A 44946-nucleotide genomic window follows, 5' to 3' on the forward strand; every position below is an offset into this window, starting at 1 on the left:
TCGGCGTGACAGCCAGAGGCGTTTTCGTCAGAAAATCCCAGGCATCGACCAAGGGACCCTTAATCGTGGCCTTTAGATTCATCCAGCCGCGCTGCGCGTGGGCGGAAGCAAAGCGAATCTCGTATTCTGACTTCTTAGTCGGCCGCTCGACCTTCAGGTTCTTTGCCACCCTTAGGGCCGCTCGACGATCATGGGGTCGTCGAGCCATTCCACCGGTTCCTGGCCGAGGCCGGCGGCGATGGCCGTCGCGGTTTCGCGCCACGCTGTGAGTTCGGCAATCGCCAGGTGGGGCTGGTTAGTGGCGAACGAAGCACGCGCCGCAGACAAAATATCGTTGGCGCAAGCTTGCTGGTCAGCCAGGCTCAGCGCCAGCATCCAAGGGAACCTGTCGATCATGCGAGAGACGAAAGTTCCGTCAGTGCTCGTTGAAACTGCAACCAGCTGGGCCGCAAGTTCCAGTAGGGCAGTGCGCGCTCGATCTGCACTGTTGGACATGAGCACTAGAGATTCGCCGTCACGTCGGGTGACCTCAACAGGATGATCCGAGGCAGCTGCGAAGACCTCGGCGGAGGAACGGCTCAATTCAGAAGACTGAAGCGTGGTCCGCGAACGGTCGAGTAGGCTCATGCCTCAAGTCTAATTCAGAACGTATTCAGAAGCCCTTCGGCTTCTTGTTCCTCAGGTCTCAAACAGTCCCGCATACCCTTCGATTTACGGGCGCTCAACTACAAAACGCCCGCATTGGTTAGTGCCTCACGCAGAAGTTCAACACCTTGAAAATGATGGGTCACGAAACCTAGCTCGTCGGCACCGGAAAGTTTTGACAGGGAATCGTCTGTAAAAAAGACCTCTGGCCCCTTGAGATCAAGAGCATCAAGAACATGTCGAAATATGCGTTGATCCGGTTTGATGTAGCCGACAAAAGCGGAGTTGAATACGCGGTCGATATGCTTCCTGATGCCCTGAGCTATTAATTCGTCCGGGATGGTGTCTGTACCGTTAGTCAAGATTGCGACTGTGATTCCACGGTTTCGCAGAATATCCGTAAGTTGCAGGACTGACTGGTCGAGCTGGGGTATTTGTTCTCCCCATTCATTTGCCGCGTCGCCGGAACCAACAATCTGTCCTATTTGGCAGATCCATTGCTCACGTGAGATGAGACCGGTTGTAGCTTCGGTCAGAAGTGGCTGGGAGAACGCGGTGGCATCGAGGATACCGTTTTCGAGATGGTGACGATATTCAATTCCGTCTGAATGGCCGGACGGGAAGTGGCGAATGACGCCGTCAAGGTCAAAAACTACTGCTCGAATCATGCTCACATCCTGCCAAATGTTCGGATTCCTACAAAACTGGAAATTACAGTCCCAGTCAGGGTTCGAATTACGGGACGTATTCAGAACTTCCCTAAATCGCAAGGATTCTACGGACATTATCGAAGATTTAGAACGAAGGAAGCTCGCGTGCTTGCCCATATCGCGCCAGATGCTGGCTATTGGTTCTCGGATGGATCTCACTACGGACGCGCGGAAATCCGAGTAGCTCGGCAGGATACGTCTGATGCGATCCAGAATGAGATTATTTCAATCCACGACTTGACTTGGGTAACTATGAGAACCGACATTACGGTCTGCCGATACCATTTTTCGTGGACCAGCTTAGGACAGGGTCAACCGCGATCTGGATCCGGAAGAGGAACCAACGTTCTAGTCAAGCACGAGTCTGGATGGTTTATAGAGCATGAAAAGCTGACCTCCGACGGATAAGCTCCCGTAGAACGTTCCCCTACGGTCGGCTCGGCCCGGTGTTGAAGACACTGGACAGAAATGCTGGGGACTTCGGAACGTGGTGGGAGGATACGATGAAATTCGTTAGGAGTTCCTTCTTGAAGCCCTATCCACGCGAAGTCAAAACATTATTGTGAGGTTCAAATGCCGTCTGAAATCCGTGCGAGATGCGCGTCTTGTAGGACTGCTTTACGCCCAGGAGACAATAACGCTTGGTTTGGACCAGCTGGATACGCGCTTTGCTCAAAATGCCGCTTTCAAGACGCTAGGTACGAAGCAAAGGACTCTCGATAAAGAAGATTGCACTCGAAGAAAAATTGGTGCAACTGTCTTGTACGACTTCCATCGACCTACTGAAACTGCAAATGAGGTTTGATTAAGAACTGCTCTATTGCTCCAGATGTTAGTGCGTCCATTTGCTACTACAAGGAACTGCACTGAAAAGTCATCCACGGTCTAAGAGGAATACAGGTCGATAGAGCGCTGGTATCCGCGGCGCAGGAGTCTAGGAGAAATGCTCGTGTCAGAACTTGGCCGTCGGCAACGGCTTGTACGGGTTCTGTCAGCTTGCGGGCGATGCTGGTAGAACTCGCGAGACAATTGACGTTGCAGGCCGATGTTTCGCTCTTAGTACTCTTCAAGAATCTGGTCGAACCAAGGACGGGCGAATCAATCAGGAAAATCTATACGGCTAAGCATTGTCGCGTGACCTCGAATTTCTTTAAGGCTGAATCGACTTCATCTGAATTGCAGGCAGCGCGCAAGAACAAAGAGTTCGCCGGTCACAATTCAATGGATCGGCCGAGCCAGGGATGCTGCCCGCAGCTGGCTTAGACTACGGGCAGCATCCTGGTCGGCATCATCAAATTAGCCGTTGAAGGTGTCCGGGTTTAGTCCGGTACGACCATCACGGTCTAGGGCATCAATGTTTGCCAGTTCGTCGCTGGTCAATTCGAAGCCGAATAGATCCAGGTTGGCGACGATTCGTGATTCGGTGACCGACTTCGGGATGATCACCCGGCCCTGCTGCAGGTGCCAGCGCAGGATAATCTGAGCAGCGGTCGCCTCGTGCGCCTCGGCAATACCGATGATGGTTTCATCGGTAAGCAATGCTCCCTGAGCCAGCGGGCTCCATGCTTCGGTGACGATGCCATGTTCGGTGTTCGCGGCAATGACTTCGCGGTTCTGCAGAGCGGGGTGCAGTTCCACCTGGTTCACGGCCGGAACGATGCTTCCCTCGGCAATCACCTTGTCCAGGTGCGCTGGCTGGAAGTTCGAAACGCCGATGGCGCGGATCTTCTTATCGGTGTACAACTTCTCCATCGCCTTCCAGGTCTCAACATACAGATCCTTGTCCGGGGCTGGCCAGTGAATCAGGAACAGATCGAGGTAGTCCAGACCCAGGCGCTGCAAGCTTGCCTCAAAAGCTACCAATGTCTGCTCGTACCCCATGTCACCGATCCAGACCTTGGAGGTAATGAATAGGTCTTCTCGGGCAATGCCGGACTGAGTCAGTGCTGCACCTACGCCTTCTTCGTTACCGTAGATTGCTGCGGTGTCGATGCTGCGATACCCGGCCTTCAATGCGGCACTGACTGCTGCGGTAGTTTCCTCGTTCGGAATCTGGAAGACACCGAAACCGATCTGTGGCATTTCAACGCCATTGTTCAGGGTGATGGTAGGAATTGCGGTAGTCATAACTAACTCCTTGAAATTGTTTGCGGTTATGGAAAATCTTTGAGCCTAGCTGGCCGGAATCAGGTTGGATACTTTGGCCGATTTCTTGGCCAGTGACATGGCGACCAAAACCAAGATCAATGCGGCGACCGTAATTGCGGCACCGATCCAAATCGGTGAGGTGTAGCCCAGTCCTGCTGCGATACCTAGGCCACCGGCCCACGCACCGAGTGCATTGCCCAGGTTGAAGGCGCCGATGTTGGCGCCTGAGGCCAAGGTTGGGGCCGATCCAGCGAACTGCATGATGCGGCTCTGTAGCCCTGGAACGGTACCGAAGCCGAAGCCACCCATGAGGAACAGGGCCACCACGGTGGCCACCGGGTTACTTGCCAGCGCACCGAAGGCGATCAAGACAACGAGCAAGGCGGCGATGAAGAATACCAAGGTGCGGTCGATGCTCTTGTCGGCCATGCGGCCACCGAGCCAGTTACCCACGAACAGGCCCACACCGAAGAGCATCAGCAACCATGGAACGCTGGACGCGTTGAATCCGGTGACCTCGGTCAGGGTGTATGCGATATAGGTGAAGGCGCCAAACATTCCACCGTACCCAAGGACGGTGACACCGAGGGAGAGCCAGACCTGCAGGGAGGTGAAGGCCCCGAGTTCTTTGCGCAGCGAGATACCCTCTGCCGCATGTTTGATGACTGGAACCAGTACGATGATGCCGATCAGGGCAATAACACCAATGCCGGAGATGGCCCAGAAGGTCGAGCGCCAGCCAGAATGCTGTCCAAGCAGGGTTCCGAAAGGAACGCCCAGGACGTTGGCGGCGGTCAGGCCGGTGAACATGATCGCGATGGCGCCAGCCTTCTTGTTGGCTGGAACCAAGTCAGCTGCGACGACCGCACCGATGCCGAAGAAGGCACCGTGACAGAGGGCGGCAATGACGCGGCCAATCATAGCCACCTCGTAGGTCGAGGCCATAGCAGTGAGCGAGTTGCCGAGAATGAAGAGAACCAGCAAACCGACTAGCACTGGTTTGCGTGGCAAGCGGACGGTGGCCGCGGTGAGGCCAAGGGCGCCGACCACAACACTGAGTGCATATCCGGAAATGAGCCAGCCAGCTGCGGCCTCGCTGACGGCGAAGTCGGTTGCCACGTCCGGCAACAGGCCCATGATGACAAATTCGGTAAGCCCGATGCCAAAGGCACCGATGGCCAACGCAATAAGACCCAGCGGCATAGCGTTACTCCTGATAGACTAGATAAATTAGTTGCACACGCTTGTTATTGCGCGATGAACACTATCGTTGCACACGCAACTAACCAGCGCAAGCAAGTACTTTTGGAGGAACCCATGGGAATCGCAGATGATGCTGTCGAAATCCGTGCTCATGGATGGCGTACATTGGCGTCATTGCACGGATTAATCGATGCCGCGCTAGAAAAAGACCTGACCGCCCAGGCCGGACTTTCTGTGGTCGAGTACACATTGCTAGACGCCCTAAACCGTCAGGACGGCTGGCATATGCGCATGGCGCAGCTTGCCCGTGCCACAGCCCTGAGCCCCAGCGCGACGACGCGCCTGGTGACCAGACTGGAAGATCGCAATCTACTCTCACGCGTGTTGTGCGCCGATGACCGTCGTGGGATCTATACCGAGCTCACCGCCAACGGCCACGAGCTGTATCAGAAGGCCAAGCCCATCCACGATGCCACGTTGGAACGTGTCTTGAGGCAGGCCGAGGAACAGCCTGAACTGGCGCCACTGGCCCGCATTCTTCACGAGTACTCTGCCGCTTAGCCGTTCACCATTCCCGCTGGAAGGCTCAAATTTGCCACGTCCACAATTCGCCGCCGTACTCTTTGATTGTGATGGCGTACTAGCCGATTCCGAGTCCATCACCAACGCAGTGCTCCGAGAGATGCTCATTGACTTGGGATGGAATATCAGCCAAGAAGGATGCATCAGCATCTTCATCGGCAAGTCCCTGAAAGATCAGTGGCCATGCATCCTCGCAAATACCGGATTCCGCATTGATGATCAGTGGATTGGCCAATTCAGGAATCGCAGGGACCTCGCACTGCGTTCAAGTTTGCAAGCGGTGCCGGGTTCAGTCGAAGCCGTCACACAAGTTGTGGAAAGCTACGGAACACAAATCGCTTGCGCTACTGGGGCTGACCGCGCCAAAGTGGAGATGCAGCTATCCCTCACGGGGCTCACGCAATTCTTTGGCGACCGTGTCTTCAGCGGCATGGAATGTCCACGCAGCAAGCCCGCGCCCGATGTGTATCTCACGGCAGCAGCTGCGCTGGGAGTCGAACCGGAACAGGCAGCAGTTATCGAAGACACGGTTGCGGGCGTTAGTGCTGGCGTCGCAGCAGGTGCAACGGTTTTCGGATATTGCCCCGGAGGCCCAATCAGCAGCACGCCGGAACAGTTATTTGAGGCCGGTGCCAGCCAGATCTTCACAAGCATGGAGCAGTTGCCCGGACTGCTAGTGCAAGGCTACTGACATTGGATTAGCCCCATGAATCCAACGCGAAATCCTGGCCCAAAGTACCCCGCCCGGCAAGCCATGCCACGAGTTCGCGGCGTGCTCCTGCGCCGTTCAATCGTTCGGGAACCGTGGCAAGCAAATTTTCAAGGTCCCAGCTTACATATTCGTCTGGCCACTGGCTAGACGTATAGCCAAGTCCCAAGTCCACCATGTGCATGTGGACTTCGCGTAGACGATGCGCAGGGCAAGCGCCTGCACCATAATGGCTACCTCCCATGAAGTCGGAGTTGGGCCAGCCGGCATCATCACTCTGCTGAAGGATTTTATCCAGCTGCGCAACGCTCGTTTCAAGGTCATGCACGATCTCAGAGACAGAACGTTGGGCTCCATCAGCTATTTCTTGGCGACGTTGCCCGGGGCCATTGGCATATTTGGGAACGTCCACCCCGCGCAGTGCACCATCCAACCGTCGGGCGTGGGCATCTGCATTTCGGGCCAAATGGGTGAGCACGTGACCAACACTCCAGCCAGGCAATTTGCTGTCTTGGTGTGCGGCGGTATCGTCCAGCAAGGCTACGTGATCCATTAACCGCGCATGCGCATCGAGGCATAGCCTGGCGGCAATGGCTGAATTCTTTTCAAGATCCATGGGGCCTTCCAGGTTAGCCTGCTTGCGGGCAGCGTATGAGGCCAGCTTAAGGCACTGCGGCAGCCGAGCATGCCATCGTTTCAGAAACCGCCGGTCGCGGCGGAATTGGAATCGGCAAACAGTATTCCCAATGCCTCTCGGCCAATTGCACCCAAAAGGTCATCGGGGCCGAGGTTAGCGGTCAACATTGCGAATCGCAGACCCCACCCACGAGAGCGTCGCCATATCGGACTTCCGGGTTCTACCCCGTATTGGTCGAACGCCTCCGAAATTATTGCAGGGCTGAAGTGCATCCAAAACATGCCAAGATCGCTTGCCGGGTCACCGGTACACAGATCTCCGAAATCAACCAGCGAAACAATGGCGTCTTGGCTGGCAGAGTCATTGATGATCGTGTTGTGCGGATGCGGGTCTCCATGCAGCCACACCGGTGCACCCTCGTGTGGCGCGGCGGAAACAGCATCTTCCCAGAGGGCAAGGGCAGGTTCTTGCAACGCGGGATCCAGCGCCGAAATCTGGTTGCGGGTCTTCATATCAAGCGCTGTCAGCGGCACCCCGCGGAATTCGCTGCGCGGTGCGGATGCTCCGGCCGGCTGGTGCAGCCGGTACAAGATCCGCGTGAATTGCTCTGCGTAGCCATCGCGCACAGTGCGGTTCACCGTTGCAGCACTGCGTCCCGGTATATAGGGGCAGATCGAGAAGGTGAATGGGTAGTGCGGCGCGGGTTCGCCAACGAAGATTGGCAAGGCAATGGGCAGGCCGGTCTCCGCGGCCAACTGTGGCAGCCAACGCCGTTCATTGTGCCCTATGGCCTCGCCCAATTCCCTGCGTGGCAGGCGCACCGCCAGTTCGGTACCCAGCCGGTACACCTCGTTATCCCAACCGGTGGCCAGGTAGAAGATTTCTTCGTTGGCCCACTGCGGGGCCTGGGTGTCCAGCAGCTGCTTGACCAATTCGGCGTTGATCTCCACTTCTGCGTGCGGCATTCCGGTGTGTCCCGAGGGGAAAGTGGTCATTGCTCAATGCTAGTGCACCCCGAAATGCCCCATATTGCCGACTAAATCCCTCTAGAATCGGTGCATGGACTCACCGTTTTCCAGCGAGCAAATTCTCGCAACACTCTTGCTAGAGAAATTTGATCAGCTCACCGAGGTTTTGGCGAGCATTCCGGAGGATCTGGTCAATAACGTCCTGCCAATGGCCGGTAGCAATTCGCCGGTGCAGTTGGTGGGGCATTGTTGCGGGGTGATGCGCCGTTGGTCCTCCACGGTCAACCTCGGCGTTGTAGTCCCCCGTGATCGTGAGGCCGAGTTTACCGCGGTTATGAACAAGGAATCTGCGCTGGAGCTGGCCAAGGAGACCAGGATCGCGTTCGCCAACGACCTGTCTCAAACCTCTATGCAGCAAGCCCCCGTTGCGGCCCCGCCGGGCAGGGAGCACGAATACTGGATGTCCACTTGTCAGGGTGTGCTCCTGCATGTGCTGGAGGAACTGTGCCAGCACCTAGGGCACATGGAAATCACGCGGGATTGCCTTACGCAACCTGCATCATGAAAATCGATTGGTGCAAGGCAGAACGTTGGTCTGCCAGTTACGCTGTTCGCGACTAGCGGGTTGGCGGCGCGCGGGAACTTTCCAGACGAACATGGCGCCCCATCAGGCAAGACCAAGATTACTGGCCGCCGCTGGATCACCGTCAGCACAACCTGCTCAATATCTTGGAGCTCCGGCTCCTGTGCGAAGACTGACTCTCACAATAGTTCCGGACGCCACGACTCACCGCCTCGAAATACTCATCACCAATCTGGCGCTCATGCTCTCCGCCGGCAGGTTGGGGACCATGGCCTCCGAAGCGGTGGTCTCTCGCTTCATGGTTCGGATCAAATCCATGCCAGAGGTCATTCGATTTTGGTTCAAGCCGCCTCGAAAAAACAGGGCACTGCTGGGAGTTACAAACGCGGGCATGGCTTCGCTAGCCACCCACCTTAGCTTCTTTGAAAATAGCAGCGCCATATGGTCTGAAATCTAAAAAAGCTGTGTCGCTACCGCGACTTATCGCGGGCAACAACATGGAGAGCAAAGCCAATGGCGGATAACGTTGCCCCAAAAGGCGCAAGCACCTGGGCGCCGATTGAGGTAACCAGTGCGAGTGGATAAGTTATCAGCCGTTCGCCAGGCCCAAGGCCGCCATACAGTCCAGCGAACATACCTGGCGCAAAGGTTGCAAAGGCTACGCCGACGATAGCAAATACAATCCCGATGAGAATAAGTCGCTTGTGAACTCTTTGCACTGCCGCTCCTCTAAACTGGCTGACCTTATTATTCAAACATATTAGATAAATTGGACATTCGCCAGCAGTTCCTGACGATCACACTTAAGCCGAGGAGTGCAACATGTTGGCCCTCGTGTTCAAATCCATTGTCAGATGCCTCAATGTCATTTCTGAAAACCCCGGTGCCTGAGCATCAACAAGACCATGCGCAATCGGATTGGGCATGTGGTTCACCTTTTTATGGGCAGTTAGGCATAATTCTTTGCACATCTCAGAGTGGTACCATATTAAGTACCACAAGGAGGTTGGTATGGCGATAACTGCCAGCGAAGCACGACGTGACCTATTCGGGCTGATTGAACGAGTCAATCTCGATCAGACCGAAGTTGAAATTATGTCAAAGCGCGGCTCTGCCGTTCTAATGTCAAAAGATGAATATGACTCCCTAATTGAAACCAGTTATCTACTGCGCTCCCCTAAAAATGCGCAGAGAATCCTGTCTGCGTTGGAGTCAGCTCGCGATGGTCAAGTCGTAGAGCATGACCTGATAAATCCGTGAGTATCCGAAGGCTCGCTTGGACTTCTGAGGGCTGGGAAGACTACCTTTACTGGCAGACTCAGGACCGCAAAACACTTAAGCGAATCAATATTCTCATTGAAGATATTCTTCGCGATAGCCCATTCGACGGAATCGGCAAACCAGAGCCACTGAAACATGTTCTGGCCGGTATTTGGTCCCGAAGGATCGATGAAGCGAATCGTCTGCTCTACATCGCGAATGATCAATATGTCACTATCATTCAGGCCCGCTATCACTACTGATACCGCTCGAATTTGAATCTCTAAATAATCCAACAAAGCGAGAACCCCGGATCACTGTAAAAGTAATCCGGGGTTCTCGCTTGTTCTAAAGAGGATCTAGCCTTAAAGGCCCAACTTCTCGATCACGATTTCGCGAACGCGACCTGCATCAGCTTGACCGCGGGTGGCCTTCATGACCGGTCCCATCAGCGCGCCGATAGCCTGCATCTTGCCGCCCTTGATCTTCTCGACCACATCAGGCATCGCAGCCATGGCATCATCCACGGCCTTGCCCAAGGCATCATCATCGTTGACCACTGCAAGCGAGCGCTTCTCAACGATTTCGCTTGGGGTACCTTCACCGTCAACCACGAATTCCAGCACCTGACGAGCGATCTTGTCATTGATCTTCTTCGCGGCGATCAACGAGTTCAACTCAACGATGGTTGCCGGAGCAACGCCCAGATCAGCAATTTCCTTGTCCGCGGCCTTGGCCAGACGAGCAATCTCGCCCATCCACCACTTGCGGGCTACCGCAGCAGAGGTACCAGCAGCAATGGTTGCTTCGATCTCGTCGAGAACTCCAGCATTGACCACGTCACGGAATTCCTTGTCCGCATAACTCCAGTCGGCCTTCAGACGCTTGCGACGATCTGCCGGCGGCTCGGGAAGACGGCTACGCAGTTCTTCAACCCATTCAGCGGTGGTGACGATTGGCACCAGATCCGGCTCCGGGAAGTAACGGTAGTCATCAGCGTCCGACTTCGGACGTCCCGAGGTAGTCGAGCGAGTGTCCTCGTGCCAGTGACGGGTTTCCTGAACAATCTTGGCACCAGAATCTAGCACCGCAGCGTGACGCTCAATCTCGAAGCGCACTGCATGCTCTACCGCGCGCAAGGAGTTCACGTTTTTCGTCTCGGTACGCGTACCGAACTTATCTGCGCCCTTAGGCATCAGCGAAACGTTCGCGTCACAACGCACGTTGCCGTGCTCCATTTTTGCTTCCGAAACACCAAGGTTCTTCACGATTTCGCGCACCGCCGCCACATAGGCCTTGGCCAGCTCGGGAGCGCGCTTGCCTGCACCCTCGATGGTCTTGGTGACGATCTCTACCAGTGGAACACCCGCACGGTTGTAGTCAACCAGCGAGTAGTCCGCACCCTGGATGCGTCCGGTGGACCCACCCATGTGGGTCAGCTTGCCGGCGTCTTCTTCCATATGCGCGCGTTCAATCTCAACGCGGAAGACTTCGCCATCCTCCAGCTCGACATCTAGGTAGCCGTCAAAGGCAATTGGATCATCGTACTGCGAGGTCTGGAAGTTCTTCGGGGTGTCCGGGTAGAAGTAGTTCTTCCGGGCGAAACCACACTTTTCAGCGATCTGGCAGTTCAACGCCAGACCGATCAAGATGGAGTATTCCACCGCGGTCTTGTTGACCACTGGCAGAACGCCTGGCAGGCCGAGGTCTACCGGGGTGACGTTGGTGTTCGGGGCGTCGCCGAAAGCGTTCGGGGCGTCCGAGAACATCTTGGTCTTGGTGTTTAGCTCTACGTGGACCTCAAAGCCGAGCACCGGATCATACTTTTCCAGTGCCTCGTCGAAGTCGACTAGTTCATCGGTGTAGTTAGACATATGCTCCCCTTAGGCCTTCGGCGCGATCGACGCGGAATCAATGGCAGGTGCCTGCGAGATCAGGGTGTGGCCCCAGCTCTTTTCCAACAGTGCTTCCAGTGCCGCACCGGCGCGGTACACGCGGGCGTCTTCGAAGGCAGGTGCCAAGAACTGGATACCCACTGGCAGGTCCTCAGACAATCCGCCAGGCACGGTGATGCCCGGGATGCCGGCGAGGTTAGCCGGGATGGTTGCCACGTCATTGAGGTACATGGCCAATGGATCGTTGTCATTCTCGCCTAGTTCGAAGGCGACGGTTGGTGCCGTTGGGGACACCAGTACGTCTGCTTGTTCAAACGCTGCGGCGAAGTCGCGCTGAATCAGCGTACGAACCTTCTGTGCCGAACCGTAGTAGGCGTCATAATAGCCTGCACTCAATGCATAGGTACCCAAGATGATGCGGCGCTTTACCTCATCGCCAAAACCTGCTGCACGGGTGGAACCCATGACGCGTTCAATGGTCATTGGACCGGATTCTGGCAGCACTCGTTTACCGAAGCGGACACCGTCAAACTTAGCCAAGTTGGAAGAGACTTCCGAAGGCATGATCAGGTAGTAAGCGCCCAGCGCGTACTTCAGGTTAGGGCAAGAAACCTCAACGATTTGTGCGCCCGCACCCTTGAGCAGTTCCAAAGATTCTTCGAAGCGTGCCTGCACGCCAGCTTGGTAGCCTTCACCCTGCAATTCTTTTACCACGCCAACGCGTAGACCCTTCAGATCTCCGGTGGCGCCAGCTTCCGCGGCAGCAACCAGACCTTCAAGAGTCTTTGGTAGCGAGGTTGAATCCTTCGGGTCGTGCCCGCCGATTAGTTCCTGCAGGTAAGCGGAGTCCAGCACGGTACGAGAGACCGGGCCGATCTGGTCCAGCGAGGAAGCCATGGCGATCGCACCATAGCGCGAAACACCGCCATAGGTTGGCTTCACACCCACGGTGCCGGTGACGGCGCCTGGTTGACGGATGGAACCACCGGTATCGGTGCCCAGCGCCAGAGGTGCCTCGAAGGAGGCAACTGCAGCGGCCGAGCCACCGCCGGAACCACCGGGGATACGGTTCAGGTTCCACGGGTTACGAGTCACACCGTAAGCGGAGTGCTCGGTGGACGAACCCATAGCAAATTCGTCCAAGTTGGTCTTACCCAACATTGGAAGCTTTGCCGCGCGGATCTTTTCAATGACGGTCGCGTCATATGGGCTCATCCAGCCTTCGAGCATCTTCGATGCTGCGGTGGTGGGCTGGCCCTTGGTGACGATCAGGTCCTTGATGGCAATCGGCACACCAGCAAGTGGGTGCAGGGCTTCGGCCTCGGCACCGCCAGCTGCGCGAATCGCGTCAACCTCGGCGGCTACGGCGAGCGCCTCTTCGGCGTTCACGTGTAGGAAGGCGTTCAGTGCACCATCAACTTCGGCGATACGGTCCAGGTGAGCCTGTACCGCTGCGACGGAAGTTACTTCACCAGCGCGCAGCTTTGCTGCCAGTGCGGTGGCGGAAAGACGAATCAAATCAGACACAGAATTATTCACCATCCAAAATTGCCGGGACCCTAAAGCGGTCCGAGTCCGAGTCAGGCGCGTTGAGCAGAACTTCATCGATGCTCAGCGTCTGCCCCACCACGTCTTCACGCAATACGTTGGTCAACGGGATTGGGTGGCTGGTGGCTGGGATATCGGAGGAGGCGACTTCGCTGACGGATGCGATGGCATCGACGATCACGCCGAGCTCACCGGTCATCTTATCCAGCTCTGCGCCGCTCATCTCGATGTGGGCCAATTGTGCCAGGTGCACAAGGTCCTCACGGCTGATGGCAGACATATATCTCCCTAAAGTGGGCGGATGGGTTTCACAGATAAGTCTATCCCTTGCCCGCACTCACCTAGGTCGATTTGGCCATCAAGCGGTTATGCTATGCGCAATACCAGACCGCTGAGCGGTTGGCCTAGCGCGTTTTCCCACGAACCGACCACGCCTTGCCCGGTTACTTCGCCGGCGACTGGGCGACGAATCACCTCAAGCTTGCCACTGACACCGTTACTTAAGACCCGGACATTTGAGTCTTCTTCAAAGGAATTATTCTGATGTTGCGGGACCGCACGGCCGGCAAGAAGTTCATTGAGCTGTTTAGTGAACACCGGGTCACCGGTAGCGTCATAGATGTAACGCAAGCCGAGAATCCCGTGATCGCTGGTGCCCACGAGATATGCTTCGGCGCCTTCCAGCGCTTCTGCTCGGTAGCTGAAGGGCACATGGTAAATCACCTCGGAACGATCGGCACGGTCTGCGACTAGGCGCAGTTCCATGCCCACTTCTCCGGCGGGATCCTCCAATCGGAAGCCACCGACGACCTGTAAGTCTGGTGCGCCCTGACCGTCGTAAAAATCCTGCGTCACCAGCCACTTGGCAAGCAACTCATTTTTCGAAGGATTCATGGAGGTGTTGTAGATAATGCCCATGGGCTCAGTCTGCCAAGCGCGCGCTGAGCACACAAGAGCCAAGGGCTAGTGTTGTTCAGACTTCTTTGACAAATAGTTTGTTTTTCTCTTTGCTAACAAACTTCCGTGGCGACTAGATAGCATGGGTTTCATGTTCGGTGAGGCGCAGTGGAATAAAATGGATCAGGCCCAAGACTATGGGAAGAACCTGCTCTGTGATGAGCAGGTAGATTTGCGCGAAGTGGAACCAGAGGATCTTGCGCAACTTGCCCAATGGTGGAATGACCCGCGTTGGGCAGTGTTACAACAACGGATTATCAAACCCCGACCGTCCCAATCGGTGATGGAAATGCTAGCTAGCTGGAGCGTAAACAAACCCCACAGCGGTGATGCTGGATTTAGTATTTTTGAATGCCAGGATGGAGGGCTCATTGGGCACATCACGCTCAGCGGTGGATCCTTGCCACACCGCGCCGCCGAGTTAGCTATCATGCTCGGCGGTGACCAGGTAAACCGAGGCTACGGGACCCGGGCCATTGGTCTCATGCTCAAATACGGCTTCGCGGAGATGGGTCTAAACCGTATAGGGCTGAGAGTCGCCGCCTATAACACTCGCGCGGTACGCGCTTATGAAAAAGCAGGCTTCATCCTTGAAGGACGAGAACGAGAGATCTATTTCCATCAGGGCCGTTTCCACGACCAGCTAATTTTCAGCGTTCTCGCCCGTGACTACTTCGCGGCAGTTGCGCCCGCAAGCTAGCCGGTGCCTACTTACCAACCTTAGTGAGGAAGTCGGCAACTAGCGGACCGGCAGTTTGCGCTCCCCCATCACCATCTTCAACAAAGGCTGCAACAGCCAGATCGCCTTGGGCGGCAATCACCCAGGCGTGAGCGTTGCGTTCGGCGTCGTATTCAGCGGTGCCACTCTTGCCAATAATTTTTGACCCAGGAACCGACTTTAATGCTTTGAGCGTTCCATGATCCACCGTGCCGGCCATCATTTCTTGCAACTGTTTCGCTTCTTTTTCAGTTAGCGCGTTCTTAGCCTTGGCAGGTTCTTTCACCTTCGGGCTCAGCACGAGTTGTGGATGTACGGTGCTGGCGTTAGCAATGGATGCCATTACTGTTGCCATGCCCAGAGGCGAGGCTTCCACCACACCCTGTCCAATCATGTTTGCAGCCAGCTCGGTACCTTCGGAATCATCTGGCACCGAACCGATAAATGCTTCGGCGCCGGTTCCATCATCTGCCAGTAGCCCTAATGAGCTGGCGGCGTCGGCCACCGCTTTGGCCCCAAGTCCCTCACCTGCATTGACGAAGACCGTATTGCAAGATTCTGCAATGGCTTCTGCAAATGGAATCGCACCCAGCGCTTTGGCGGGGTAACCGTCATAGTTCTTAAAACTTTTCCCATCTACCTCGGTACTTGCCGGGCACTGCACCTTGCTCTGGGGTGCTTCGCCGTCACGCAGCATGGCAAGGGCACCGACTACTTTGAAGACGGATCCCGGTGCGTAGCGCCCTTTAAGTGCCGTATTCAGCCCGTTGGTTTCTGGTCCGGATGCGGCTGCGAGAATTTGGCCGGTGGAAGGTTTGATGGCCACGATGGAGGAAGCTGAATCAGTTTCAGCAACTAACGACTCTGCAACGGTCTGCATATTCTCATTGAGCGTCAGTTTGAGATCTTCGCCTGCGACCGGTTCATTGCTCAACAGTTCGGCCACCGCCTCGTGGTCCGCGTTGTAGCGGGAAACGGTGACGCCTGAGCTCCCAGCTAGTGACTCGTTATAGGCCGCTTGCAGACCGGAAAGACCCACCTGGTCACCGGCCTGAATTTTGCCTTCAGACTTTTTGATAATTTCAGCGGTGGCCTGTCCGACGCTTCCAAGGATTGGTCGGGCGAAGGTACGCGTGGGTGCTAAGGGCATCTCATCAGGTTGCCCGATGGCACCTGGGATCCCGGTAATGTCGTCATCACTTACCTCGCGGCTGGCGTCATCACGCAATACGATGGCCTGCACCCACGCCTTGGCCCCAGACTTTTCGACCCGATTAGCGAATGAATCTTCATCGATCTCAACTAATTTGGCCAGACTACGTGCCGAGGAATCCCACTTGTCCGCCTCGGTGCGAGTCTTGTCGATGCCGACCCGCACCACCGGACGATTCTTCACTAGGGCATTACCGTTACCGCCCAGAATCTGTCCACGTTTGGCTTCGCTAAATCGTGCGTCAAGATATTCGCCAGCGACCAAGTCGGGCGCGAGAATCGCCGGGTCGAAGCGCAGTTTCCACTGCTCGGCGTCCTGATCATATTCCATGACCGCTTGAGTTTCATAGGTGAGGTCGTTGTCGGAGGAGTCAACATCCCACGTGGTCTGCACGGTTGCGGTAGCCGTTTTTACCCCGTCTTGGGCTTCTTCGTCTTGCGCAGCATTGAGCACGGTGTGGGTATGGTTGATCTCGCCCATCGGACCAAAGGCTGTTTCGACGCTTTTGTTCACGATGCTTGCCTCGCTTCCAGCGAGTGGCACCTGACTAAAGTCCCCGGAACCGAGCGCGGCGGTCAAGGCCTCGGCAGCGGGTTTTGGGTCCGGCGTTGCTGCGCTGCACGCAGTAAACGTGCTGGCAACGAGCGCGGCGACGGACAGGGCAACAACACTTCGGGGGAAACGACGCATGGCGTCAGTCTATGCACTTCGAACTGCAGCGCGCTAGAACGGCTCGCCACATGTCAGCGTTCGGTATGCGACTTAGTTAGCTAAGTTCAGCGAATACACCACAAGGCGGATATCAGTATCTGGAACTACCCAATCGCGTTCGGCCCGGTGGATGAATCCCAGTGACTCGTAAAGACTTCGTGCTGCTAACCAATGTTGACCGGTGGTTAGCGAGACCGTATGTACGTCGGCCAGTTGGCGGGCAAAGTCAATCGCCGCCACCACCATCGCTTTGCCAGCGCCGGTGCGTTGCACGCCCGGATCAACGCTGAGCATACGGATTTCTAGCTCACCTTCTAGCGCAATATCAGCATATTCATTACCGGCTTGAATGAGTGTCATCGAGGCAACCAGATGACCATCCTTGCGCGCTACCAAGATGTCACAATATTTATCGCGTCGGGCAACCTGGCGAACAAACTTTAGGTATTCGTGTTGCGGATCCGTAAAGTGTCCGGCCTGCATATACGCATCAACCGTTAGCTGGCCAATTCGTTCATAGTCGGCCGCGGTAGCGGCTTCGATCAGTATTGGGCTACTGGTAACTTTGGCATCATCAATTTCAGACATGGTTCTACTATTTTGTCACCAATTCTCAATCTTCAAAGCCCTTTGTACGGTTTCTTCCGCTACTTTGAATTTTGCGCAGTTTATGTCATTCCGCGTGAATTCACTGATGAGTGATCCGGTGGCGAAGGCATGAAGATGTTGTGATGATTTGACGTGAAATAAAAGACAGGGTTGCTGTGCTGCCTGCCAGCAACCAGTAAACTGGTAAGCATTGCCCTCGGGCATACGGTCTTTCTCTTTGATCACAATGTTGTGCTCGCCTACGCCATATCCATGGCTGAGGAAATAGCTTTCCTTCTAATCACCCCTAACCGGATTGATTTTTGGCTTCCTTCGGAGCGGTGAGAAGTTTTAGAGAAGTACAGACACAACCCAATAATTTCAATTTGTAAGGGACAACGTTTTGGTTCAGTTCCAAAAGTTTGCGCTTCGGCGCGTAGCCAGTCCTCACTAATTTTATTTTTACTATCAGATCGGAGAGTGAACGACTTGCGCGTTCTCATTGGTTCATCCGCGGAACATGTTGCTCGCATTGCAGCAGATAACGTCCTTGCAGGATTAGCACACCATGGGCATGGAAAAAATCCCGTACTTGGTGTCGCTACGGGTTCATCCCCCTTGGGCTTGTATCGCGAGTTACGTGTGGCGGTTGCCGAAGGACGAGCAGACTTCTCCAACGCACAAGGCTTCGCCTTGGACGAATACATCGGCATCCCCGATACCCATGAGCTCTCCTACCGTCAGACACTGATCACCGAAGTATGCAATATTTTAGGCCTGCCCGTCAGCGGTCTACACACTCCCCGCGGCATGGCAGATTCTGTCGAGGAAATCGAAGCTGCCGCACATGCGTATGACCAGGCCATCAAGGCTTCTGGTGGCGTACAGGTCCAGATTCTTGGCATTGGTAGCAACGGCCATATCGGGTTTAACGAACCTGGAAGCGCCTTACGAAGCCGTACCCGCATCAAGCGTTTAGCCGGGCAGACTCGTATCGACAATGCACGCTTTTTCGACGGTATCGAACACGTTCCTACCCATTGCGTGACTCAAGGTCTGGGCACTGTTTTGGAAGCCGGACGCCTAGTCCTCGTGGCTACGGGAGAAGCTAAAGCAGAAGCCGTGGCGCTAGCAGTCGAAGGTCCACTGTCTGCATCATGCCCAGGTTCGGTACTACAACTTCACCAAGACGCTGTGGTTGTCCTCGACGAGGCCGCCGCGGCTGGTCTGAAGAAACGCGCCTACTACGATGATGCGGCAGAAGGAATCAGCCTAGAGAACCTGCGAGTCCACTAGGCTGATTTCAATACGGCCATTGACCTACCGGGAGTGCAAGACTGAGAACTATGGCAGTCTATTTCGAATGCGTTACCCAAACTCAGATGAGTCGAACCGAACTATTTGACCGTTCACGGAGCATCGACGCGCACCTAGGTTCAATGTCTCAGACCAAAGAACGAGCTGTCGCTGGAGTGCTAAGTGGCCTAATCTCCCTCGGTGAGCAGGTCACTTGGAAGGCCCGACATTTTGGAATACCGTTTCGGCTCACCACGAAAATTACGGCCATGGATCCTGCTCGCATGTTCATTGATGAACAGTTACGTGGACCGTTTAAGTCATTCCATCATGTCCATGAATTCTTTGACGCGGACGGCATGACAATGATGATTGATCGGGTCAGTTTCGCGGCACCTTTCGGCCCCCTCGGATGGGTGGCCGAAAGGTTAGTTCTAGGCTGGTATATGCCTCAGTTGATCAGGCAGCGAAACAAATTTCTTTTGGAAAATTAAGGCTCAAACAACAGAGTATCTAGATGGTCCAAGATGTTCGGTGCTGGCTCATTATTGTCGGCAGTAACTGCGAATGAGTGGGAGTATGCGGCACAGGAGTCTACGTCCCCACACTCATCATATGGACTACCTGAAACTAGCATCGTAGCCGCCCCATGGGGGAAATCCGTAGGGATCGGGACTTCGTCGCTGAATGACCCATCTGTATTCACACGAATTTCTCGTCCCTTCAGAGGATCCTTTTCGGAGTACTCCGAAATTAGCCGAAGCGTATAGCCCTTCCCCTCTGCATAACCCAGATCGCATTTGGCAGCGGGCGCGGAGACGGTAATCGTCCCTCCTGGCTGGGCCGTCGTATCTGAAAGAGACATGGCTTCAGGGAAACACTGTTCTTGGGCCTTGGAACAACCAGTAGCTAAAAGTAACGGCACCATCAGCGTGATAGCACCCGCTAAACCATAAATTCTCTTCGGACTGCTCTTCAAGGTTTTACCTTTCCAGTGCACGCTACTGCTGCTAAATTTCCAAGACGCAGAACCTCGTAGCGGTCGCCACAATATGATCTTTGCATTCGAGGATCACGCCTGCGACCTGACAATTCTTTTATTCAATCCTACGCATAAAAAGAATTGATAGCTAGGATTCAGCCCCGACAGGAACTAATTTTTTACCTCGTGTGTCCCAATTGCGTGGTTTCTCAGACGATACTTATAGGCTTAAGTCCGTCCGCATTTAGACTCGCAGGGCCGTGACAACAGAGCCAACAAGCAAGGAACCGTCTCATTACCGCTCAAATTCAGCGACTCGATTCCCGAAATGACCGTATCGGAAAAATTGCGCTATTCCTCTCGCATATTTTCACCCCAGTGATCTTAGCCAGCTTGCTGTTGCTTTCCACGCCCTTGCGGCACAGCGAAGTCTCTTGGGTTGAAGTATGCGTTGCTACAGCTTTCACCATGGTGCTTCCGTGGCTGTATCTGCTGTGGTCCACCTACCGCGGAACAGTGAGCGATTTACACGTCACCAGGCGCAGTCAACGTCATAAAATATTCGCTCTCACCGCGGTATCTATTGGACTTGGACTCCTATTGCTGAGCCTGATGGGCGCAAGCCAGCGGATATTTGTGGAAGTACTCTCTATCTTGGCCGGGTTACTCATGGTGGCAATGATTAACCTGTGGTGGAAGGTCTCTGTGCATATGGCTGTCGGCTGCTACGTGGCGCTACAACTTTGCACGAGTCTGACATTGGTCCCACCCGTAGTGTTCTTCATCGCGGTGCTCTCGTGGTCCCGCATTCGTAGCCAGCAACATACCCCCTCGCAGGTCTGCGGCGGCGTCATTGTTGGTGTAGCCGTCAGCTACCTTAGCGGTTGGATAGCAATGCTCAGCTAACCGCTCCAAAAACGCTTCTGGCTCGCATCAGTCCCCCTTTCTAAGGGGCACCGATGCGAGCCAGAGATGTTTAACTACACTTTAGGGCTAACCAGTTTGGTGGTATCAACCAACCCGGCATATTGCCATCCGGGGTACCCCACCGGTCGCCCCACCGGGGTGCCGGTTTCTTCAGCGATCAAGGCACCGGCAGCCCAATCGTATTCTTGAGTGCCAAATTCCGCGTAGGCGTCCAAGGACCCTTCGGCGACTAGACACAAGTCCAGGGCAGCCGAACCAATTCGGCGAATATTGACAAAATCTGGCAGCAGTTCGGTCAGTACGCTTAGTTGGAATTCACGACGTTCTGCGTCGTAGCCAAAGCCGGTGCCTAACAATTTGGCATCCGACTCTACCGGGCCGGTGAGCTGGGTGATCTTCTTGGTACGTAGATCATGTTTCCAAGCTCCCTGACCCCGTCCGGCGAAGTATTCGACCTGCAGTGCGGGTGCAACGATAGCTGCGGCCACCCATACGTCGGTACCGTCATCTTGTCGCTGGCATACGCCTACCGACGAGCAGTAATACGCGATGTTTCGCACGAAGTTTGTCGTGCCATCCAGTGGGTCAATACTCCAGCGGTAGCCACTGGGATTGCTTGGCTTCTGGCTGGGGAATTCTTCACCGGTCAGTTCGTCGTTAGGACGTGCGGTGAAAATCGTGGCACGGATGGCTTCCTCTGCTGCGCGGTCAAAGTCGGTAACCCAGTCCCCCGCAGCAGATTTTTCATCCGTATTAAACTTTTGCTCATCACGGCCGGAGAGTACCTGGGCACCGGCAGCAGCAGCGCGCCGTGCCAAAAGTACCAGTGGGTCATGCGCTATCTTTTTGTTCTCCACTTAGGCTCCTTCACTTGCCTTTATTGCGACCTCGCGGGCAGCATCCGGTCCTCGTTCAATCAACACCACGAAGCCAGCCTCATCCAGTACTGGAACCCCTAGGGACTGAGCCTTATCAAGCTTTGACCCGGCAGCCTCGCCGGCCACCAGGAAATCTGTCTTCTTGGAGACGCTTCCGGTGGCTTTCCCGCCGCGAATAATGATTGCTTCTTTAGCGGTGTCCCGGGAGAAGTTCTCCAACGTACCGGTGACCACAATGGCCAATGAATCTAGATGCTTGATGACATTTTCGTCTTGCTCATCTTCCATCTTCACCCCGGCTACTTGCCACTGGGTGACAATGTCACGATGCCAATCAACTTTGAACCAGTCGACCAAGGCTTCGGCAATAATTGAACCCACCGAATCGATCTGACTGAGCTCATCGACTGCCGTCGGTGATTCCAAGGCTTCTAAGATTGCGTCCATAGACCCGTAGCGGGTTGCAATGGCGCGTGAAGCGTTAGGTCCAACGTGACGAATCGACAGGGCGACCAAGACGCGCCAGAGTGGATTGCTCTTAGCCTTTTCCAGCTCATCGAAGAGCTTTAACGTGCTCTTGGTAGGCGCCGACGGCTTTTTCGCCGTGGCCTTGGTGTAGAAGTACGGCACCAGTTCGAACTTTCCGGCGCCTTCACCCTTGGAGCGTTTTTCGCGCCAGACCTTTACCTCGGCAAGCTGCTCAAGCTTGTCTTTGAGATCAAAAAGTTCGGCTTCGTTGTGCAGCGGACCGGCGCCAGCTGGCAAGATCAAACCGCCCTGAGTGGCAGGGTCTTCACCCGGTCCACTGGTCAATGCCGCAGCAGCCTCGTAGCCCAGCGCCTCGATGTCCAATGCGCTACGGCCGCCGAGGTAGGCTACTCGTTCGGTGAGCTGTACCGGGCACGATTCAGCATTGAGGCAACGAATGTCCACGTCGCCTTCCTTAGCCGGAGCCAGTGGCTGACCACAAGATGGGCAAGAAGTAGGCATCACAAATTCACGTAGTTCCGTATTACCCTCACGCAAGGCGAGCACCGGACCAACAATCTCTGGGATCACGTCTCCGGCTTTACGCAGGATCACGGTATCGCCGATCAACACATTCTTAGCCTTAACAACTTCTTGGTTGTGCAAGGTGGCGCGCGCGACGGTGGAACCGGCTACCAGCACCGGCTCCATCACGCCGAAGGGAGTCACTCGTCCGGTGCGACCGACCTGCACCTGGATATCGAGTAGTTTGGTGTGGACTTCCTCCGGCGGGTATTTATAGGCCACCGCCCAGCGTGGCACACGCGAGGTGTAACCTAGCTGCTCTTGTGTGGCCAGGTCATCAACCTTGATGACAATTCCATCGATGTCGTGGATCAGCTCATGGCGCTTTTCACCATTCTCCGCGATAAAGTCGGTGACCTCGGAAAGCGAGGTGACTACCCGACCATAAGGAGAAACTGGCAGACCCCAATCACGCATCAGCTCATAGGCTTCGGACTGATGCGTCATGGCAAAGTCTTTACTACGCCCAAGACCGTGGACAAACATCCGCAGTGGGCGCTTTGCGGTCTGCGCTGGATCTTTTTGGCGCAGTGAACCGGCGGCTGCGTTGCGGGGGTTCGCCAAGGGCGCCTTGCCGTCTGCGATCAGCATCTCGTTGTAGGCGTTAAAGTCGTCCGTGCCGATGTAAACCTCACCGCGGACTTCAAATTCCTGCGGGTATCCGCTGCCGCTCAGTTCTTGCGGGATATCGGCGATGGTCAACGCATTATGCGTTACGTCTTCACCGGTGGTGCCGTCGCCTCGGGTGACCGCACGCAACAGCTTTCCGTCACGATAGGTCAGGTTCAGCGCCAACCCATCGATTTTTACTTCGCACAACCACTTCATGGGTGATTCAGGATGAAGCTTTAATGCGTTGGCTTGGGCTCTCTCCAGCCACACGGTGAGCTCTTCAATCGAAAAGACGTCCTCTAACGAGTACATCCGGCTGGCATGAGTTACCGAGGCAAAGGCGCTGCTGACCTCACCGCCGACTTCTAACGTGGGTGAATCCTGGCCCATCAGAATCGGGTATTGGCTCTCCACCAGCTGCAGTTCGTGGAATAGCTGGTCATACTCGGAGTCCGAGACCATCGGAGCGTCCTGCAAGTAGTACGCCTCGCGATGCGCACGCACTTGTTCCACCAGCGCTGCATAGCGCTCACGAACGCTATCCGGTGGGGTCATCGTGGAGTCTGTTGGTGTTACTGGATTTTCACTCACGTATCCAATTGTGCCCCAACTAGGCGACGCTTTGAGCCTTGCGAGCTCCGCGTGTTTAAGAGTCTGCGGCGGGTAACACGTCGATGACTACCACCGCGATATTATCCCGGCCTCCGGCTTCTAACGCAGCCTGAGTCAAAACCTGAGAAGCCGCTTCACGTTCCGGATAGGCAATGAGAATTTCTTGGATTGCCTCTTCGGTCAATTCCCCGCTCAAACCGTCACTGCACAGCAGATAACGATCACCGATGCGCGGCTGCAATACGGTCAAATCCGGTTGGCTGTCGGCCCCGGCACCTAAGGCCCGAGTGATCAGGTTACGGTGTGGGTGGCTACGTGCCTCAGCCTCGGTAATCTGACCGGCGTCCACCATTTCTTGCACCGCAGAGTGGTCTCGGGTGAGTTGACGCAGTTCTTTGCCGCGCAGGCGATAACCGCGCGAATCACCGACGTTGATCAGCAACAAGCTGGTGTATTCGGCGCTGCTTTGGGTTTCCGCACTGACCTTCTCGGTCCGTGCCCGATGCTCGGCCAACATTTCGGGGGTAATCTTGCTGAGCACATCGGTGTTTTGGCTCATCTTGAAGCTGCCGGTCCACGGTGGGATCACCATTGGCTGGCTCACCTGGTCACGGCCGGGTCCTGCACTGCGAATCAAAGCCAGGGCACAAAGCGTGGTGCCACCACGCGATTCCAGCGCATCTCGGATGCGGTCATCGGCTAGTTGGACCTGCTTTTGAACTTGCTCGACGGTGGGTAGCCGGCGCGCTATGGTTTTCAGGCTGAAGGTGTTCAGCTCTTCGAGAGTTTCTACGGCCAGCTGACTTGCTACCTCGCCCGCCTCATGGCCGCCCATCCCATCGGCCACCGCCTGGACCACGTCAGTGATCAGGATACGGTCTTGATTGTCTTGGCGTTTGAGCCCGACATCTGTTTGCCCGCAGACGGCAAGGCGGAAGCTTTCGAATTTCTCTTCAGAATCCATTTAGTCCAGCACCAGCCTGCCACCCTCACCAGCGGAGAGTTCATAGGGTTGAATTTCACCGAAACCGCGCACCGAGGTTATTTCTTGAGCAGTGAGGATAAAGCGTGCGTCTTGTTTCAGCGTGTTCGCGGTAACCGCGTCGGTGAGTACCATTCCGGGCTCCGCCAAGGAGGTCAGCCGAGCCGCCAAGTTAACCGTGGGACCGTAAATATCTCCCAGCCGGGAGAGCAACCGTCCCCAGACCACCGCCACACGGGTGCGCGGCAATAGTTCATCGGCTTCAAATTCACGCGAAAGCGCCAATGAAATTTGGGCTCCCGCCTGCGGAGTTTCGGCCACGAATAAGACTTCGTCGCCAATGGTTTTAACTAGTCGCCCGCCACCCACGGAAATGATTTCGGCACTCTTTGATTCAAAGCGCTGCACCATTTGGGCTAGGGTGCGTTCGTTCATCCGACGTGACAAGGAGGTGTAAGAAACTAGGTCGGCAAAGCCGACCGCGCGGGCCAGCGGCAGTGGAGTTCCGTCGTCATCACCTGAGTCTTGGTTATAGGCCGCCACTCCGGCTTCGGCGCGTAGTGCAAGGCGGTGAATTCCGGCGTTGAGCTGGCGACGCCAGGAGTAAACCAACAAATCTTCCAAGGGACCGATAAGATCCGGCAGACTTTCCAGAAGTTGCCGACGTGCTTGTCGGTCACTCATATTCTGGTTGGCGACCATATCCTCAACAATCGCCTCTACCTGCCAGACCACCATGCGGTCTGTCATTTGCCCTACCGAGCGCATCAGTGAGATGGCGGTTTCGTCGGTGAGTTTTCCTTCGCGCACCAGATCAACCATGGTCTTCAGGGCTTCGGTATCTCGTCCACTGAAAAAGACTTCGTCGTCGCCGAGCTCTGGGAAGCCCATGGCGCGCCAAAGTTTGCGTGCCGAGAGTAGCGAAACACCGGCGTCGGCGGCTACCTCACGACGTTTAAACTCGCGTGGCCCGCCAATCAGACGGTGTTCCAAATCGGCCATGTGATTTTTGACCGCGTCCGAGGCATGATGTGGAACTTGGAGTGGGCTTTTCATGGCTTGGGCCAATTCGGCGATGGGGTCTAGTTCCGCCGGGTTCTCAGGATTAGTGCTGTGCTCACGGGCTTCTTTGACTGCCTCAGAAGCCGCCTGCGGGGTATCTGGGCGTGAAGGATTGGAGTTGTCGGTGCTCATAGTCCAATGCCCTCACTGTTCGATGCATCTACCGCGGTGTTAGTTCTCTGATGCTGGTGCACGTTGTTCATCGTCTCGATGGCCAAGGTGCGGAAATAAGATACTGCGGGCACATGCATGATACGCACATGTCCATGGCTTAATACAACGTCTAGGGTCCCGGGTTTCGTGCTAACCGCCTGTTGCTTGGTGTGCGCAATCAAATCACGCACGGAATAAAGACCAATAGAATCTAGGTCCGCGCGACCATAGGAAGTCCGAAATAAGATCCGCTCGGTGGTCAACACGATGCAGGTGCGTAACCAACGAACCCACGGTGTGACGCACCAGATCAGCACGAGTATGAACCACAGCACTGCGGATAAAATCATCCAGAGCTCGGATTCGTTCGTGAGCCAATCTGAAAGGTCTTCACGGGAGAGGTAACCGAGTAGAAACGCGCACCCAGCGGTGAGGAATAAAAAGACGGCAAAAGGTTGGCGTAACACTCGGGAATGTTCTCGGGTCTTGATGACCACGCGCTCCCTGTCATGTAACGGCACCTTCATCGTCGAGTTCCTCGCCCCTCCTACCGTAAGTTCTTCCGAACAGTCATCTCATCTAATACTAGTCCGCGTACTCTGCGCTTGGCTTGTTAAGCGTATTTACCGTCGGCGCGCCGCACATGGTGCACGTCGCCGGCCAGAATGCGGTGCCTTTGCCCCGTAGCGTCTTGTACCACCAGTGCCCCATCTTCAGCCAGTTGCACTGCACTACCGACCAAAGTTGATCCGTCGGGAAATTCCACGCGTACTTCTTGATCTAGGGTAGCTAGTCGTTCCGCCACCAGTTCGCGCAGTGAGTGGTTCCCAAAAGGTTTTAAGGCCACATCACTTTGCCCGCCCACCGCTCGGAATGCTGCGTCGAGGGCAACAAACTGACGCAGATATTCGGCAAGCAACGCCGAACGGTCCACGCGGTTACCGCCGGCTAGTCGAAGCGAGGTTGCTGTTTCCACGGGCAATTCAGCTGCCTCTTGGTCAACGTTCATACCGGTGCCCACCACCACGGCAAAACCTTGGGGAGTTTGCACCATTTGGGCCAAAATCCCGCAGATTTTGCGGTCACCAGCAAGTAAGTCATTGGGCCATTTGATCCGCGCGTTAACAGGAACTAGCTCTTGGACTGCGCGAGACCAAGCCAACGCCGCCAGCATCGTGTACCAGCTCAACGACTGTGGCTCCATCGCGGTGCCCGGCGAAGCCAAGATACTCACGGTGATTGCCGACCCGGCTGGCGTCACCCATTCGCGTCCCAAGCGCCCCTTACCCTGTTGCTGGTGCTCGCTGAAGTACACGCTCAGGTGGCTAGCCAATCCGTCGCTTGCCAGTTGGGCAAGTTCGGTGTTGGTGGAGCCGGAGCTGGGGACCACCTTAATGAAGCCAAGCCGCAGTCGTGCGGCCAGCTCTTCTAAGGGGGCCGGGTCCAGTACTGCCCGTGCCGCCACGGTTTCAGGGTTCATGCTTTAAGCCTATGACATCCCTTGCATTGAAAACTTGTTTTTAGAGGAAGATGTCCTCGATGAGTTCGGCCTGCGGATTTACCGCATATTTCTCCAGGTCACTAATTCCGCACCCTTCGAGCACCTGCACGTCGGTGAAGAAGTTCCCGCTGACTCCCTGTGGGTCACTGGCAAGAATGCACATCGCGGCGTCCGCCACGATATCGGTGGTGCGAGCGGCCTGGATCATCTTCATTCCACCGGGCATAGCTCGAATGGCGGCGGTATCAATCAAGGTTGCTGGCCACAGTGAATTCACCGCAACACCCTCATCTTTGAGTTCTTCGGCTAGTCCCAGCGTGGTCAGCGACATGCCGTATTTGGCCATGGTGTAGCCCAGGTGAAGTCCTGCCCAGTGTGGATCTAGATTCAGCGGCGGCGACAGGGTCAGAATGTGAGCGTGTGAGGATTTGCGCAGGTATGGCAATGCCGTTTTTGAGAGCAGAAACGTCCCACGCACGTTGATGTCTTGCATTAGGTCGTAGCGTTTCATGTCTAGGTCATCGGTTTTTGCCAGGTTGATTGCCGATGCGTTGTTGATGACGATGTCGATGCCACCAAATTTTTCCACTGCCGCGTCCACCGCGCGCTGTACGTCCGCGTCTTCACGCACGTCGCCGGCGACCGCCAAGCCGTGTCCGCCGGCCGCATTGATCTGCTCGACGGCCGTGTGAATGGTGCCTTCCAAACTGGGGTGTGGCTTATCGGTTTTGGATAGCAAGACCACGTTGGCTCCGGCTTTCGCGGCGGCGAGGGCGATGGCCAAGCCAATGCCGCGACTACCTCCGCTCATCAATACCGTGCGGCCCTTGAGCCGAGTTATTTCTGGGGCGATCTCACTGCGCGATTCATTAGTCATGTGACCTAGGTTACGCGATGTTCTCACGCTAAGCTACTCATGAGTAACATATTCTGGTGTGCTTCACGTTCACACCCCGGGCATTTTGTGAGTTTCCTACAACAAAAACCGCAAATAACCCGGTTAGACTGACTTAGTTGGCATTTTTCTTGTGCCATTCCTACACATCAGCTGAACCCGAGGGAGCCGAAGGTATGACGCAGGGCCACACCGAGACGGACGAAGTGATCGATCTGTCCACCACCGCTGGCAAGCTTGCCGAATTCCGCCGCCGCCAGAACTTGGCGCAGGCACCTTCGGGCGAGGCAGCTATCGAAAAGCAGCACGCCCGCGGCAAGCACACCGCCCGCGAACGCATTAACATGCTGATGGACGAAGATTCCTTCGTCGAATTTGATGCCCTAGCAACACACCGCTCCACCGCTTTCGGCATGGAGAAGAAGAAACCATTAGGTGACGGACTGGTCTCCGGTTACGGCACGGTAGACGGTCGCTTGGTCGCGGTCTACTCACAAGACTTCACCGTATACGGTGGCTCCCTTTCCCAAGTTAACGGCGAAAAGATCGTCAAGGTCCAGGAATTCGCTCTGCGCAACGGCTGCCCAATTGTGGGTATTCTCGACGGCGGCGGCGCGCGAATCCAGGAGGGCGTCGCCTCGCTGGCGATGTTTGCCGATATCTTCCGCAACAACGTGCACGCCTCAGGTGTTGTGCCACAGATTTCTTTGATCATGGGCCCTAGTGCCGGTGGGGCCGCCTACTCCCCTGCGCTGACCGATTACGTCATCATGGTCGACAAGACCAGCCACATGTTCATCACCGGCCCAGATGTCATCAAGACCGTCACCGGTGAAGAGATCGACATGGAGTCCTTGGGTGGTGCACGCCAGCACAATGCCAACACCGGCACCGCCACGTACCTCGCCACCGACGAGGAAGACGCGGTGGAGTTCTGCAAGGAACTCCTAGACTTCCTTCCTTCCTCAAACCTGGCCGACGGACTGACCGCGGAATTTGATGAAGATCTAGAAATCAACGAAGCTGACCTGTCCCTCGATGCGCTCATCCCCGATTCGGCAAACCAGCCATATGACATGCGCAAGGTGATTGAATCCGTAGTTGACGACGAGCACTACTTTGAGATGCAGTCACTCTACGCACCGAACGTGATGATTGGTTATGCGCGCGTTGAAGGCCGCACGGTAGGCATTGTGGCTAACCAGCCGATGCAGTTTGCTGGCACCTTAGATATCGCCGCGTCAGAGAAGGCCGCACGCTTCGTGCGCAACTGCGACGCTTTCAACGTTCCTCTGCTCACCTTCGTGGATGTGCCCGGATTCTTGCCCGGTAAGGATCAAGAATTCCAGGGAATTATCCGCCGTGGCGCGAAGTTACTCTACGCCTATGCCGAAGCCACCGTGCCCAAGCTAACCGTGATCACCCGTAAGGCCTACGGTGGCGCGTATATCGTGATGGGCTCCAAGAAGCTTGGAGCAGATCTAAACCTGGCATGGCCTACCGCGCAGATTGGCGTGATGGGCGCACAGGGCGCGGTCAATATTCTTTACCGTCGTGATCTGGCCGCCGTGGAAGCCGAGGGCGGAGACGTCGAGGCGCGCCGCAAGCAGATTATTGAGGATTATGAGGCAGAGCTACTTAATCCTTATCAGGCTGCCGAGCTTGGCTACATTGACGCGGTCATCGCACCGAGCGAAACCCGTCTACAGCTAGTCCGCGGACTGCGCGCACTGCGTGAAAAGCATGCCACCTTGCCTCCAAAGAAGCATGGCAATATCCCGCTGTAAAGCAGGGATTCCGTAGCCAGCATCCACTTTTGAAGGAGTAGCCAGTGACCGAGCAAAGCACCGCACCTGCGGCCGCGCAGATTCAGGTGACCAAGGGTAAACCCACCGCCGAAGAACTCGCGGCGGTAACCGCCCTTCTCACCGCCATGGGTAGCGCCGGGTCTGAAGAGCCCGAAGCTCCTGCGGTGCCCGAGCGGATGACTCGAATTCGCAAACGGCGCGCGCTGTCCCCACGCTTGGGCTGGAGCCTGGGCCGACGCTAAATGAATCGACCCGCAATTTCCCGGTGAGCTACCTTTGGGCAGATCACCGGGAAATTTCACTTTAAGAAGTAGCTTCCAGCAAAAAACCTAAAAGTCTTCAACAAATCTTTCATATCAATTACTGTTAGCTATATGACATCTCACACAGCGCAGCGTTTACCCTCGAGTATCGACGCCATTGCCGAAAAATTCTTCGCTAAAACCCTAGAACTGACCCCGGAATACGGCGTCTCATTCGGGTTGCCCGGATACGAAGCCGCCTACTCTGACTACTCCCCCAAGGGAACCGAAGCGCAGATCGAATTGTTGAGCGAAACCCTCGCCGCGCTTGAGACCTCCACGCCCCAAGACGACATCGATACCGTCACTCTTGACGCCATGCAAGAACGCCTTGGATTAGATCTAGAGATCGCTCTTTCGGGCCGCACAGAATTAAACAACATCGCCTGTGCCGCACAGGAAATCCGTTCGATCTTTGACCTCATGCCACAAGAGCGTGTGGCGGACTTCGAATTTATCGGTATGCGTCTGGTTAACGTTCCACAAGCCATTGACGGGTATATCTCGTCACTACGCGAGTCCGCTTCTAAGGGACTGGTCTCTGCCAAGCGTCAGGTCAATATCGTCATTGGCCAATGCGAAGACTATGCCAAAGACGGTGGATTCTTTGACAAGTTAGCTAGCGCAGGAGCTGCCTTAGATCCGTCCCTTTCTGTTTCGTTGGAAGCTGGGGCAAACCAGGCAAAGGATGCCTACCGAAAGCTCGCACGGGTACTCAAAGATGAGTTGCTTTCCCAAGCACCCGAGGCCGATGCGGTGGGCCGCGAATACTATTCGCTGATGTCGCGCCGTTTCCTAGGCTCTGCAGTAGATCTTGAAGAAACCTACGCGTGGGGCTTAGCCGAACTGGACGCGATCATCGCCGAACAGCAGCGCGTGGCTGAAAAGATCAAGCCCACCGCCAGCATCGAAGAAGCCAAGAAGATCCTCAACACCGACCCGAAACGCACCCTCGACGGCACCGACGCGCTTAAGTCATGGATGCAGGAAAAGGCCGATGCGGCCATCGTGGCACTGCGCGACGTGCACTTCGAGATTCCCGCACCAATGGACCGTATCGAATGCATGATTGCTCCGACCGAAGACGGCGGGATCTACTACACCGGTCCTTCCGAAGACTTTGAACGCCCCGGACGGATGTGGTGGTCGGTGCCTCCTGGCGAGGACCAGTTCACCACCTGGGCCGAGCTGACCACCGTGTACCACGAGGGTGTTCCGGGCCATCACCTGCAAATAGCGACCGCTCAGTTGCAGGCCGAGACGCTCAACAGCTGGCGCCGACTACTGTGCTGGGTTTCCGGTCACGGCGAAGGCTGGGCGCTCTATTCCGAACGCTTGATGCACCAGCTCGGTTACCTCGACGACCCAGGAGACTACATGGGCATGCTCGATGCACAACGTCTGCGAGCTGCACGCGTGGTCTTTGATATCGGTGTACACCTCGGATTAGAAGTACCTTCGCAGTGGGGTACCGGAACGTGGAACGCGGACAATGGCTACGAATTCCTCAAACAGAATCTGGACATCTCCGAGGGGCAGCTGGACTTCGAATACAACCGCTACCTAGGTTGGCCGGGCCAAGCTCCGAGCTACAAGATTGGGCAGCGCCTCTGGGAGCAGGCACGCGACCAGGTGGCCGAGCGTGAAGGCGATAGCTTTGAGCTCAAGGATTTCCACACCCGCGCGCTGAAGCTTGGATCTGTAGGACTCGATACGCTCAACCGGGCGCTAGTAGGCTAAGCCGGTACCGAGCAAATTACATCTGTTGGCTGTCAGATCTTCTGGCAGCCAACAGTTTTAACCACTAAAGCTCACGGCGTATAGGTGGAGAGCTGAATCAAATTGCCACAGGTGTCATCAAATAACGCGGTACTCACCGGACCCATCGCCGTTGGTTCCTGGGTGAATCTCACCCCCAAGGCTGACAATCTTTCGAATTCGCCCTGCAGATCCTGAACCGCAAATGAGGTCAGCGGAACACCATCGGCAAACAAGGCCTCTTGGAACGGGCGCGCGGCCGGATGCGCCACCGGTTCCAACAAGATTTCGACCCCGCCTTGGTCTTCTGGCGAAACCAGGGTCAACCACTTATATTCACCCATTGATACATCGTGCTTCTTCACAAAGCCCAGTATCTCGGTGTAGAACTTCTCGGCCTTAGCCTGATCATCAACAAAGACACTGGTGATATAAACCTTCATGAAACCCTCCATGTTGTTGCGCTGAGTGATCATCTGCGGATCCGTTGCTCTTCAGTTAATGCATATTTGGTACCCAAAAGCCATCAACTCACATCCTCTGGTGCCCGCCCAGCTTCCCGAGCACAGCGACAGAAAGAAAACTATGTGCCGGTTTATTCCAAGATTTCTCTAGAATTCAGCTCATTTAGGTGACCCTTCACACAAAATAGTCACCCGTTCATTGGAATAACCGCTTCGCGTCATGTTGCGTAACATTAACTGCAACGGTTCAGCTTTTCCCACCTACCGTTTTACTCATGTCTAACTCCGCACCATCATCGAGACTGCCTCGTTGGATGACCAGCTTCGGTCCGCAGATTATCGCTGCGTTGATCGTTGGTCTGATCCTCGGCCTAGTCGCAAAGTACACCGGCAGCACCGCCGACGCACCCAACGCCCTGGGTGAAGCACTGCAGATTATTGGATCCAGCTACGTAGCCTTGCTGCGCACCGCTGTCATTCCACTGATCTTCTTTGCCGTGGTCGCTTCCATCGCAAACCTGGCCCAGGTCACCAATGCCGCACGCCTCGCGTGGCAGACCCTACTCTGGTTCGGCATCACGGCACTGATCTCGGTGACCATCGGTATGGGGTTGGGCGCATTCATGCGCCCAGGCGCCAATACCGGCCAGAGCACCCCGGCCGAATACGACGGTAAGACCGGGGACTGGCTCGGCTTCCTCACCGGCCTGATCCCAGCAAACTTCCTAGGCCTCGGTGCCAGCACCAAGATGGCCGAGGGCGTTGCTACCACCTCGATCAGCTTTAACGTGTTGCAGATCCTGGTCATCGCAATCGCCGTGGGCATTGCAGCGTTGAAGGTCGGCAAACAGGCCGAACCATTCCTCGCCTTCTCCGCCTCGATGCTTTCAATCATTCAGAAGGTACTGTGGTGGATCATCCGCATTGCCCCACTGGGTACCGTGGGTTTGATCGGTAACGCGGTAGCCAGCTACGGCTGGGACACCATTGGTGCACTGGGTAAGTTCACCGCAGCCATCTACATTGGTTTGGCCCTGGTCCTCTTTGCGCTGTACCCGATCTTGGTGCGCAGTCACGGACTGTCGATCAAGCAGTACTTCTCCGGAGTTTGGCCTGCGGTCCAGCTCGGCTTTGTTTCGCGCTCCTCGATCGGCACGTTGCCACTGACTCAGCGGGTCACCGAACGCAACCTTGGGGTACCTTCGGCTTACGCTTCCTTCGCAGTGCCTTTGGGTGCCACCACCAAGATGGACGGCTGCGCCGCGATCTACCCGGCCATTGCCGCGACCTTCGTCGCGCAGTTCTTCGGTATCGATCTTGGCCTCACCGATTACCTGCTGATCGCCTTGGTTTCGGTATTGGGCTCGGCCGCGACCGCCGGAACCACCGGCGCCGTCGTGATGCTGACCTTGACCCTTTCAACCTTGGGTCTGCCATTGGCCGGCGTGGGCCTATTGCTCGCAGTTGATCCAATTGTCGACATGGGCCGTACCGCGGTGAACGTTGCCGGTCAGGCCTTAGTGCCAACCATTGTCGCCAAGCGTGAAGGCATCCTGGACATGGAGCTCTACAACGCCCCGCGTAACGGCAATCCATTTGCCGACGACTCCGTACCAGCAACTACTAGCCAGCCTGAAGCAACCTCGGTCACCAGCTAGTTCCTCCCCCGGTTTAGTTACCGGAGTATCCCAGCGGTCAGCATTCACCCATCGCGGTGCGTGCTGGCCGCTTGGTTTTAACGCACAACCTAATCCGTGGCGCAGAACACGCTTTTCATTTTGCACAGCGTGCAAGTTTGCACGTAGTGTAATTATGTGACTTCTCAAAGTACCGGCACACGCCGCGAACTCAATAAGCAGGCGACGCATCAAGCGATCGTCGATGCGGCGTTGCAGCTGCTACGCGAGGGCCACGGCACCGCCATGACTGCCACCCAAATCGCCGAAGCCGCCGGCATCTCCCGGCGCACGCTGTTTAATTACTTCCCCTCCGTGGATGCCATCCTCTCCTATCCGCTGCATGCGGTGCTCGAACATATGGTGGAGACGCTATCGCCACTGACCGAGCATCTTCCGCTGATGCAAGCGGTGGTGCGCGCACTGCAATCCGAGCGGGCCACCGAACTTTTGGGCCAGGTCGCCCAATTTGGGGCTTATCTTCGCCAGCAGGCCAGCGGCGGCTGCTACCCACCAAATTTCATCGCCTGGCAAAGCGCCACCGGCGAGGTCATCGCGAAAGTAGTCTCGCGCTACCCGCAGGCAGATGCTTACTCGATCCGCGTATTTACGCACGCCACCTTGGGCGCCGGACAGGCCGCCTTCGATACCTGGATTGACCAGCTACCCGAGCCTGGCGCCTCGGGACTTCATATCTCCGATGAACTCATCGATTCCTTCCACCGGCTAATTACCCGCGCCATGGAAACCCTCGACGCGGGTTTTAACTCGCTGCTCCTAACTGCCTCAACCTCGCCTCAGGAAGACTAAGCCATGGCTACATACCTCTACCGCCTCGCCTCGTGGGCGCATAAAAACCGGCTACGCATGCTAGCCATGTGGATTGCCGCCTTCATCGCTATCGGCGTGTGTGCTTCCCTCTTCATGGGACAGCTTTCTAACACCTTCACCCTGCCGGGCACCGAAACCCAGCGCACCATGGACCGGATGAAAAAAGAGTTGCCTGATTTGGCTGGCGGCCAGGGCACCATTGTCTTCCGTGAAGGTTCCAACCGGGCACTGAACGCAGACCAAAAGTCCGCGATCCAGGATTCCTTGGAACAGCTGGCGTTGCACCCACAGGTCGTTGAGGCCATGAGCCCCTTCGAGCTGCAAAAGCAGCTTGATGATGCCAAACCGGAACTGGATAAGGCTCAGCAAAAACTGGTTGACGGGCAGCAAGACCTCGACAAGGCTAAAAAGCAGATAGCCGACGGCAAGGTGCAGCTGGCCGATGGTCAGGAGAAGATCACCCAGGGGTGGTCCCAGCTCTTTGACGGCACCAAGGAAATTGAGGATGCCCAGCCACAGATTGACGCGGCAGAAAAGAAACTTGCCGATGGGTGGAGCGAGCTTCGCGCAGGCGAGGCCCAGCTGAAAAGCGGGCAGGCACAATTTGATGCGGGCGAAAAGAAATACCAGTCAGGTCTGGCAGAGTACAACACTGGGCTGAAGAAGTACCAGTCAGGTAGCAGCCAGTTTGCTGCCGGGGAAAAACAACTTGATCAGGCCGATGCCAAGCTCGCCCAGGGCGAGAAGGAATACCAAAATGGTCTGAAACAGCTTCTGGATGGCAAGTCGCGTAGCGCCTTGGAAAAGGAACTAGCCGCCGGCAAGAAGCAGGCCACCGAGGGTCTGGCGAAAGCCGAAGAAGGCCTCAAAACCATCGAGCCGCAAATCTCGGAATTGAACACTCAAATCACCGGTGTTCAGCAGCTACTGAAGCAGGCCGAAGCCGAGGGTAACGACGAAGATATTGCTAAGCACCAGGCCACCTTGCAAGGTATGCAGGCAGGTCTTGACCAGCTCACCGCTGCGAAGGCTCAGGCCACCGAAGGCAAGACGCAGGCCAACGCCGCGCTGAAGCAGATTGCTCAGGCACAATCCGGGTTCAAGCAGTTAGACGGCGCCCGTAAGGAACTCGATGCCGGTGCTACAAAGGCCGCCGAGGGACGTAAGGAACTCGAAGCCAACCGTAGTCAACTAGCATCCGCAAAAAAGCAGCTTGATCAGGCAAAAGCCCAGCTGGCCTCGGGCAAAAAAGAGCTTGATGCGAATAAGGCAAAACTTGCCCAGGCCCGGGCGCAGCTTGCTTCCGGCCGAGCAGAGTTGAACTCCGGACAGGCACAGTTCGACAAGCAAAAAGCCACGTTTGAAGCGGGCAAGGCCCAACTGGTGACCGCAGAAAAGCAGCTGCGCGACTCTGAGACCACGCTCAAGGAGAAAACTAAGGAGCTGGAAGACGGAGAAAAGGAAATCGTCACCGGCGAAAAGGAGCTGGAACGCGGACGCGCAGAACTAGAGTTCGCCTCCCGTCAGGTCGGCGCCAGCGGAGACATGCGCTTCGTTTCCAATGATGCTTCCACCGCCGTCTCCCAGGTCAGCTTCCGCATCCAAACCGACGCGTTGACCGCCTCTGACCGTGAAGCTATCACCGCGATTGCCGCCGGCCCACAGGCAACCGGGGTTGAAGTGCTCTTCTCCAAGGAAATCCTGCAAGATATTTCCGAGGTCTTTGGTACCGCAGAAATTATCGGTGTGGTCATCGCTGCCGTGGTGCTGCTGGTGATGCTCGGCACGCTCATCGCGGCCGGACTGCCACTGCTCTTGGCACTTCTAGGCGTAGGCGCAGGTGTAGGAACCACACTGGCCTTCTCCTCGATGTTCTCGATGGCCTCAATTACCCCGGCGTTGGCGTTGATGTTGGGCCTGGCCGTCGGTATTGACTACGCACTGTTCATCATTCACCGCCACCGTACCCAGCTGCTATCGGGCATGGAGGTAGGCGAATCTATCGCCCGTGCGGTCGGCACCAGCGGTAACGCGGTAGTCTTCGCAGGCTTGACGGTTATCATTGCGCTGGCCGCGCTGGCCGTTCCAGGTTTGCCATTCCTGACCGTACTGGGGATGTCCGCGGCCTTCACCGTGCTCTGCTCGGTACTGCTGAACATCACCTTACTGCCGGCTCTGTTGTCCTTCGCCGGTAACAAACTGGTCTCCAAACGTGCCCGGAAGAACGCGAAAAAACCGGTCACCAAGGAACCGATCTCGGCACGTTGGGTGCGCATGGTTACCAAGATCGCGATTCCGGTCTCGCTTTTGGTGATCGTGGTGCTCGGAGCAATTGCACTGCCGGTCTCACAGATGCGTACCGCCCTGCCCGATGGCAGCGCCGAGGCCGCCGATTCGCAGGCCTTCCAGGCCTACCAACAGACCAGTGATAAGTTCGGCGCCGGCTACAACGGCCCACTGCTGGTACTGGCTGATCTGCCCGAGGGACTCTCCCAGCGTCAGGCAGATACTAAGTCACTGGACATCGCGGACATGCTGCGCGAATACCACGGCGTGGTGGCAGCTATCCCGGTCACCATGACCGATGACCGCTCGCTATCCGCCATTCAGGTGATCCCGGAAGGCGGTCCGGCCTCCGCCGAGACCGAGGCACTGGTCCACGAATTACGTGACAACGCCGGAAAGTTCACCGACGCCACCGGAGCGAAGATCGCTGTCACCGGTCAGGTTGCGGCGCAGATTGATGTATCTGAAAAGGTCACCAGCGCGTTGCCACCATATCTAGCTATTGTGGTGGGACTGTCACTGATCTTGCTGTTGTTGGTCTTCCGTTCGGTGGTTGTGCCACTGCTAGCTACCGGCGGCTTCCTGCTATCCCTTGCTGCCGCCTTCGGTGCCAGCGTGATGGTTTACCAGTTTGGTTGGATGTCTTCGGCCTTCGACGTCAATGTCCCGGGTCCGCTGCTTAGCTTCCTGCCGATCTTGCTCACCGGTATTCTCTTTGGTCTGGCCATGGATTATCAGGTGTTCTTGGTTTCGGCGATGCGCGAGCATTACGCCCACGGTGTATCGGCTCGTGATGCGGTGCGTTCTGGGTTCTCCATGGCGGCCCCGGTGGTTACCGCGGCGGCGCTGATCATGATTGCGGTCTTCGCCGGCTTCATCTTCTCGCACCTGTCGATGATCCGCCCGCTGGGCTTTGCGCTGGCAACCGGCGTACTCTTCGACGCCTTCGTGGTGCGTATGACGCTGATCCCGGCGGTCATGCACCTGCTCGGCGACAAGGCTTGGTACCTGCCCAAGTGGCTGGATAAGATCCTTCCAGACGTTGACGTTGAAGGCGCTAAGCTAAACGCAATGCTTGAACGCAAGGCCGAAGAAAACACAGCCCACAACCCCACCAAGGAGACCGCCAGCGTATGAGCACCATGATAAACACGCCGCGACTGCTACTTGCCTCCGCCAGTGCCGGACGACAGAAGTTGCTGCGCGACGCCGGTTTGGCTTTCACCACGCAGGTCTCCCAGGTAGATGAAGATGCGGCGCTCAGCGCTGCCGAGGCGGAGCATGGGCCACAAAGCCCGTCAGCCACGGCGCTGCTGCTAGCGAAAGCGAAGGCAGAGAATGTCGCCGCAGATGCCCAACTTGAGGGTACGTTAGTGCTCGGTTGCGACTCGGTCTTCGAGCTTAACTCAGTGGCCTACGGCAAACCTCATACCGCACAGGTTGCCCGCGAACGCTGGCAAGAAATGAGTGGCGCTACCGGTACCCTGCATTCTGGTCATTGGCTGATCGATACCGCCAACCCGGAATCTGCTACCGGAGAGATCTCATCGACCACGGTGCACTTCGCCACCGTAAGCGACGCAGAAATCGAAGCCTACGTGGCCAGCGGAGAACCGTTGCCCTGCGCCGGTGCATTTACCATCGACGGTTTAGCCTCGGCCTTTATTGAATCCATCGAAGGCAATTTCCAAAACGTGGTGGGGCTCGATATTTTTGTGCTTCGCAAATTGCTGGCCCAGTCAGGTATCAGCATCACCGAGCTGTGGAAATAGTCTCTATACATCGTGTTGAACGGCGCCTGGCGCGCCATCCCCTGCACCAGGCGCCGTTCGCTTCCCGCTAGACCGAGAGAACTTAGATCATTGAGTGTCCAACGACGTTTCACCTTGCCCGCAGTGGCCACCGCCGCAGCTTTAGTCCTATCCAGTTGCGCTTCGGATGCCGGTTCTAATTCAGGCTTTGAATCCACCCCTGAAGACACGGTTTACTGTGTTGATCAAGACAACGTCGTCGTTGACGAAGAGCAGTGCAATGACGCCGAAGGCACCTCGGCGCACCATGGCGGTTCAGGTATCGGCACCGCACTCATGTTCTTCATGATTGGCCGCTACGCCGGCGGACTACGCCCTGGCACCAGGCTTGATCCTAATCAGTCCACGCAGCGTTTTAGCACCACAGACAGTGCTGCTCGGAGCAAGGCTGGATTATCTGGCACGTTCCGTAATGGCTATTCAGCCTCCACCGGAAAACCGGCAGGGTTTGGCTCCAGCAACAAACAGCGCAGCGGCACCGGTCATTCCGGTGGCTTCGGCGGCGGACACACCGGAGGCTAAGCACAGTGCAACGCAAGATGACCACCGCACGTCCTGACTATCTTTCCAAGGTTCAAGCCGCGGGGCTGGTGTACACACACGATGATGCCCACAGTTCCTCACCCCAGCTCTACAGATACTGGCGTGATGACGCCTACTACGAGTTGACCCCTCAAGAAATCGAGGTGCTGCATCAGGCAGCCACCGCGGTGTTTTCCATGCTGGAGGAGGCTGGAGACTACCTGCTCTCCCCCGCCGGCGCCGCGGATCTGGCACGCTTTGGCATCCCGCACCGGGCCATGCGCGCTATCCGCGATAGCTGGAACGAAGAGCCGGCCTGCGGATCGGTCTACGGCCGTTTCGACTTCCGCTTTGGCGGGCTGACCCACCGCGAACCGGACCAGCGCATCCCCAAACTTTACGAGTTTAACGCCGACACCCCCACCTCACTGGTTGAGTCCTTGGTGCAGTGGCAATGGTTCGAGGACCAGCCACAGCTAGGTTCTAGCCAATGGACCAATATGTACGAGGATCTGGTGGCGGCCTGGCAGCGAAACCTTGAAATTATCTCGCGCAAGATTGGGGCGGCTCCCACCGTCTACTTCGCCTGCAGTGAAGAAGATACCTCCCACGAGGATCAGATGAATACCCTGGTGTTGCGTGATACCTGCGCCGCGGCCGGATACCAGACCGAAACCATTTATATCGAGAATCTCTGGGTCGATGAGCAGGGACGCTACTGCGCGGGCGAAAACGGCCCGCACATTCAGGTCATTTTTAAGCTGTACCCCTGGGAGCATATGGTGCACAGCGAAAATGCCGACGAGCTTTTTGAAGATATGCGTGACTCGGGATTCGACGGTACCAGCTACCGTGGTGGCACTATCTGGATCGAACCACCGTACAAGATGCTGTGGAGCACCAAGGCCATCTTGCCGGTGCTCTGGAAGCTCTTCGGCGAGGATCCGGATCGCTCCCAATACCTGCTCCCAGCATGGTTTGATGGCCAGGCACCGTACTACATCCAACACCTTGGCTACGTACGCAAGCCATTGCTCAGCCGCGAAGGTGCCGACATCACCATGTACCTGCCAGACGGTGGCCTCACCCTAGGTGAGGCTCAAGGTTATGGCGAGGAGGGGTTCATCATTCAAGAGCTCGCTCTGCCTCCGGTGTTCCGCCGCGAGGATGAAGCAACGGATGTCAGCACGGTGTTGGGTATCTGGATGATTGATGGTGAGCCTTCTGGTCTTGCGGTGCGTGAAAGTCAGGGACCGATTACCGATAATTTCGCTAACTTTATCCCGCATGTCATTTCTCGTTAGTTCATGCAGATTAAATAGCCCACGTTTTTGTAGGAACCCTCTAAAATTTTTGGTCTAACACCCCGGAATTTGCGGATAAGTACATATAGTTCCCACAAAACCGATAGGCTCCTAGGTGAGAAACCGTAACTTTTTAAAGACAAGGTTCACCCATGAATCCATTGACGAAGGTGCTAGTCGCCAACCGCGGCGAGATTGCAGTGCGAATTATCCGTGCGGCACGCGACGAAGGAATCGAGTCGGTCGCTATTTACGCCGATTCGGACCGCGATGCATTGCACGTGCGACTGGCCGATGAGGCCTACGCACTGGGCGGCACCACGGCCGCCGAATCCTACCTTCGTATCGAGAAGATTCTGGACATCGCGCAGCGCTCCGGCGCCGACGCGGTACACCCCGGCTACGGTTTCCTGGCCGAGAACGCCGACTTCGCACAAGCGGTTATCGACGCCGGGCTGACCTGGATTGGGCCAAGCCCACAGGCTATTGACCAGCTTGGTGACAAGGTCAAGGCGCGCCATATCGCCGAAAAGGTCGGCGCCCCATTGGTTCCCGGCACCAAGGATCCGGTGGCCTCCGCCGAAGAGGTTTACGCTTTTGCCGACGAGTTCGGTTTGCCGCTCGCCATCAAGGCCGCTTACGGCGGCGGTGGCCGCGGAATCAAGGTAGTTCGCAACCGCGAGGACATCGGCGAGATGTTCGAGTCCGCAGTGCGTGAAGCCATCGCAGCCTTTGGCCGCGGTGAATGTTTCGTCGAACGTTTCCTAGATGCCCCGCGCCACGTCGAAACCCAGTGCCTAGCCGATAGCCAGGGCAACGTGGTCGTCGTGTCCACCCGCGACTGCTCCTTGCAGCGTCGCAACCAGAAGCTCGTCGAGGAGGCTCCGGCTCCCTTCTTGAGCGAAGAGCAGGTCACCCGACTCTACGAATCTTCCAAGGCGATCCTGCGCGAAGCAAACTACACCGGTGCCGGCACCTGTGAGTTCCTCGTTGGACAAGATGGCGTGATTTCCTTCCTCGAGGTCAATACCCGCCTACAGGTGGAGCACACCGTATCCGAGGAAGTCACCGGTCTTGATCTGGTGCGCGAACAGTTCCGCATCGCCCGCGGCGAAGAGCTGGGCTACACCGACCCCGAGGTTCGTGGCCACTCCTTTGAATTCCGGATCAACGGCGAAGACGCCGGCCGCGGCTTCGTACCAACCCCTGGCACCATCACCAAGATGACCCTGCCTACCGGCCCTGGTGTCCGCGTGGATTCGGGTATCGAAGCCGGAGAGAGTGTCTCAGGAAACTTTGACTCGATGATCTCCAAGTTGATCATCACCGGCGCTACCCGCGACATCGCAGCGGCCCGTGCACGGCGTGCATTGGAAGAATTTAAGCTCGAAGGTATGGCAACGGTGTTGCCATTCCACCGTGCGGTCATGTCAGATGCCGCGTTCGTTCAAGAGTCGGGCCCATTCAAGGTCCACACCCGCTGGATTGAAACCGAATTTGCCACCGTCATTGAACCGCACCCAATGCCGATGGCAGAAGCCGAAGATGCAGACGAACGCACCTCGGTGACCGTAGAGGTTGCTGGTAAGCGCCTAGAAGTCACGCTGCCTTCCTCGCTGGGGTCAGTATCGGCCACCGCCGATAAGGGTGCCAAGAAGAAGCGTAAGCCAGGACGCAAGGCCGGGGCTGCCGCCGCCGGCAACAGTGCAGAGCTACGCTCGCCTATGCAGGGAACCATCGTGAAGGTTGCGGTGGCCAACGGAGATACCGTCGCCGCCGGAGACCTGATCGTAGTACTTGAAGCGATGAAGATGGAACAGCCGATTACCGCACACCGTGCAGGTACCGTCCAAGGCTTAGAAGTGAGCCCCGGAGAGTCATTGTCCTCCGGAGCGGTAATCGCCTCGATTATCGAAGCCGACTAAGTACCCACCGGCACCTCAGGGCTGTTCAAACGTTACGCGTTTGGACGGCCCTGCGCGTTTAACCAGTCGGCAAAGGTTTCGCTACCCAGCCGCGCGCCAGGCCCGGGAAGCAAAGAGCCATCACGCATGGCACGGCCCATCGGTCCGGGTAACGGTACTTCAATCACCCGTTGGGCCCGCCCGGCATCGTGCGCCAACTGAGCCCGCACTAGGTCCGCCATTCGTTCCTCCCGGGGTCCGGCCAGATCTGCGACAACTCCTTGCGGCTCCCCCGTCGCCAGCTTGACCAGTTCAGCGGCGACCTCGGTGGTGGAGACTGGCTGCGAACGCATGCGTGGGGCAAAGTGCAACGCCCCGATTCCCATCCGTGCCGTCAGCTGTCCGGCAAACTCGTGAAATTGCGAGGCACGCAGCAAGGAGTATCCATCTGGCAGGTCCATCAGCAAACGTTCGTGGGCTGCTTTGCCGGCGTAGTACTGGGCGTCGACAGCCAGCGCTCCAATGATCGATAGCGCAACGTGGTGAGTGCTCCCCACCAGACGTCCTGCTTCCAGTAAATTTTTGGTGGCCCGGGTAAAGAACTCCACCGCGGTGTTTGTCCGCATGCTCGGGGTGCTCGACACATCAATGACTGCATCAACACCACTCATCGCATCGACCAGCCCGGCACCGTCCAGCACATCAATTCCGGTGCGTCGAGACAGAATCAAAGGAATATGCCCGGCCGATTCAACCGCCGAAACAACGCGACGGCCAATGGTCCCCGTTCCACCTGCGATAGCGATTTTCATGGGTTCAACCTATCTTGGGTTCTTACCTGCCACCGTAAATACGAGTCGCTTCATTCCCCTTCTGACTGTACGACGGGCCAAGATTGTTTCGCAATGATTCACTCATTTGTGGAGCAAAAAATCGAATAGTCTTCAGTTCAAATTACAGGGCAAAAGTTCTTTTCTGAGTAGTCCACAACCCGTGAAAACCCCACCAAAATGTCGGTACCACGCGGGAAAATAGACTATGAGCATCCAGCATGCCTTCACCAACGACGACGACGAACACCGTCTACCGCTGAACCCGCCAGGAACCAGGAACATCTCCCACCTCGACGGGCCACTCACTAGCGCGATTGAACACGAAAACGAATTCGCGCAAGTCCTGGAACTCGCCTCCACCCTCTACCACGGACCGGCGCGCACCAACCCCAGCCAAGGACTCACCGAACTCCAAGCCATCGCCTACCTACGCCGTGCCCTGGACGCAGCCGAAGCGGTGATCCTCACCGACAGCATCGAACTGGTCGCCCACGCAGCCGCCGAATACACTGCAGACACCACCAGCACCGCTCCTGCAGGTGAAACAGAAAAGCAACGCGACCAACGCATCAGCGCCCACTACTACGGGGTGGACCCAGCCAGCGACCAGATCATCACCTCCAGCTTCGTCGCGGAAGCGGCCGTCGCCTTGCGTGAAACGGTCGAGAAAACACGGTCGAAACTGTTCACCGCCAAAGGGCTACGCTACCTATGTCCTGAGACGTTGAACGCGTTGTCGCGCGGGCTGATCACTACTAAAGCTGCCCAAGAGATGGTGAAGCAAGCTCAAGACCTTGCCCCAGAGGATATCCGTAGGATGGAGCACTCACTCTTACCGGTTGCGAAGACCGCAAGTGATGCTAGTTTTAGTCAGCGTGCCCGCCGGTTGCACCGTAAATTAGATCCCGTCTCGGCTGCTGATCGTCACGAATCTGCGAGGGAGGCACGGTGTGTGACCGTGTGGGATGAGCCTGATGGGATGGCCGCGTTGAAGCTTTACGCGCCAGCGCAGGACGTGTACTCGATTTATAACACGGTGAAATATTTTGCTCAGCAAGACGTAGACCCAGACGATACTCGGACCCAGGCGCAGCGTCACGCAGATATTCTGCGTGACGCGCTCTTAGATGGGTGGCCCACTACCAATGGGACACCGTTGAAGCCGCGAGTGGTGGTGACTATCCCGGCGGTGGAAGCACTGGTGAATCCTCGTCGGGGGTTAGCTGACCTTGAAGGGTATGGCCCCATCCCGATGGGGGTGGCGTTGACGTTGGCTCAGGATGCTCCCTCGATGGTGCGGGTGCTCACTGATCCGTGGACTGGGGCGGCTATTGATGTGGGGCGTGCGAAGTATCGTCCGTCGGCAGCGTTAAAAGATTTGTTGTTGGTCCGTGACCAGTGTTGCCGTTTTCCGGGGTG

44 protein-coding genes (1 of these 44 cut by a window edge) are annotated in these 44946 nt (G+C 56.4%); 21 read left to right on the forward strand and 23 right to left on the reverse strand.

Going from position 1 to position 44946, the window contains the following annotated elements; genetic code table 11:
* From CQ011_RS18110 to CQ011_RS16185, 3 genes are all read right to left on the reverse strand, one after another.
* Positions 1–208, reverse strand: partial view of a hypothetical protein gene (locus CQ011_RS18110; protein WP_286161237.1) — the 5' end (the start) only. 329 nt of this gene lie to the left of the window's left edge; the window shows 208 of its 537 coding nt (coding positions 1–208); the start codon lies at positions 206–208; its stop codon lies beyond the left edge, outside the window.
* The gene (locus CQ011_RS16180; RefSeq protein ID WP_105678724.1) at positions 172–627 is read right to left on the reverse strand and encodes a prevent-host-death protein; all 456 of its coding nucleotides are present in this window, start codon (positions 625–627) and stop codon (positions 172–174) included. The genes CQ011_RS18110 and CQ011_RS16180 overlap by 37 nt, the downstream gene beginning before the upstream one ends.
* Before the next feature lie 98 nt (positions 628–725).
* Entirely contained in the window at positions 726–1313 is a 588-nt protein-coding gene (locus CQ011_RS16185) for an HAD-IA family hydrolase (RefSeq protein ID WP_105678725.1), read from the reverse strand.
* On the opposite strand from CQ011_RS16185, the gene CQ011_RS18160 reads away from it, so the two are divergent.
* Complete coding sequence (locus tag CQ011_RS18160) at positions 1254–1763, forward strand: nuclear transport factor 2 family protein (protein ID WP_146112649.1); 510 nt, start codon at positions 1254–1256, stop codon at positions 1761–1763. The two genes, CQ011_RS16185 and CQ011_RS18160, sit on opposite strands and share 60 nt — an antisense overlap.
* A gap of 888 nt (positions 1764–2651) precedes the next feature.
* On the opposite strand, the gene CQ011_RS16195 is transcribed toward CQ011_RS18160, so the two are convergent.
* A complete protein-coding gene (locus CQ011_RS16195; protein ID WP_105678727.1) occupies positions 2652–3482 on the reverse strand; it encodes an aldo/keto reductase in 831 nt (276 codons plus the stop codon).
* 45 nt (positions 3483–3527) lie between these two features.
* Positions 3528–4706: an MFS transporter gene (locus CQ011_RS16200; RefSeq protein WP_105678728.1), complete on the reverse strand. Its 1179-nt coding sequence runs from the start codon at positions 4704–4706 to the stop codon at positions 3528–3530.
* Between the two features lie 114 nt (positions 4707–4820).
* Here CQ011_RS16200 and CQ011_RS16205 point away from each other — a divergent pair, with 114 nt between their 5' ends.
* Together CQ011_RS16205 and CQ011_RS16210 are read left to right on the forward strand one after the other, a co-directional pair.
* Positions 4821–5267: a MarR family winged helix-turn-helix transcriptional regulator gene (locus CQ011_RS16205; protein ID WP_105678729.1), complete on the forward strand. Its 447-nt coding sequence runs from the start codon at positions 4821–4823 to the stop codon at positions 5265–5267.
* Between the two features lie 31 nt (positions 5268–5298).
* The gene (locus CQ011_RS16210) at positions 5299–5979 is read left to right on the forward strand and encodes an HAD family hydrolase (RefSeq protein WP_286161238.1); all 681 of its coding nucleotides are present in this window, start codon (positions 5299–5301) and stop codon (positions 5977–5979) included.
* 7 nt (positions 5980–5986) lie between these two features.
* Here CQ011_RS16210 and CQ011_RS16215 read toward each other — a convergent pair whose 3' ends face one another.
* Positions 5987–6613 carry a maleylpyruvate isomerase N-terminal domain-containing protein gene (locus tag CQ011_RS16215; RefSeq protein ID WP_105678731.1) on the reverse strand — a complete coding sequence of 209 codons (627 nt, stop codon included), beginning with the start codon at positions 6611–6613 and terminating at the stop codon, positions 5987–5989.
* Positions 6614–6693: 80 nt separating this feature from the next.
* Positions 6694–7629 carry an aminoglycoside phosphotransferase family protein gene (locus tag CQ011_RS16220; RefSeq protein ID WP_105678732.1) on the reverse strand — a complete coding sequence of 312 codons (936 nt, stop codon included), beginning with the start codon at positions 7627–7629 and terminating at the stop codon, positions 6694–6696.
* A gap of 64 nt (positions 7630–7693) precedes the next feature.
* Here CQ011_RS16220 and CQ011_RS16225 point away from each other — a divergent pair, with 64 nt between their 5' ends.
* Entirely contained in the window at positions 7694–8167 is a 474-nt protein-coding gene (locus CQ011_RS16225; RefSeq protein ID WP_105678733.1) for a mycothiol transferase, read from the forward strand.
* A gap of 488 nt (positions 8168–8655) precedes the next feature.
* On the opposite strand, the gene CQ011_RS16235 is transcribed toward CQ011_RS16225, so the two are convergent.
* Positions 8656–8904 carry a hypothetical protein gene (locus CQ011_RS16235; protein ID WP_105678735.1) on the reverse strand — a complete coding sequence of 83 codons (249 nt, stop codon included), beginning with the start codon at positions 8902–8904 and terminating at the stop codon, positions 8656–8658.
* A 292-nt stretch (positions 8905–9196) separates the two neighbouring features.
* Here CQ011_RS16235 and CQ011_RS16240 point away from each other — a divergent pair, with 292 nt between their 5' ends.
* Entirely contained in the window at positions 9197–9445 is a 249-nt protein-coding gene (locus CQ011_RS16240) for a type II toxin-antitoxin system Phd/YefM family antitoxin (protein WP_105678736.1), read from the forward strand.
* Complete coding sequence (locus CQ011_RS16245; protein ID WP_105678737.1) at positions 9442–9708, forward strand: Txe/YoeB family addiction module toxin; 267 nt, start codon at positions 9442–9444, stop codon at positions 9706–9708. The genes CQ011_RS16240 and CQ011_RS16245 overlap by 4 nt, the downstream gene beginning before the upstream one ends.
* Positions 9709–9810: 102 nt before the next feature.
* Here the strand turns inward: CQ011_RS16245 and gatB are convergent, their stop codons facing one another.
* The 4 genes from gatB to CQ011_RS16265 form a co-directional block, all read right to left on the reverse strand.
* Positions 9811–11319: an Asp-tRNA(Asn)/Glu-tRNA(Gln) amidotransferase subunit GatB gene (gene gatB, locus CQ011_RS16250; protein ID WP_105678738.1), complete on the reverse strand. Its 1509-nt coding sequence runs from the start codon at positions 11317–11319 to the stop codon at positions 9811–9813.
* 9 nt (positions 11320–11328) lie between these two features.
* Positions 11329–12882, reverse strand: coding sequence for an Asp-tRNA(Asn)/Glu-tRNA(Gln) amidotransferase subunit GatA (gene gatA / locus CQ011_RS16255; protein WP_105678739.1), 1554 nt, complete (start codon positions 12880–12882; stop codon positions 11329–11331).
* On the reverse strand, positions 12872–13168 hold the full coding sequence (gatC, locus tag CQ011_RS16260) for an Asp-tRNA(Asn)/Glu-tRNA(Gln) amidotransferase subunit GatC (protein WP_096256691.1): 297 nt from the start codon (positions 13166–13168) through the stop codon (positions 12872–12874). Before gatC ends, gatA begins: the two co-directional genes overlap by 11 nt.
* Before the next feature lie 86 nt (positions 13169–13254).
* Entirely contained in the window at positions 13255–13806 is a 552-nt protein-coding gene (locus CQ011_RS16265) for a maltokinase N-terminal cap-like domain-containing protein (RefSeq protein WP_105678740.1), read from the reverse strand.
* A 121-nt stretch (positions 13807–13927) separates the two neighbouring features.
* Here CQ011_RS16265 and CQ011_RS16270 point away from each other — a divergent pair, with 121 nt between their 5' ends.
* A complete protein-coding gene (locus CQ011_RS16270; RefSeq protein WP_105678741.1) occupies positions 13928–14545 on the forward strand; it encodes a GNAT family N-acetyltransferase in 618 nt (205 codons plus the stop codon).
* Between the two features lie 7 nt (positions 14546–14552).
* Here the strand turns inward: CQ011_RS16270 and CQ011_RS16275 are convergent, their stop codons facing one another.
* Positions 14553–16466, reverse strand: coding sequence for a penicillin-binding transpeptidase domain-containing protein (locus CQ011_RS16275; RefSeq protein WP_105678742.1), 1914 nt, complete (start codon positions 16464–16466; stop codon positions 14553–14555).
* Between the two features lie 72 nt (positions 16467–16538).
* Positions 16539–17075: a GNAT family N-acetyltransferase gene (locus CQ011_RS16280; protein ID WP_105678743.1), complete on the reverse strand. Its 537-nt coding sequence runs from the start codon at positions 17073–17075 to the stop codon at positions 16539–16541.
* 480 nt (positions 17076–17555) lie between these two features.
* Between CQ011_RS16280 and CQ011_RS16285 the strand changes: the two genes are divergently transcribed.
* The 3 genes from CQ011_RS16285 to CQ011_RS16300 all read left to right on the forward strand — a co-directional run bounded on the left by CQ011_RS16285 (position 17556) and on the right by CQ011_RS16300 (position 20259).
* Complete coding sequence (locus CQ011_RS16285; RefSeq protein ID WP_286161239.1) at positions 17556–18371, forward strand: glucosamine-6-phosphate deaminase; 816 nt, start codon at positions 17556–17558, stop codon at positions 18369–18371.
* A gap of 50 nt (positions 18372–18421) precedes the next feature.
* Positions 18422–18865, forward strand: a complete 444-nt coding sequence (locus CQ011_RS16290; protein WP_105678744.1) for an SRPBCC family protein — start codon at positions 18422–18424, stop codon at positions 18863–18865.
* 866 nt (positions 18866–19731) lie between these two features.
* Positions 19732–20259: a hypothetical protein gene (locus tag CQ011_RS16300; protein ID WP_105678746.1), complete on the forward strand. Its 528-nt coding sequence runs from the start codon at positions 19732–19734 to the stop codon at positions 20257–20259.
* A gap of 74 nt (positions 20260–20333) precedes the next feature.
* Here the strand turns inward: CQ011_RS16300 and CQ011_RS16305 are convergent, their stop codons facing one another.
* The 7 genes from CQ011_RS16305 to CQ011_RS16335 all read right to left on the reverse strand — a co-directional run bounded on the left by CQ011_RS16305 (position 20334) and on the right by CQ011_RS16335 (position 28010).
* Positions 20334–21137: an inositol monophosphatase family protein gene (locus CQ011_RS16305; protein ID WP_181148166.1), complete on the reverse strand. Its 804-nt coding sequence runs from the start codon at positions 21135–21137 to the stop codon at positions 20334–20336.
* On the reverse strand, positions 21138–23378 hold the full coding sequence (gene ligA / locus CQ011_RS16310; RefSeq protein ID WP_105678747.1) for an NAD-dependent DNA ligase LigA: 2241 nt from the start codon (positions 23376–23378) through the stop codon (positions 21138–21140).
* Positions 23379–23469: 91 nt separating this feature from the next.
* Positions 23470–24399 carry a PP2C family protein-serine/threonine phosphatase gene (locus CQ011_RS16315; RefSeq protein WP_105678748.1) on the reverse strand — a complete coding sequence of 310 codons (930 nt, stop codon included), beginning with the start codon at positions 24397–24399 and terminating at the stop codon, positions 23470–23472.
* Positions 24400–25611: an adenylate/guanylate cyclase domain-containing protein gene (locus tag CQ011_RS16320; protein WP_105678749.1), complete on the reverse strand. Its 1212-nt coding sequence runs from the start codon at positions 25609–25611 to the stop codon at positions 24400–24402.
* Positions 25608–26159, reverse strand: a complete 552-nt coding sequence (locus tag CQ011_RS16325) for a hypothetical protein (protein ID WP_105678750.1) — start codon at positions 26157–26159, stop codon at positions 25608–25610. Before CQ011_RS16325 ends, CQ011_RS16320 begins: the two co-directional genes overlap by 4 nt.
* An 86-nt stretch (positions 26160–26245) precedes the next feature.
* The gene (locus CQ011_RS16330; protein ID WP_105678751.1) at positions 26246–27112 is read right to left on the reverse strand and encodes a biotin--[acetyl-CoA-carboxylase] ligase; all 867 of its coding nucleotides are present in this window, start codon (positions 27110–27112) and stop codon (positions 26246–26248) included.
* A 40-nt stretch (positions 27113–27152) separates the two neighbouring features.
* Entirely contained in the window at positions 27153–28010 is an 858-nt protein-coding gene (locus CQ011_RS16335; protein ID WP_105678752.1) for an SDR family oxidoreductase, read from the reverse strand.
* 194 nt (positions 28011–28204) lie between these two features.
* Between CQ011_RS16335 and CQ011_RS16340 the strand changes: the two genes are divergently transcribed.
* From CQ011_RS16340 to CQ011_RS16350, 3 genes are all read left to right on the forward strand, one after another.
* Positions 28205–29815: an acyl-CoA carboxylase subunit beta gene (locus CQ011_RS16340; protein ID WP_105678753.1), complete on the forward strand. Its 1611-nt coding sequence runs from the start codon at positions 28205–28207 to the stop codon at positions 29813–29815.
* 44 nt (positions 29816–29859) lie between these two features.
* Entirely contained in the window at positions 29860–30078 is a 219-nt protein-coding gene (locus CQ011_RS16345; RefSeq protein ID WP_105678754.1) for an acyl-CoA carboxylase subunit epsilon, read from the forward strand.
* 132 nt (positions 30079–30210) lie between these two features.
* Positions 30211–31878, forward strand: a complete 1668-nt coding sequence (locus CQ011_RS16350) for a DUF885 domain-containing protein (RefSeq protein ID WP_105678755.1) — start codon at positions 30211–30213, stop codon at positions 31876–31878.
* Between the two features lie 71 nt (positions 31879–31949).
* Here the strand turns inward: CQ011_RS16350 and CQ011_RS16355 are convergent, their stop codons facing one another.
* Positions 31950–32372 (reverse strand): VOC family protein, encoded by a 423-nt coding sequence (locus CQ011_RS16355; protein ID WP_286161240.1) that lies wholly within the window; start codon positions 32370–32372, stop codon positions 31950–31952.
* A gap of 263 nt (positions 32373–32635) precedes the next feature.
* On the opposite strand from CQ011_RS16355, the gene CQ011_RS16360 reads away from it, so the two are divergent.
* The 7 genes from CQ011_RS16360 to CQ011_RS16390 all read left to right on the forward strand — a co-directional run bounded on the left by CQ011_RS16360 (position 32636) and on the right by CQ011_RS16390 (position 42715).
* Positions 32636–34018, forward strand: a complete 1383-nt coding sequence (locus CQ011_RS16360; RefSeq protein ID WP_105678756.1) for a dicarboxylate/amino acid:cation symporter — start codon at positions 32636–32638, stop codon at positions 34016–34018.
* 156 nt (positions 34019–34174) lie between these two features.
* The gene (locus CQ011_RS16365; protein WP_105678757.1) at positions 34175–34846 is read left to right on the forward strand and encodes a TetR family transcriptional regulator; all 672 of its coding nucleotides are present in this window, start codon (positions 34175–34177) and stop codon (positions 34844–34846) included.
* Between the two features lie 3 nt (positions 34847–34849).
* A complete protein-coding gene (locus CQ011_RS16370) occupies positions 34850–38290 on the forward strand; it encodes an MMPL family transporter (RefSeq protein ID WP_105678758.1) in 3441 nt (1146 codons plus the stop codon).
* Positions 38287–38925, forward strand: coding sequence for a Maf family protein (locus CQ011_RS16375; protein ID WP_105678759.1), 639 nt, complete (start codon positions 38287–38289; stop codon positions 38923–38925). Before CQ011_RS16370 ends, CQ011_RS16375 begins: the two co-directional genes overlap by 4 nt.
* Positions 38926–39015: 90 nt before the next feature.
* Entirely contained in the window at positions 39016–39486 is a 471-nt protein-coding gene (locus tag CQ011_RS16380) for a hypothetical protein (RefSeq protein WP_105678760.1), read from the forward strand.
* 5 nt (positions 39487–39491) lie between these two features.
* Positions 39492–40790 carry a glutathionylspermidine synthase family protein gene (locus CQ011_RS16385; protein WP_105678761.1) on the forward strand — a complete coding sequence of 433 codons (1299 nt, stop codon included), beginning with the start codon at positions 39492–39494 and terminating at the stop codon, positions 40788–40790.
* A 152-nt stretch (positions 40791–40942) separates the two neighbouring features.
* Positions 40943–42715: an acetyl/propionyl/methylcrotonyl-CoA carboxylase subunit alpha gene (locus CQ011_RS16390; protein WP_105678762.1), complete on the forward strand. Its 1773-nt coding sequence runs from the start codon at positions 40943–40945 to the stop codon at positions 42713–42715.
* 32 nt (positions 42716–42747) lie between these two features.
* Here CQ011_RS16390 and CQ011_RS16395 read toward each other — a convergent pair whose 3' ends face one another.
* Positions 42748–43506, reverse strand: coding sequence for an SDR family oxidoreductase (locus tag CQ011_RS16395; RefSeq protein ID WP_105678763.1), 759 nt, complete (start codon positions 43504–43506; stop codon positions 42748–42750).
* A gap of 226 nt (positions 43507–43732) precedes the next feature.
* Here CQ011_RS16395 and CQ011_RS16400 point away from each other — a divergent pair.
* On the forward strand, positions 43733–44946 hold a 1214-nt coding region (locus tag CQ011_RS16400; RefSeq protein ID WP_146112650.1), incomplete at its 3' end, for a DUF222 domain-containing protein.

Origin of the sequence: Arthrobacter sp. MYb213 (genome assembly GCF_002979915.1) — a bacterium.
Classification (GTDB): Bacteria; Actinomycetota; Actinomycetes; order Actinomycetales; family Micrococcaceae; genus Glutamicibacter.

Coding starts and splice junctions, on each gene's coding strand:
- CQ011_RS16340 (WP_105678753.1), top strand. CDS start 28,205: ATGACGCAGGGCCACACCGAGACGGACGAAGTGATCGATCTGTCCACC.
- CQ011_RS16350 (WP_105678755.1), top strand. CDS start 30,211: ATGACATCTCACACAGCGCAGCGTTTACCCTCGAGTATCGACGCCATT.
- CQ011_RS16290 (WP_105678744.1), top strand. CDS start 18,422: ATGGCAGTCTATTTCGAATGCGTTACCCAAACTCAGATGAGTCGAACC.
- gatB (WP_105678738.1), bottom strand. CDS start 11,319: ATGTCTAACTACACCGATGAACTAGTCGACTTCGACGAGGCACTGGAA.
- CQ011_RS16375 (WP_105678759.1), top strand. CDS start 38,287: ATGAGCACCATGATAAACACGCCGCGACTGCTACTTGCCTCCGCCAGT.
- CQ011_RS16205 (WP_105678729.1), top strand. CDS start 4,821: ATGGGAATCGCAGATGATGCTGTCGAAATCCGTGCTCATGGATGGCGT.
- CQ011_RS16320 (WP_105678749.1), bottom strand. CDS start 25,611: ATGAGCACCGACAACTCCAATCCTTCACGCCCAGATACCCCGCAGGCG.
- CQ011_RS16195 (WP_105678727.1), bottom strand. CDS start 3,482: ATGACTACCGCAATTCCTACCATCACCCTGAACAATGGCGTTGAAATG.
- CQ011_RS16185 (WP_105678725.1), bottom strand. CDS start 1,313: ATGATTCGAGCAGTAGTTTTTGACCTTGACGGCGTCATTCGCCACTTC.
- CQ011_RS16225 (WP_105678733.1), top strand. CDS start 7,694: ATGGACTCACCGTTTTCCAGCGAGCAAATTCTCGCAACACTCTTGCTA.
- CQ011_RS16200 (WP_105678728.1), bottom strand. CDS start 4,706: ATGCCGCTGGGTCTTATTGCGTTGGCCATCGGTGCCTTTGGCATCGGG.
- CQ011_RS18160 (WP_146112649.1), top strand. CDS start 1,254: ATGGCCGGACGGGAAGTGGCGAATGACGCCGTCAAGGTCAAAAACTAC.
- CQ011_RS16270 (WP_105678741.1), top strand. CDS start 13,928: ATGGGTTTCATGTTCGGTGAGGCGCAGTGGAATAAAATGGATCAGGCC.
- CQ011_RS16315 (WP_105678748.1), bottom strand. CDS start 24,399: ATGGATTCTGAAGAGAAATTCGAAAGCTTCCGCCTTGCCGTCTGCGGG.
- CQ011_RS16360 (WP_105678756.1), top strand. CDS start 32,636: ATGTCTAACTCCGCACCATCATCGAGACTGCCTCGTTGGATGACCAGC.
- CQ011_RS16280 (WP_105678743.1), bottom strand. CDS start 17,075: ATGTCTGAAATTGATGATGCCAAAGTTACCAGTAGCCCAATACTGATC.
- gatA (WP_105678739.1), bottom strand. CDS start 12,882: ATGGTGAATAATTCTGTGTCTGATTTGATTCGTCTTTCCGCCACCGCA.
- CQ011_RS16335 (WP_105678752.1), bottom strand. CDS start 28,010: ATGACTAATGAATCGCGCAGTGAGATCGCCCCAGAAATAACTCGGCTC.
- CQ011_RS16325 (WP_105678750.1), bottom strand. CDS start 26,159: ATGAAGGTGCCGTTACATGACAGGGAGCGCGTGGTCATCAAGACCCGA.
- CQ011_RS16370 (WP_105678758.1), top strand. CDS start 34,850: ATGGCTACATACCTCTACCGCCTCGCCTCGTGGGCGCATAAAAACCGG.
- CQ011_RS16215 (WP_105678731.1), bottom strand. CDS start 6,613: ATGGATCTTGAAAAGAATTCAGCCATTGCCGCCAGGCTATGCCTCGAT.
- CQ011_RS16390 (WP_105678762.1), top strand. CDS start 40,943: ATGAATCCATTGACGAAGGTGCTAGTCGCCAACCGCGGCGAGATTGCA.
- CQ011_RS16220 (WP_105678732.1), bottom strand. CDS start 7,629: ATGACCACTTTCCCCTCGGGACACACCGGAATGCCGCACGCAGAAGTG.
- CQ011_RS16265 (WP_105678740.1), bottom strand. CDS start 13,806: ATGGGCATTATCTACAACACCTCCATGAATCCTTCGAAAAATGAGTTG.
- CQ011_RS16275 (WP_105678742.1), bottom strand. CDS start 16,466: ATGCGTCGTTTCCCCCGAAGTGTTGTTGCCCTGTCCGTCGCCGCGCTC.
- CQ011_RS16330 (WP_105678751.1), bottom strand. CDS start 27,112: ATGAACCCTGAAACCGTGGCGGCACGGGCAGTACTGGACCCGGCCCCC.
- CQ011_RS16395 (WP_105678763.1), bottom strand. CDS start 43,506: ATGAAAATCGCTATCGCAGGTGGAACGGGGACCATTGGCCGTCGCGTT.
- CQ011_RS16240 (WP_105678736.1), top strand. CDS start 9,197: ATGGCGATAACTGCCAGCGAAGCACGACGTGACCTATTCGGGCTGATT.
- gatC (WP_096256691.1), bottom strand. CDS start 13,168: ATGTCTGCCATCAGCCGTGAGGACCTTGTGCACCTGGCACAATTGGCC.
- CQ011_RS16180 (WP_105678724.1), bottom strand. CDS start 627: ATGAGCCTACTCGACCGTTCGCGGACCACGCTTCAGTCTTCTGAATTG.
- ligA (WP_105678747.1), bottom strand. CDS start 23,378: ATGACCCCACCGGATAGCGTTCGTGAGCGCTATGCAGCGCTGGTGGAA.
- CQ011_RS16355 (WP_286161240.1), bottom strand. CDS start 32,372: ATGATCACTCAGCGCAACAACATGGAGGGTTTCATGAAGGTTTATATC.